Raw genomic sequence first — 56,803 nt, 5'->3', positions numbered from 1 at the left:
GCGGCGGCGACCACGCTGCTGGTGATGAACGGCCGGCGCCGCACCAAGCTGATTCTGCAGCAGCACGCCGCGCTCGATGCCGAGCATCAGGCCAGCCGCGCCGCGCGCGAGGCGAGCCTCGCCAAGGACGCGTTCCTCGGCATGATCAGCCATGAGCTCCGCACGCCGCTGCACGCGATCGTCTCGTCGATCGAACTGCTCGGCTTCAACTTTCACTCCGACGCAGACCGCAAGGTGATCCAGCGGCTGGAGACGGCCGCACGCCATCTCGAAGCGCAGATGAAGGATCTGACCGACTACGCGCGCCTCGGCGCCGGCAAGCTCGAATTGCGCAACGAGCATTTCGATCCGCGTGAGCTGCTAACGTCGATCGTTGACGAGCACGAGCCGTTCGCGCGGGCGAAGGGTCTCGTGTTCGAAGGTAGCGCGAGCGGCCGGGTGGGGCTCGTCGATTCCGACCCGCACCGCATCCGGCAGATCGTCAACAACCTCGTGACCAATGGGATTCGCTACACGGAGCGTGGCACCGTCACGCTGCATTTCGACCAGCGCGACGACGCGCTGGCCATCGTCGTCACCGACACGGGCGCGGGCGTGCCGGACAAGCAGATTCCGCTGATCTTCAAGGAGTTCACGCAGCTCGACGCATCGCGCACGCGCCGCTTCGAAGGCGCGGGGATGGGGCTTGCGATCGTGCAAGGTCTCGTCGATCTGTTCGGCGGGACGATCGATGTCGACAGCGAAGTCGGCAAGGGCACGCGCTTCACAGTGACGATTCCCGTGAAGCCGGTCGCCACGCCCGCCGGCGCGTCCGTCGTGCCGCATACGGCTCACGGCGAAGGACGCCCGCAGGTGCTGATCGTCGACGACAACCAGCTGATTCGCGAGTCGCTGTGCGAAATGCTCGAACACATGGGGTGCGATGCGGCCGCCGTCGCCAATGCCGACGATGCGCACGCATGGCTCGCCGCGCGGCAGTGCGATCTGGTGCTGCTCGATCTGCACATGCCCGACAAGGACGGGTACGCGTTCATGACCGAATATGCGGAGAAGGTGGAAGGGGCGGGCGAGATGGTGCGCACGCCCGTGATTGCGGTGAGCGCCTATGCGCCCGATGGCAGCGTGCGCGCGGAGGCGGATCTGTTCTTCGATAGCCTGACCAAGCCCGTTCACTACGAGGTGCTGCGCGACGCCGTGCAGCGCGCGCTGGCGGCGCGGCACGGGGCGTCCGTCGCGGGCTGACGAGCGAGCCCGCGCTTAAGTCGCGCGCTTAAGCCAGTAACTTATGCGCGGCTTAGACGCTTCGACAGATCGGCGACGAGAATCGCCATGCGCGCCGGTTTCTCGTAACAGGCCACATCGTAGTTGCGCACGATGTCGCTGATTTCCGACTCGCTCGCCTTGCCCGTCAGCAGTTCGCCCGTCAGTACGAAAATGGGTGCATCCGGATTCTCCGACGCGCGCACGGCGCGGATCGCTTCCGCCGACGTCTGCGGGCCGAACAGCCAGTCGATCACCACGCCGTCGAACACCTGCGTCTGCAGCGTCTCGGCGAACGCCGCGAGGCCATAAATCGCGATGGCCGCGAAGCCGCTGCGTTCGAGATAGTCGCGCAGATTGTCGGCGGACGCCTGGTCGTCGTCGACGACGGCGATCAGCGGCTTGTCGGTTTCGGCGCGGCGCGGATAAATCTCGATCTTGTGGACTTCATACGCGTTCTGATAGAGCGCGCCGTCGTGCCGCACGACGCGCCACTGATCGAGCTTCGACCACGCGATGAATTCCGGCCGGCTGCCCGCTTCGATCGGCGCGCCGATCCACGCGGTACACGCGAGCTCGATTCCGCCGATCGCGAACACGGCTTCCTGCGCGGTGGCGCCGACCATGCCGGGGTCGAGCGATTGCGCGCCGAACAGCTGCGCCGCCGGCTCGCCGAAAACCTCGGCGACCTTCTTGATCTGCGAGAGCGTCCACGGGCTATTGCCGCGCAGCTTGCGGTGACCTTGCGAAAAACTCAAATCAAGGATCCGGCAAAGCTCGCTGGTTTGCTGACGCTTGCCGATGCCGTGACGGCTCATCAACTCGCGCACGCGTTCGGCGACGGCAAGCGAGTCGGTTGAGGTGGCTTCGTTGGACATGCGCGAAGAGTGTGTCGGTATAAATAGTTGTATATGACGCGGCGTCGTGGCGGCAGCGCGGTGCCGCGTGGCACGCCGGGTGGGCGTGCTGCCCTCGCAGGACCGCAACTGTACCGCAAGACTTCGGGCGCGCCTGGTGTCGCGCCATATCCGCATTGATCGAGCTTTTTTCGACGAACCCGCCGATTCTAATGAGTTCGACCGCCTCACGCGAATGAGGCGGTGTTCGAACCATGCAAAGCCTGTCTATTTTAGCGGTGAAATATATGCAAATCGCATGAAATTAATCGGTAAGGCTTGGGACTTTGCGCGTTTTTTGCGGCGGATCATTAGCCCGAAGGGCGATTGGGCTGGCGCGGGCGCTCGTGATGGCCGCTTTTCTGACCGGGATTGCGGCGCGCGGGCGGGCCTGAGAAGATGCTGTCCCTCGACACGGCCTCGGCGCCATTTCTTTCTCGCATTCCCGATGACGACCACCTATCCGCTGCACGCCAACCTGAGCCCGGCCGACACGCCGTTTCCCGATCAAGCCGACGTCGTGATTGCGGGCGCGGGCATCATGGGCTGCGCGGCGGCGTACTACCTTGCGCGCCGGGGCGTGAAGGCGGTGGTGCTGGACAAGTCGCGCATCGCGGGCCAGCAGTCGACGCGCGCGTGGGGTTTCGTTCGCCAGCAGGGCCGCGAGGCCGCCGAAGTGCCGCTGATGATGGCGGGCATGCGTATCTGGGAGCAGCTTGAACGCGAGCTGGATTTCGATCTCGAATGGCGGCAGGGCGGCTGTCTCTACGTGGCGAACAAAGAAGAAGACTGGACGTCGTTCCAGCAATGGATGGATGTCGCGAAGCAATATGGGCTGGATACGCGCGTGCTCGACCGCGCGCAGATCGACCAGCACGTGCGCGGCATGCAGGGCAAGGTGCTGGGCGGTCTGTACACGCCGACCGACGGCCAGGCCGAGCCGCGTCGCGCGGCGGCCGCATTCGCGGCGCGGGCTATCGAAGCGGGCGCGCGGTTTTTCGAGGGTTGTGGCGTGGTTGCGATCGAACGGGCGGCGGGCGCCGTGACGGGCGTCGTCACCGAGCGCGGCACGATCCGCACGCGGCAGGTGATTTGCGCCGCGGGCGCGAGTAGCTGGCGGTTGCTCGATACGCTGGGGATTGTTTTGCCGCAGCAGGCGGTGCGTGGTACCTGCATGCGGACGAATCCGCTGCCTGCGATTACGGCTTCCACGTTCTGGGGGCATGGGCTTGGGATTCGCCAGCGTGCGAATGGCGCGATCAATCTCGCTGATGATATGCAGGTTGATGTCGATATGACGTTGGGGCATTTTCGGGCGCTCAAGTGGTTCTTGCCCGAGCTTTGGGCGCAGCGCGAGAAGTTCAGCTTTCATCTGAATGGCGCGTTTGTGCGTGATTTACGCGAGCGCGTGCCGGGCTTTTTGTCTGCTGACGAGCGTGTGTTGCATCCGCGGGATCCGAATCCGCAGCCGAATCGTTCGCATGCGCCGCGGGCGTTGCAGAAGCTGCGGGCGTTGTTTCCGGCTTTGAAGGATGCGCAGGTGGTTGAGTCGTGGGCCGGGTTGATCGATGTGTTGCCCGATGGGATTCCAGTGCTCGATGCTGCTTCTCAGGCGCAGGGCCTGTTGGTCGCTACCGGATTTTGTGGGCATGGCTTCGCCATGGGGCCTATTGTTGGGCGGCTTATGGCTGAATGGATCGTTGATGGGCGGCCGTCGCTTGATCTTTCTGCGTTTCGGTTGCAGAGGTTTTTTGATGGGACTATGCAGAGGCCTCGAAGCATGCTGTGAGTTTTTTTGTCTGCGACGCTGGGTGGTTTGGTTTGGCTTTTCGCTGGCATCCGCGTTATGGTGTTTGCCGTTCACGCGTCGCCCCTGTGCGGGGCGGCACCTACTTTTCTTTGCCGCCGCAAAGAAAAGTAGGCAAAAGAAAGCGGCTAACACCGTCAGTTCTAGTTCTTGCCTGAGGGCCCCCAACCGGTCCTACGCTTCACACGGCAACCACGTGACTCATGTTTGTCGCCAACGCTTCGAATGAGCGCCTCACCCACTTCAAGCACCCGCTCAAGGGCTGGCGGCAGCGAATGGTTTGTGCCGCCCAGGTGGCAAACTGTGTGTAGGTTGTCGCACCGTACAGGTTAGTGCTCTTACCAGAACCACCGAGCTTGGTGCGCGTATGGCGCGAAAGCCTACACACAGTTTGCCACCTGGGCGGCGGAGGAATATCTGGCACGGCATGCCGCAACGCGGGTGCATGAAGCGGGTGAGGCGTACAGAGAGAGCGTTGGCAACGCAGGCGAGCAGATACCTTGCCGCGTGAAGCGTGGGACCGTTTGGGGGCCCTCAGGCGAGAAGAAATGTTGGCGGTGTTAGCCGCTTTCTTTTGCCTACTTTTCTTTGCGGCGGCAAAGAAAAGTAGGTGCCGCCCCGCACAGGGGCGACGCTTGAACGGCAAACACCATAACGCGGATGCCCGCGCAAACTCCAAAAAACCAAACCGCCTGCGCCACGAAGCCAAACCGCGGATGCCAGCAAAAACACAAGCAAACCACACCAGCGTCCGCAGACAAAAAAAACCTACTTAGGCGCTATATCCCTCCGCACTCGCCTGATGTGCTGCTCGACATAAAACGCAGCCGCGTCGGCATCACCATCAACAATGGCCTCATAGATCAACCGATGCTCAGAAACATAAAGCCTGATCCGCCCAGGATCATGAATCCCATCATCCTTTAGCCGTTTCCACAAAGGCTGATCCATAGCCTTAGCCACTTCGTCGGCGATCTTGACGAGCAGGGCATCGCCCGTCATCACAGCAAGCTGCCGATGAAACAAACGATCGCTATCGTTCCATAGCGCGCGCTGCACGGCATCGGAGACATCGTCGATCGAATCCATCTGCGCAAGGTAGTGCTCGGCAAGCTCGTCACGCTGCGCATTGGCGGCTGCGCGGCGCGCGATGGCAGGCTCCAGGATCAAACGGACATCGAGCGCCGACGTGGGGCTGAAATCTGCATCACCCGACACCTCGCCAGAAGCCGGCGCCGCCGCCAACCGCTGCAACGCGTCCGCGCAGACGTAAGTGCCCGAATTGCGCCGCGTAACGACCAAACCCTCGTTCTGCAACGCGCCCAGCGCCTCCCGCACAGCGGGCCGTCCAACGCCAAACCGCGCGGCGAGATCGCGCTCCGAGGGCAACCGCGCTTCAGGCGCGAACTGACCGCTGCGAATGTCGCCGCGCATGCGCTCCGCGACCTGCTCGTAAATCTGCTTCGGGCGAAACGCGCGTTCCAGTGCGAATGAGGTCGAGGCCATGGATGGATACCGTGCGACAGATGACAATGTGATACGTGCCGAATTCAAACCAGTTTGATGGATAAATTTTGAAACTGGTTGATCGTCAACCAAAGCTGGTCTACATTTCGATCCAGTATAAGACAAAGACGATGGAGCGAGACGATATGTTGGACAGGCAACGGCCCGAAGCTTTCTTGCGAGGAACGAACGCATCATGAAGCTGAATCGCATGATCAGCACGGTCGAAGTGCATACGGGCGGCGAGCCGTTCCGCATCGTCACGAGCGGGCTGCCGAAGATGCCCGGCAAGACCATCGTCGAGCGGCGCGCGTGGCTCAAAGAGCACGCCGATCATCTGCGCCGCGCGCTGATGCTGGAGCCGCGCGGCCACGCCGACATGTACGGCGGCTATCTGACCGATCCCGTCACGGAAGGCGCGGACTTCGGCATCATCTTCGTTCACAACGAGGGCTATAGCGACCATTGCGGCCACGGCGTGATCGCGCTGGCGACAACGGCCGTCTCGCTCGGCTGGGTCGAGCGCACAGAGCCGGAAACGCGCGTCGGCATCGATGCGCCTTGCGGCTTCATCGAAGCGTTCGTCAAATGGGACGGCGATCACGCAGGCAGCGTGCGCTTCGTCAACGTGCCGTCGTTCATCTGGCAGCGCGACGTGAGCGTCGAGACGCCCAGCTTCGGCACCGTGCGCGGCGATATCGCGTTCGGCGGCGCGTTTTACTTCTACACATCGGGTGAACCGTTCGGACTCGATGTGCGCGAAGACCACGTGGACCGGCTGATCCAGTTCGGCGCCGAAGTGAAGCGCGCGGCGAATGAAGCATTCAAGGTCGAACATCCGCATATTCCCGAGATCAATCACATCTACGGCACGATCATCGACAACGCGCCGCGCCACGCGGGCTCGACGCAAGCCAACTGCTGCGTGTTCGCCGACCGCGAAGTGGACCGCTCGCCGACGGGTTCGGGCACGGCGGGGCGCGTCGCGCAACTGTATCTGCGCGGGCAACTGCGCAAGGACGAGACGCTCGTCAACGAGTCGATAATCGGCACGGTGTTTCGTGGGCGTGTGTTGTCCGAGACGAAGCTCGACCGCTTCGATGCCGTGATTCCCGAGATCGAAGGCGACGCGCATATTTGCGGTTTCGCGAACTGGCTCGTCGATGAGCGCGATCCGCTGACGTATGGTTTTCTGGTGCGCTGAACGCGCAAGGAGCAGCCCCGATATGAGCAGCACGCCGATTTTCGACGCCGCCGGCACGGCACGCCTGATTCCGTTTCGCGCGCTCGTCGACGCGCTGAAGACAGCCGCCGCCGACTACGCAGCCGGGCGCGTCGTGAGCCCCGAGCGGCTCGTCGTGCCGCTGAACGACAACGGCATCATGCTCTCGATGCCCGCCGCGGCATCCGATCTCGCGATACACAAACTCGTCAACGTCTGTCCGCGTAACGGCGAGCGCGCACTGCCGACCATCCACGGCCAGGTGATGGCGTTCGACCCGGACACGGGCAAGACGCTGTTCATTCTCGACGGGCCGACCGTCACGGGACGCCGCACGGCCGCGATGACGATGCTCGGCATCGAGACACTTTCCCGCGACGCACCGAAAGACATTCTGCTGATCGGCACGGGCACGCAGTCCGCGAGCCATCTGCGGGCGATCGGCGAGTTGTATCCGGAGGCGCGCGTGCGCGTGCGTGGCACATCGGCGGCGCGTGCGCAGGCGTTCTGCGACGCACTGCGCGGCACGGTGCGCGATCTGCAAGTCCTGAGCGATGCGACGATTCCCGATTCCGTCGACACCGTCGTCGCGCTGACGACGAGCCGCCAGGCTGTCTACGACGAAGCGCCGCGCGCGGGACGGCTCGTGATCGGCGTCGGCGCGTTCACGCCGCAGATGTGCGAGATCGGCGCGCGCACGCTCGCGGGTAGCACGCTGTATGTCGACGATCTCGCGGGCGCGAAGCACGAAGCGGGGGACTTCATCCAGGCGGGCATCGACTGGTCGACGGTGACGGGCATCAAGGACGCGCTGGCGAGCCAGCCATCGTTCGATACGCCCATCGTCTTCAAGACCGTCGGCTGCGCGGCGTGGGATCTGGCGGCGGGGCGTGTTGCGCGGGGAGCGCTGGGCGCGGGTTGAGACCTCGCACGTCCTTTGTCGCCGCAGACCGCGTGTAAAGGCGAAGCGGAACGAACGTGCGTGCCGTGTCACGACAGTAAGCGTGCAAACAATCCTAAAACGTTGCAACATAGTCGTCTCGCGCAAACCTGCCCGATTTCAGCGCTGCCTGAAAGGTTGGTCCGGACGGGCTTGCGTTTTTCCCAGCAGTTAATTTTTGCGACCGCGCTATGACGACTTCCACCGCTCCTGCTTCGCCGGACCGCCCGCTCGACATGATCATTTTCGGCGGCGCCGGCGACCTGTCAGCCCGCAAGCTGCTGCCCGCGCTGTACATGGCGCACACGCACGGCAATCTGCCCGCCGAAACGCGCATTCTCGCGATCGGCCGCCGTGAATGGGTGCGTGACGATTATCTGAAATGGATGGACGAGCAGAGCCGTCCGTTCATCGAATCCGGTGCGTATGAATCGGGCGCATGGGACCGCTTCCTGTCGCTGTTCGAATACGTGCGCGTCAATGTCGACCAGGCCGCCGATTACGAGCGCCTTGCCGAGGCATCGCGCCCGAATGCGCTGCGCGTGTTCTATCTGTCGACGTCGCCGGAACTGTTCACGACGATTTGCGACAACCTCTCGTCGCACGGTCTGCTCGACGAGTATTCGCGCGTCGTGCTGGAAAAACCGCTGGGTCACGATCTGGCGTCCGCACAGGCGATCAACGATTCTGTCGGCAAGCATTTCTCCGAGCATCAGATCTACCGGATCGACCACTACCTCGGCAAGGAGACGGTGCAGAACCTGATGGTGCTGCGCTTCGGCAATGCGATCTTCGGGCCGCTGTGGCAGGCGCCGTATATCCGCAGCGTGCAGATCACGGTGGCGGAGTCGGTCGGCGTGGGCACGCGCGCGGGCTTCTACGACCATACGGGCGCGATGCGCGACATGGTGCAGAACCACTTGCTGCAACTGCTGTGTATCGTCGCGATGGAGCCGCCCGTTTCGCTCGACGCCGATGCCGTGCGCGACGAGAAGCTGAAGGTGCTGCGTTCGCTGCGTCCGATGACGGCCGAAGACATCTCGCGCGATACGGTGCGTGGACAGTACACGGCGGGCGCTGTCGGCGGCGAGCCGGTGAAGGGTTATCTGGAAGAAGCGAACGTGCCCGCCGATAGCCGCGCGGAAACCTTTGTCGCGTTGCGCGCGCATATCAACAACTGGCGCTGGGCGAACGTGCCGTTCTATCTGCGCACGGGCAAACGGATGGCGAAGAAGCTGTCGGAGATCGTGATCGAGTTCGCGGATCTGCCGTTTTCGATCATGCCGAATAGTCCTTGTGGTCCGCGTAATTGTGGGAACCGGTTGGTGATCCAGTTGCAGCCGAATGAGTCGATCCAGTTGCAGATGCTTGCCAAGGAGCCGGGTAGTGGGATGCGGACGTTGCCCGTCAATCTGAATCTCGATCTGGAGCAGGCGTTCACGAGCCGTCGCGCGGAAGCGTATGAGCGTCTGTTGATCGACGTCGTGCGCGGCAGGCTCACTCACTTCATGCGCCGCGATGAACTGGAAGCGGCATGGACGTGGGTCGATCCGATCATCGAAGCGTGGAAGCGTAATGGCGACAAGCCGAGGGGCTATACGGCAGGGACGTTCGGGCCGGGGGCTTCGACGGCGATGATGGCGCGGGATAATATGGTTTGGTCGGAGGAGTCGTAAGATAACGAAGGCGGACCACGGGTCCGCCTTTTTGTTTTCAGCGTTCTCGCGCGATTATCGAAAATAAGGAAAAAGCGCAGCGCGTTTCTGACTAAATGTGCCAATGTCACTTTTGACGCACTTTTACATAAGTAGCGGTAACTGTCGGTTATCCTCGTTGAAGCTGTCGTGTCGTGACATTCAAAGGAAGCCGAATCATGTTGAAAGTGACGCTTAACAAGTTCGCGTGTTTTTTCGTTTCCGTTGGCGCGCATGTCGAGCAACGTAGCCGGACCGCTTGCCCGGTGAGTTTGTAATGCAGAGGCTTGCCGTTGCAGGCGACCGCACCACGACGGGCGGTCACATCATCCGTGGCACTTCGACTGTCTTCGATGAAAAGCAACGTCCGTATGCGCTGAAAGGCGATCTGGCGACATGCGGAAACTGCAATGGCGGTTTCCCGGTATACGGTTCCGCGAATGATTGCCTGGTCGATGGCCGCCCGATGGTCAAACATCTGGACCGGGTGATGTGTCCTTGTGGGAAGAACGTTGTGCTCGCGAGTGCAGCATCGACGTTTCTCTTTACGAGTGGAGGCGAAGCGGCGATTTCAGTGGCTGAATCTGCGAAACAGGAAAACGCCAAGGCCATCTTCTGGTTTCTGGTGAGCGATGCCACAACGGGAGAGGGATTGGCGAATCAAAAATTCATCGCGAATGTCGCGGGTATCCGGCGAACTGGAGTGACTGACGAAAACGGGTACGCGATGATCGAAACGAATGGCGAACAATCGGTCGATGTTCACGCCATCTATACCTCGCCAAAACGCCTTTTGAGGCATAACGAAGAGAACTGATGCCGCGATGGATTACAACGTTGAACATTGGACTTCGGCCTGCTCCGCTATCGGGAGCACGAAAGATCAAGCTGTTGAAATCAAGGTTAATAACCGCGCGGCTACGCGACAAGCCATCATCAATCTCATTCAGGTCCGAGGCTTGAATTTTGTCACACGATCGGACTGGGCGGCCCACAAGAACCGCTCGGAACGGATGATTGATGATTGGAATTACAGCAAAATCGCAATACACCACGCCGGACGAAGTTTTTCATGCGGACCCGCCGCGCTGCAGTTGCAGGAAATCCAGGAAATGCAGATGGGAAAACGTGCTGCGGCAATGGACGACATCGGCTATCACTACGCGCTTGACTGCTTCGGCAACGTATTCGAAGGGCGCGACATTCGGTTCAAGGGCGAGAGTGTTCATAACTACAATACGGGGGTAATTGGCATCGTATTGCTTGAAAATCTGTCGGCACCTTATGAAGGCAATGATGGCGTCGCGGCGATTCGTACCTTGCTGGATCGCGTTGGTTTCATTCAGCGTCCAAAAATAGTTGAGCGGCAACAACGAGCGTTGCGGACACTCATCGACATATTGAGCGAGTTCTTCTTCATCGAAACACTCGGCGGGCATCGCGAGTTTCCCGGGCAATTGGGCGAAGGTAAAATTTGTCCCGGTAGCGTTGGTTTGGCGCTGGTTCAGGAGTTGCGGCGCGCAACAGGACTGAACGCGCCATGAAGATGCAGCGGGTGTATTTGCCGTGCGTCTTCATCGTGGGAATCTGCGCGCTCGTAATTGCAAAGACGGGTTACGTTCGATCGTATCTGGATGACGAAGTACAAACTACGTTTTTCATAAAGCGTCACCCCACATTAATAATGGAATTCTACGATCCATTTGCCAATGAAGGTGATGACAAGCCGATCGATCAATTATCAATTTCTGAAAGATCGCGTTTTGCCGAGTATTGCAAATATCGATTGGGTATCGACAATAACAGTACTCAGGCACTTGAAAAATGTAAGGCGCTAAAGCCTGGATACTTACAATAAGCACAGTTTGCGGACAGCGTGTCAAGCGTGTTCTATGGGGAGCGTGCCACCCTCAAAACACATCCACCCTCCCCGGAAACGTCTCCTCATAAGCGACCGACGCATCTCCCTCAACCGGCGTTCCCCCGCGCTGCTCTCTAAACATCACAGGCGGCATCCCAAACTCCTTCCTGAACTCGCGCCCCAGGTGCGACGCATCAGAAAACCCGCAACTCGACGCAATATCCGCCACCGTCCGATCCGAACTCGTCAACAGCCACGCCGCCGTTCTCAACCGAACCTGCTTCGCAAACGCCTGCGGACTTTTCCCCGTCTCTGCCTTGAACAACCGCTCCAGTTGCCGAGGCGACAAATCCAGCTTGCAAGCCAGCTCCTCCAGCGGCAACGTACGCCCGACATGTTGCTCCATCAACAAAATCGCGCGCTTGACCTTCGGATGCGTCGCCGGCTCCAGCCCAGGCGGATGCGGCTGCGGCGCGTTCCCTTTCTGCATTTCGCCGACCAGCAGAATCCGCAGCGCCTTCTGCACGGTCGCCGTCTCGAAATGACGCAGCAGAATCGCCGCTGCCACATCGATCGAAGCCCGTCCGCCCGAGCACGTAATCCGTCGACGGTCGATCACGAACAGCCGGTCCGCGATCAGCGCATCCGAATTGACGGAAGGAAAGCGCTCGACGAAATCCCAGTAGTGAAACCAGCTCACGCAAATCCGGTGCTCGTCGAGCACGCCCGCGCGCATCAGCGCGAACACGCCCGTGCAGATGCCGACCAGCGTCGTACTTCCGCGCGCGGCGGCTCGAATGAACTGCAAGGTCTCGTCGTTCGCCTGCGGCCCCGAATGCAACAGTCCGCCGACGACGACCACATAGTCGAACGGCTCCGCGTCGGCGAAGGTTTCCCAAGGCGTGATCTGGATGCCGCAACTCGCGCGCACGGGCGCGAGCGTGTCGCCGATCACGCTCCACGAGCAGCGTACGGGCTTGCTGTAATCGCCTTCGTCGGCGGATAGGCGCAGCATGTCGACGAAGCCGGAAAACGCCGTCAGCGTGAAGTTCGGCAGCAGGATGATGCCGAAGCGGATGCGCTCTTTGGGCAGCGCATCGATGGAAGTCAACGGTAGCGAATCAACGATGGTCATGGCGCGATGGCGCAGTGGTCCGGCAGGTTCAATCGACTGATAACAAAAACGCGAAACCCAAACGCGCCCGCACGCGGGATAACCCTAGCGTCGCCGATTCGCGCTTGCGGCTCTTGTCCTTTTCCGACACCGACTTGCGCAGATGCGAAGCGCGTTCATCCCCACGTGGCTTGGGCTCCGGCACGCTCGTCCCGGGCCCGGACTTGCGTTTTTCCGTCACTGAGTTGCAGAGAAACGAAGTCCAGGCGCCATCTGGCGTCGCCATCCCACGTCGATGCCGTTTTTGTTCTATCGGCGGATTTTACGCTTTGGTGTACTGGCGTCACTGCGGAGTCCACGCGTTTCCGCCCACCTACCTGAGCAAGGTTTCCATGAACGTCAGCGTTTTCGACCTGTTCAAGATCGGCATCGGCCCATCGAGTTCGCACACAGTCGGCCCGATGATCGCCGCCTGCCGCTTCGCTTCCCATATCGAGGATGCGAACCTGCTCGCATTCGTGCGCCGCGTGAAAGTCGAGCTGTACGGCTCGCTCGGCGCGACGGGCAAGGGCCACGGCACCGACAAGGCCGCGTTGCTCGGCCTCGAAGGCCATCTGCCCGACACCATCGATCCCGACCTGATCGAACCGCGCCTGGTCGATATCCGCAAGGGCAAGCGCCTGTCGCTGCTCGGCAAGCACGAGATCGACTTCGACGAAAAAGAGCACATTGCCTTCTTCCGGCGCTTGATGAGCGGAACGGGTAGCGTCGTGCATCCGAACGGCATGCGCTTTCAGGCCTTCGACGAGAACGGCCAGCTGCTGGTCGAAAAAGAGTATTACTCGGTCGGCGGCGGCTTCGTCGTGAATCGCGAAGGCGATCGCGTCAACGGCGTGCGCGCGGGCGGTGAAGTGCCGTATCCGTTCCGCACCGGCGACGACCTGATGCGCGTGTGCCGCGAAAGCGGCCTGTCCATCGCGCAGGTGACGTTCGCCAACGAATGCGCGTCGCGCGCCCCGGAAGACGTGCGCGAAGGCCTGCTGACGATCTGGCGCACGATGGCCGCGTGCGTCGAGCGCGGCTGCAAGATGCACGGCGAACTGCCCGGCCCGATGCGCGTGAAGCGCCGCGCCGCCGATCTCACCGTGCAACTGCGCACGCGTTCGGAAGAGTCGCTGCGCGATCCGCTGTCGATGCTCGACTGGGTCAACCTGTATGCGATGGCCGTCAACGAAGAGAACGCTGCCGGCGGCCGCGTCGTCACCGCGCCGACCAACGGCGCAGCGGGCGTGATTCCCGCCGTGCTGCACTACTACGTGAAGTTCGTGCCGGGCTCGAACGAAAGCGGCATCGTCGATTTCCTTTTGACGGCGGCCGCCATCGGCATCATCTACAAGGAAACGGCGTCGATCTCGGGCGCGGAAGTGGGCTGCCAGGGCGAAGTGGGCGTCGCGTGCTCGATGGCGGCGGCGGCGCTCGCGGCCGTGATGGGCGGCACGCCGTCGCAAGTCGAGAACGCCGCCGAAATCGGCATGGAACACAACCTCGGCATGACGTGCGACCCCGTCGGCGGCCTCGTGCAGATTCCGTGCATCGAGCGCAACGCGATGGGCGCGGTCAAGGCGCTGAACGCATCGCGCATGGCGCTCAAGGGCGACGGCCAGCACTACGTGACGCTCGACAACGTCATCAAGACGATGCGCGAAACGGGTGCCGATATGAAAACGAAATACAAGGAGACGTCGCGCGGCGGTTTGGCCGTGAACGTCATCGAATGCTAATGGTAACGCGCAACGAGGGGTCTGCAAGATGAGCCGCTATTCGATATTCAGTCTGTTCCGCAACGGGTTGTCGTATCACGAGAACTGGGAGCGACAGTGGAGGAGCCCGGAGCCGAAGAAGGAATACGACGTCGTGATCGTCGGCGGCGGCGGGCATGGTCTTGCGACCGCGTATTACCTTGCCAAGGAACACGGCGTGAAGAACGTCGCGATTCTGGAGAAGGGCTGGATCGGCGGCGGCAACACGGCGCGTAACACGACGATCGTGCGTTCGAACTATCTGTGGGACGAATCGGCGGCGCTGTACGAGAAGGCGATGAAGCTGTGGGAAGGCTTGTCGCAAGACCTGAACTACAACGTGATGTTCTCGCAGCGCGGCGTGCTGAATCTCGCACACACACTGCAGGACGTGCGCGACACCGAGCGCCGCGTGAACGCGAACCGCTTGAACGGCGTCGATGCAGAATTCCTCACGCCCGAGCAGATCAAGGAAATCGAGCCGACTATCAACCTGAATAGCCGTTATCCCGTGCTCGGCGCATCGATTCAACGTCGTGCGGGCGTCGCGCGTCACGATGCCGTTGCGTGGGGCTTCGCACGCGGTGCGGATCAGGCGGGCGTCGACATCATCCAGAACTGCCAGGTGACGGGCATTCGCCGCGACGGCGGCCGCGTGACGGGCGTCGATACGGTGAAGGGTTTCATCAAGGCGAAGAAGGTCGCGGTCGTCGCAGCAGGCAACACGACGACGCTCGCCGATATGGCGGGTATCCGTCTGCCGCTCGAAAGCCATCCGTTGCAGGCGCTTGTTTCGGAGCCGATCAAACCCGTCGTCAACACGGTGATCATGTCGAACGCGGTGCACGCGTACATCAGTCAGTCCGACAAGGGCGATCTCGTGATCGGCGCGGGCGTCGACCAGTACACGGGCTTTGGGCAGCGCGGCAGTTTCCACATTATCGAAGGCACTTTGCAGGCGATCGTCGAAATGTTCCCGGTGTTCTCGCGCGTGCGGATGAACCGCCAGTGGGGTGGCATCGTCGACGTGTCTCCGGATGCATGCCCGATCATCAGCAAGACCGACGTGAAGGGTCTGTACTTCAACTGCGGCTGGGGCACGGGCGGCTTCAAGGCGACGCCGGGCTCGGGCTGGGTGTTCGCGCACACGATCGCCAACGACGAACCGCATCCGCTGAACGCGGCGTTCTCGCTGGACCGTTTCTATTCCGGCCATCTGATCGACGAACACGGCGCGGCTGCCGTGGCCCACTAAACGCACGCACGCTGAGAGAGACAATCATGCTGACAATCGAATGCCCATGGTGCGGGCCGCGCGCCGAATCCGAATTTAGCTGCGGCGGTGAAGCTGACATTGCACGTCCGCTCGACACCGACAAGCTCACTGACAGGGAATGGGGCGAGTACCTGTTCATGCGCAAGAACCCGCGTGGCGTGCATCGGGAGCAATGGCTGCACACGCAGGGCTGCCGCCGCTGGTTCATGGCGACGCGCGATACCGTCTCGTATCAGATCCAGGGTTACGAGACCTTCAAGACAGGCAATACGTCCAGCGACGCACAAGGGGGCAACAAGCAATGAGCCAGAACAACCGCCTCGGCGCCGGTGGGCGCATCAACCGCGCGATTCCGCTGACCTTCACGTTCAACGGACGCACGTATCAGGGCTTTCAGGGCGACACGCTCGCCTCGGCACTGCTCGCGAACGGCGTGCACTTCGTCGCGCGCAGTTTCAAGTATCACCGCCCGCGTGGCATCGTCACGGCTGATGTGGCTGAACCGAATGCCGTCGTGCAACTGGAGCGCGGCGCGTACACGGTGCCGAATGCGCGCGCGACGGAAATCGAGCTGTATCAGGGGCTGGTTGCGAATAGCGTGAATGCCGAGCCGAATCTCGAGCATGACCGCATGGCGATCAACCAGAAATTCGCGCGCTTCATGCCCGCGGGCTTCTACTACAAGACGTTCATGTGGCCGGCGAAGTTCTGGCCGAAGTATGAAGAGAAGATTCGCGAAGCAGCGGGTCTGGGCAAGTCGCCCGAAGTGCTCGACGCCGATCGCTACGACAAGTGCTACGCGCATTGCGACGTGCTGGTGGTCGGCGGCGGCCCGACGGGTCTCGCTGCGGCGCACGCGGCGGCCGTGAGCGGCGCGCGCGTGATTCTCGTCGACGATCAGCGCGAACTCGGCGGTAGTCTGCTGTCGGGCAAGACGGAGATCGACGGACGCGCGGCGTTGAGCTGGGTCGAGAAGATCGAAGCGGAACTGTCGCGCATGCCCGATGTGACGATCCTGTCGCGCAGCACGGCGTTCGGCTATCAGGACCACAACCTCGTCACGGTGACGCAGCGTCTGACGGATCATCTGCCCGTGTCGATGCGAAAGGGCACGCGCGAACTGCTGTGGAAGATCCGCGCCAAGCGCGTGATTCTCGCGACGGGCGCGCACGAGCGTCCCATCGTGTTCGGCAACAACGATCTGCCGGGCGTGATGATGGCGTCGGCGGTCTCGACGTACATCCATCGCTTTGGCGTGTTGCCGGGCCGCAATGCCGTCGTGTTCACGAACAACGACGCGGGCTACCAGTGCGCGCTCGACATGAAAGCGTGCGGCGCGAGCGTGACGGTCGTCGATCCGCGTGCCCAGGGCAGCGGCGCATTGCAGGCAGCGGCGCGGCGTCATGGCGTGAAGATCATCAACAACGCGGCCGTGATGACGGCGCATGGCAAGCTGCACGTCACGTCGGTCGAAGTGGTCGCGTATGCGAACGGCAAGACGGGCGCGAAGCAGGCGGACCTCCCGTGCGATCTCGTCGCGATGTCGGGCGGTTATAGCCCTGTGCTGCATCTGTTCGCGCAATCGGGCGGCAAGGCGCACTGGAACGACACGAAGGTGTGCTTCGTGCCGGGCAAGGGCATGCAGCCGGAAACGAGCATCGGCGCGGCAGGGGGCGAATTCAGCCTCGCGCGCGGTCTGCGTCTTGCTGTCGATGCGGGCGTCGAAGCAGTGAAGTCGATCGGATACGCCGTGACGCGTCCGCAAGTGCCGCAGGCCGCAGAAGTCGTCGAGTCGCCGTTGCAGCCGCTGTGGCTGGTCGGCAGCCGCGCGGAAGCGGCGCGCGGCGCGAAGCAGTTCGTCGATTTCCAGAACGACGTGTCGGCGGCAGACATTCTGCTGGCTGCGCGCGAAGGCTTCGAATCCGTCGAGCACGTGAAGCGCTACACGGCGATGGGCTTCGGCACCGATCAGGGCAAGCTCGGCAACATCAACGGCATGGCGATTCTTGCCGATGCGCTCGGCAAGACGATTCCCGAAACGGGCACGACGACGTTCCGTCCGAACTACACGCCCGTGACTTTTGGCACGTTCGCAGGCCGCGAACTCGGCGATCTGCTCGATCCGATCCGCAAGACGGCCGTGCACGAATGGCACGTCGAGAACGGCGCAATGTTCGAGGACGTCGGCAACTGGAAGCGTCCCTGGTACTTTCCGAAGAGCGGCGAAGATCTGCATGCGGCCGTGAAGCGCGAATGCCTCGCGGTGCGCAACAGCGTCGGCATTCTCGATGCGTCGACGCTCGGCAAGATCGACATTCAGGGGCCTGACGCAGCGAAGCTGCTGAACTGGATGTACACGAATCCGTGGAGCAAGCTCGAAGTCGGCAAGTGCCGCTATGGCCTGATGCTCGATGAAAACGGCATGGTGTTCGATGACGGCGTGACCGTGCGCCTCGCCGATCAGCACTTCATGATGACGACCACGACGGGCGGCGCGGCGCGAGTGCTGACGTGGATGGAACGCTGGCTGCAGACGGAATGGCCGGACATGAAGGTGCGCCTCGCGTCCGTCACCGATCACTGGGCGACGTTCGCCGTCGTCGGTCCGAAGAGCCGCAAGGTCGTGCAGAAGATTTGCAGCGATATCGACTTCGCCAACGAGGCGTTCCCGTTCATGTCGTATCGCAACGGTACTGTCGCAGGCGTGAAGGCGCGCGTGATGCGGATCAGCTTCTCGGGCGAGCTTGCCTACGAAGTGAACGTGCCGGCGAACATGGGCCGCGCGGTGTGGGAAGCGCTGATGGCCGCGGGCGCCGAGTTCGACATCACGCCGTACGGCACGGAAACGATGCACGTGCTGCGCGCGGAGAAGGGCTACATCATCGTCGGCCAGGATACGGATGGTTCGGTTACACCGCACGATCTCGGAATGGGCGGACTGGTCGCGAAGACGAAGGACTTCCTCGGACGTCGTTCACTGGCGCGCTCGGATACCGCGAAGGATGGGCGCAAGCAGTTCGTTGGCCTGCTCACCGACGATCCGCAGCTGGTGCTTCCCGAGGGCAGCCAGATCGTCGCCGGTCCGTTCCAGGGCGATACGGCGCCGATGCTTGGGCACGTGACGTCGAGCTACTACAGCCCGATTCTGAATCGTTCGATCGCGCTCGCCGTGGTCAAGGGCGGCCTGAACAAGATGGGGCAAAACGTGACGATTCCGCTGGCGAGCGGCAAGCAGATCGCCGCGAAGATCGCCAGCCCCGTTTTCTACGACACCGAAGGAGTGCGTCAACATGTGGAATGAAGCTAGGAACAATGCACCGGGCGCAACATCGGCTGTCGCGAACCGGGTGGCGGGACAACCGTGGCAGGAGTCACCGCTCGCTGGTGTGGGCGAACTGGTGAAGAAGCATGTGGCCGTGCCGTCGAAGAAATTTCATCTGCGCGAGAAGGCGTTTTGCGATCTCGTGAGTCTGCGTGGCGATGTGGGTGATGCCGGGTTTCTCAGCGCAGTCGAAAGCGTGACGGGTTGCCGTCCGCCGGCGAAGCCCAATACCGTTGCGCGCGGCAATGGCTATGACGTGCTGTGGCTCGGGCCCGATGAATGGCTCGTGCGATCGCAGCAACCTCAGGCGCCTGTTGCCGAGGATAAGCTGGTCGAAGCGCTGCAAGGGCAGTTTGCTTCGGCAGTGGATATCGGCAGCGGCTGGACGGTGCTCGAAGTGAGCGGCGAGAAGGTGCGTGACGTGATTGCGCGGGGCTGTCCGCTGGATCTGCATCCTCGCATTCTTGCGCCGGGGCAGTGCGCGCAGAGTCATTACTTCAAGGCGTCGATCGTGCTCGTGCCTGTTGCGGATGATGCGTATGAGATCGTCGTGCGCCGTAGCTTCGCCGATTACTTCGTTCGTATCATGCTCGATGCGGCTGAGCCGCTGCTGTCGTGAAGCCGTTCGAGGAGCCGTTGGCGGCTTATGTGCGTGCTTCTTCTGATGTGCGTGGCGCCGCTAGAGGCAAGGGCTGGCGTGTGTTTATCGATGAGCTAGTCGTGGCGACGCGAATTGGTATTCATGCGCATGAGCATCTTGCGGCGCAGCCGGTTGTGATCGATGCGAGTCTCTCTTATCGCTGCGAGCCTTCGGAGGAGGGCTTGCACGCGATGATCGACTATGAGCGGTATTGCAATCGCGTGAGTGAGTTTCTTTCTACGAAGCCGCATACGCGGATGCTGGAGACGCTTGCTGTTGAGATTGCTCTGCTTTCGTTTGCCGAGTGGCCTGCGCTTGAGGCTATTACGCTGGCATTGCATAAGCCTAAGATTCGTGAGGGCACGAGGCGGATTGGGGTTGAGCTGGACTGGACGCGGGGCGATTTCGAGGCGCATCGCGCTGGTTCTGTTTTGCGCTGAGCCGTTGATATGTCGCGTGCGCAAACGTCCGAACTGGTCAAGCGTGCGTATGCGGCTGGAGACGCCGATGCCGCCGTCGCGCTGCTCGATCAGAGTATTGCGCTTGGGCATCGGCGGATTGCTTTGATTCGGTATTTGCAGGCGCAGTATCTTGAGGCGGCGCTCGATGCCAGGCATCATAAGTATGTGCGGGATGTTGCTGCACGGATGAGTCCGGATGCCTTGGCCAGAGTTGTGGGGGAGGCGCGGGTGAGAAGAGGGCGTCAAAGCCTGGATGAACACGACGAGTGCCCGGGTTGACCTGAACCCGGGCGTCGCGCCCCACACGATCACGCATTCGAAACCGCCGATACTGAGATGCCCGTGATGTCAAAGTCGATGCGAATGTCTTTGTCGGCGGCGAATGAATAGCATGACAAGCCAAGTCGTGAGAGCGGCGAATACCCAACACGCCGCGATCAGGCATAACAGGCCAAGGGTTTGAATGTCCTCGGGATTGTCCAGTTTGTCAAAGCCGCTGATAGCTATCCAGCGACGGATGAAGTGGTACAGGAACACCGGCATCTCGAACGGAAACGATGTGGCGATGCACGCCAGCAACCAGCCGCCAGCACAGGTACAGGCGAAAAAGATTGTGATAGACAGCAGTCGTCTCACCAGACCTCCAGTCTGCCGTACGCGCGGAATGCCGCGCCCGGCACGGGAAGCTCGGGCGGCCGCGCGCGAATATATCGCGCGAGCGATTCAAAGTCGGGCGGATACAGGACGGTTACGCAACCGTGGCTCAGACCGAGCGGACCTCTGGGGTGCAGCCGGAACGAACCTCGTTTGATTCCATTGATGTTCGTCGTGTCGCCGCCGCTCGGATTCCAGAGCATGAACCATTTGGAGCGGTCTGTCGTACCGATTCCGTGTTCGCCGGCCCAATCGTATAACCATCCCATCATCCCACCCGACTGCCGGTCGACAATGTAGTAGGTCCCGCGCGGCAAAGGGCCGACATCTTGCATTGCAGTTGCATCCGGATTGTCACGCCCACGCCCCGCACCTGAAAATGCTTTGACCGTGCCGTATCCGGAACAGTAGAGATCCGATGTGTCCTGATTATTGAGTGAGAACGTACAGTGCACGGGCATTGCGTCGTCTCCCTCAAAGCAGGTTCCATGCATCTTTGAACTTCAGATTTCCGTCGAGATAACACCACGTGATTTCCTCGTAACGGAATTCCACAGCTTCAAAGTGATTGTGGTGGACTGAAGTCTGCTCCTTGATATTAAGTAATTTCGGTGTGACCGAGACGACCTTCACCTGTCGCAGGAAGATGTTGAAGTACTCTTCTTCGCGCCCTGCATCGTTGATGCGATACCACTTGAGTTCGGCTGATTGCAAGGTCGCACCACGTGCGATTGCCATGTAGAGCAGCGGTGAAGAACGATCAAGCTCCTTTTCTATGGTTAGCGGGCGGTGCGTCCGCCCGCCAATCAGCTTGCCGGTCGAGTGATCGGTATCTGCGTGCATGCCATGCGTGAGGCTCAGTACTTCGATGCTTCCTTCACGTCCAGCTACCCGACTCGATCCGCGGATTTCCGCCCCGCGTTCATCTTTCAGCCATAGATGCAATGGGATTGCCATAGAGCCGATCTCCTTCTTTTTTATTGGAGATCAGGCTTTTAGCATCGAGTGGAGAACGGATTGAAAAAAAGTGTTGCGAAGTACAGGGCGCCGTCACGCTGCATGCAACCCGCCTCGCATCAACATCCTCACCCGCGACATATCTGCCTGAACATGCCCTTGATGCTCAAACAACGCTGAAAGCCAATCAACAAACGCCCTGACTCGCGGCGAGACGCGTCGCCCTTTCACATAAGCCACCGAAACGGGCATCGGCACAGGCTTCCACTGCGGCAGCACTTCCCGCAACAAGCCTTGATCCAACAAAGCCTGCGCAGCAATCCTCGCTGGCTGAATCAACCCAAGCCCTTGCAGTCCGCAGGTCAGGTAAGCATGTTCATCGCTGACTTTGATAAATCCATCCACCTTAACAGTAAGAGGACTCCCCCCAACGTCAAAATCAAAGTCAACAGCACGCCCGGTAATCATCGACATGCAATTAACCGCGACATGCCCGGAAAGATCATCAAGACTCTCAGGCATCCCATATCGCTCAAGATAAGCCGGACTAGCACACGTCACGTGCTCCAGTGACCCAAGCCGCTTCGCAGCCAGCCCTGAATCCGGCAACTCACCAAGTTGAATACTGCAATCCACCGCCTCGCCGACAAGATCCACATTGCGATGACTCACACCAATCGCGAGATCAATACTCGGATAACGCTCATGAAAATCATCAAGCGCGGGCAGCACGATCGAAGTTGCCACAGCCCCAGGCATCTCCACCCGCAAACGCCCGCTGGGATTATCGAGCGTCTGACGCAGCGTCGCTTCCATCTCATCGATATCGGCGAGAATCTGCGCGCAGCGCTCGTAATACGCAGCGCCCTCGGGCGTGAGATTAAGACGCCGCGTCGTACGCACAAGCAACGTCGTGCCCAGCAGCGCTTCCAGGTTCTGAACAATCGTTGTTGCCGTCGCGCGCGGAATCTCGAGCGACTCGGCGGCGCGTGTAAAGCTATTGGTATCGACGATACGCATGAACGTGCGCATCGCCTGGATACGATCGATCACGGAACTCTCCAAAAACGGGACATTCCAGAAAAAGACAACGAGCGGAAAACACCACGGCACACCCCGTCCCGGTAGGGAGGCGCGCCGATACTGCACATGCAATGCTGATGCGAGGCGGGAAGCAGGGACAGGCCGCCGTCCTGCGCGGCCTGGATGGAAGGGGTAAAGCGGCTGGGTCCTGCTGCCCGTTACTTGCGGAGCGAGTCGAGATCGATGACGAAGCGGTACTTCACATCGCTCTTCAACATGCGCTCATATGCTTCATTAATCTGCTGCATCTGAATCATCTCAATGTCCGAGGTGATGCCGTGCTTGCCGCAGAAGTCCAGCATTTCCTGCGTCTCGGCAATGCCGCCGATCAGCGATCCCGCCAGACGACGGCGCTTCATGATCAGGTTGAACACCTGCGGCGACGGATGATCGTGCTCCGGCGCACCCACCAGCGTCAGCGTCCCATCGCGCTTCAACAGGTTGATGAATGGATTCAGATCGTGCTGCGCCGCGACCGTGTTGACGATCAGATCGAAGCTGTTCACATGCGCTTCCATCTCGGCCGGGTTCTTCGAGATCACCACTTCATCCGCGCCGAGGCGCTTCGCGTCTTCGATTTTCGATGCCGACGTCGTGAACAGCACGACATGCGCGCCCATCGCGTGCGCGATCTTCACGCCCATGTGGCCAAGGCCACCCAGTCCGACGACGCCAACCTTCTTGCCCGGCCCCGCGCCCCACGTGCGCAGCGGCGAATACAGCGTGATGCCCGCGCACAGCAGCGGCGCGACGCCAGCGGGGTCGAGGTTTTCCGGCACGCGCAGCACGAATTCTTCATCGACGACGAGTTGCGTCGAATAGCCACCGTAGGTCACGGCGCCCGTCTGCTTGTCGTTGCCGTTGTACGTGCCGACAAAGCCGTTCTCGCAATACTGCTCGAGGCCTTCCTGGCAACTCGGGCACGTGCGGCACGAATCGACCAGACAACCGACGCCGACCAGCTGGCCGACCTTGTACTTCGTCACTTGCGACCCAACGTTCGTCACACGGCCGACGATCTCATGGCCCGGGACGACGGGGAAAATCGTGTTCTTCCATTCGTTGCGAGCCTGGTGCAGGTCCGAATGACAGACCCCGCAAAACAGGACTTCCATCTGTACATCGTGTTCGCGCAGGTCGCGACGCTGAAATTCGAACGGCGCGAGTTTCGATTGCGCGTCGGTTGCGGCATAGGCGTAGGTCGTGGACATGAGGGCTCCAGCTTGTAGATGCAATTGCGCGAGGCGCCGCGCAGCATGCTCGCGCGGCGGTTGAATCTGTCGTGCGCCGAGGCACGCGGAATGTCCGCCGTGAGGTCCGTCCGATGGGCGTAAGCGCTGCATGCAAGCGGCAACGCAGGGTTGGCAGGCCTCGTGCGAGGCGCCGGACGGTGTGTCGCGGACAGGTAGCGGGCTTTGCGACAGGGTTCCCATGTTAGGGACCGGGCGCCTCCCAGGGAATACCTGAACATCTTGAAGGCTTGCCTATTTCTCCTGGAGCCATCCGCAGTAGGCCATTTAATGCTAGATTTCAAGCCATATTCTCTGGCGTCGCATGTTATCGCCGAATGGATTTCATCATGTCCGACACAAAACTTTCAAATGGCTCACCGCTCGCGGAGCGCTCGCCGCAACAGCGCATGGTCGAATTGCTGCGCACGCTCGCGCCCGCCGAAGGCATGACGGACGCGCCGCTCGAAGGCGTCAAGTTCCTGCGCGCGAATCATCCGATGCCGCGCCGTCCCGTGATGTACGAGCCGAGCATCGTGATCGTCTGCCAGGGCCGCAAGCGCGGCTACCTCGGCGACCACGCGTACATTTATGACGCGCAACAGTATCTCGTGCTGTCCGTGCCGCTGCCGTTCGAGTGCGAGACGGAGGCGAGCGTGGACGAGCCGTTCCTCGGCATTTCGGTTCGCGTCGATCTGACGATGGTCGCCGAGCTGCTGATGCTGCTCAACGAAACGCACGGCGCCGTCGACAGCGAGCCGCGCGGCATTTACTCGACGCCGCTCGACCAGCCGCTAAGCGATGCCGTGCTGCGTCTGCTCGAAGCGCTGGTGTCGCCTGTCGACGCCCGCATTCTCGCGCCGTCGATCGTGCGCGAGATCTGCTATCGCGTGCTGACGGGCGTGCAGGGCAATGCGATACGCGCGGCGCTCACGCATCAGCATCACTTCGGCCGTATCGCGAAGGCATTGCGCCGCATTCACACCGAGTACGACGGCGATCTCGATGTCGAGACGCTCGCGCGCGAATCGGGCATGAGCCTCGCGGTCTTTCACGCGCAGTTCAAGAACGTCACGTCGACTTCGCCGATGCAGTATGTGAAGACCACGCGTCTGCATCACGCGCGTCTCTTGATGGTGCAGGACGGGCTGAACGCGGGCGCGGCGGCGGCGCGCGTCGGTTATGAAAGCGCGTCGCAGTTCAGCCGTGAATTCAAGCGTCTGTTCGGTCTAAGTCCCGTCGATGAAGTGAAGCGTATGCGCGGCACGCTGGACCCCGTCGTGCCGCCGCAGCCGCAACGCGCCGTCCCGAAGTACGTGACAACGAACTGAAGCGGCGCACGAAGTGGTGCTGTCACGCGGCGTCGTGGCAGCACGCGCAAAGCTTGTTTCCGTCGAGATCGCGGAAGTAGGCGCCGTAGTAGTTCGCGTGATATTCGGGGCGCAGCCCTGGCGGACCTTCGCACGCGGCGCCATTCGCAAGGGCCGTCGCGTGCACGCGATCGACGGTGAGACGGTCCGCCGCCAGCAGCGCGACCATATGGCCATTGCCCGCAACGGCAGGCGCGCCGTCGAACGGCTTGCCGACGAGAAACAGCGGCCGCGCGACGCCCGGCTTCATCCATCCCGCCCAGGGCCGGTCGTCCTCGCGAAACTTCAGCACGAGTCCGAGATCGGCAAGCACCGCCGAATAGAAAGCAAACGCCCGCTCGAAATCGTTGACGCCGATGAATACGTGGGAAAGCATCGAATACGGCTCCTTTCAGGCGGAAACAAGGCAAGGCAGGTAACGCCGATACCAGCATGAATGCTGATCTGGCTACGCTTTTGCGTGGTGGTTACGATGGCTGCGCTGTCTATTCAAATAAAACTCGCGAACAACACTCGCGAACAACACTCACGGAGCCCATCATCATGAAGCGTTTTCACATCGCGCTCGCCGTTGCGAACCTCGACGAATCGATTGCCGACTATAGCGAGCGTCTCGGACAACCGCCCTCGGCCGTCGTGCCGGGTCAGTACGCGATGTGGCGCACTGATCTGCTTAACTTCTCGATCAACGAAAAGCCCGAAAAAGCAGGGCAGTTGCGCCATGTCGGCTTCGAGGACGACGCGGTCGAAGGCTATTCGAGCAGCCTCGACGTCAACGGGCTCGAATGGGAGCTGTTCTCCGCGGCCGAACAGGACAGGCGCATCGTCGGCACATACGGCGTGCCCGTGAAAAGCTGACTTCGCCGCGAAACGAAAAAGCTTACTTCTGCGCGCCGTTTGCTTCCTGCGATGTGTAGTGCGCGCGCTTTTCCTCATACATCAGCAGATCGGCGCGCTGCACGCCCGCTTCGATCCGTTCGCCGCGCTGCACGGTCGCCATCCCCATCGAGAAGGTGATCGGCGAGCCCGGATAGAACTGGTTGTTCAGATCGACCAGCTGACGGATTGTCTCGATCATCATCGCGCCGCCGCGCTCGTCGGTGCCGGGCAGCAGGATCGCGAACTCGTCGCCGCCTATACGCGCCGCGTTGAACGGCGTCTCCATCGCTTTCGCGAGCACTTCACCGGCGCGGCGCAGCAGCGCGTCGCCGGCGGCGTGGCCGAGCTGATCGTTCACGCGTTTGAGGCCATTGAGGTCGGCCATGATGACCGTCACCGGGAACGGCCCTTTGCGTTCGAGCCGGTTCAGTTCATCCACATAGAACGAGCGGTTGCGCAGCTTGGTCAGCACGTCGTGCTTGCCGAGGAACTCCAGATACGCTTCGGCCTTCTTGCGCGCGGTGATGTCGGTGAGCGCGACGAGCACCAGGTCCCATGTGCGTTCGTGTCCCGGCAGCACGGAGAACTGCAGATGCACGTGCACCTCGTTCGCTTCGAGCGAATAGTTGAGCACTTCGCGCTGCTGGAACAGCTTGCCGTCCCACAGGTCGATCAACTGCTCGCGGAAATGCGGCCGCATGTCGTCGCGGAACACTTCGGGAAGGCGGCCGAGCAGCGTCTTCTTGTCGGGCGCAGCGAACATCTCCAGCGTGTGCTGGTTGACGTCGAGCACATGAATCTCGGCCATGCAGCGCTCGACGAACTCCGGGTGCACGTCCGTGAAGGTGCGGAAATCGGTGATGCCCGCCGCGCGCGCGTCGTCGAGCAGATGCTTGACGGCGCTGAAATCCTCGACCCACAGCGACACGGGCGAATACTCGAAAAGCCCGCGCACGTACTGCTCGGCCGCCGTCACGCGATGGCGCGCCCCTTCCAGTTCAGTAATGTCTTCCGTCGACACCAGCACGCGGTCCCAGCGTTCCTCATGGCCCGGCAGCACTTTGCCCTTGAGCAGCACGTCCAGACGCCGGCCGCCCAGCGTGTAGTTGACCGTCTGGCTCGTGAAGTGCGATTGGCCGGACCAGAGCTGGCACAGTTCTTCAAGGTGCGTCTTCAGCATGTCGTCGCGAAAGATCGCCGACAGGTTGTCCGTCAGCGCGCTGAAATCCGCGGCTTCGAACAGTGACAGTGTCTGCTGGTTGACCTTGATGACGCGGATGCGGCTCGCGCACTCGGCCACGCGCTTGATGTCCTCGCCGATGTGCGCACGCAGATCCGTCACGCCTTGCGCGCGCCAGTCTTCGAACAGCGCCCTTACGCCGCTGAAGTCTTCGAGCCAGAGCGCGACGGGCGCGAGATCGAACATTTCCGAGTCGTCGTCGGCTGTGGAGCGCGGGCGAGGGTGGTTGGGCATGACAGGTCCAGAATCGAATTTCTCGCTATTCTACGGTGCCAATTGGGCCCGGAGAAAATGTCGGGTGTCCGGTATCGGCTCGGCCAGATGCGGCCGCAACCGTTATAACGGCAAATTGCAGCAATTCTGCAGCCGTCGCGCGGAAGTCGAGCACAGACGACTAGTGTTTATCCCGCGAGTACTGAAACAGTTGTTTGAAACGCATCGCGGCAAAGCGCGGCGAGCCGCGTTGCAGTCTGCTTCAGCCGTGCTGGATCGACGGACAATGCGTTTTCGACGCCTTCAGCAATCCCGTTTACGCGCACAGCGATGGGCTGGTCCGCGTGTTCCCACGTTTGCGCGAAAGCCGTTTGCTTGCAGGGCCGCGCGAAGTCTTCGTCGTGCAGCAGATTGATGCGCGGCAACGCATGCGCGATCGCGACGATCCGGCCATGCAGGCTGCTGCCGATATAGCCGCGGCTGTGCGCGAGCAGCGCGCAGACGTCCCAGATATTCAGCGAATCGAAGAGATGAACGGACGGCGCGCGCATGCGCGCAGCCGTACGCTCGAAGCACGACAGGTCGTCGTGCCACGGCGCCGCGCCTGCGCGGAAGAACACGATAGCGAGGTCATGCGCGTGTGCGGCATGGTCCAGTTGCGCGGAGATCTGGTTGAGCGTCGCGTCGTCGCCGAAGTCGGCGCTGAATTGCACGGCCAGATAGCCGCGCGGCGCAGCTTCGCGTATCCGCGCAACGGCCTGCTTCGATGCATGTGCGCGGATCGTGTCGTCGAACAGTTCGGCGACCATCACCGCGCAATCGGGCGCGAGCCGCGCTTCGATACCCGACTTCGCGAGCAACGCTTGCGTGTGGATGTCGCGTACGCTGATATCGTCGGCGCGGGCGAGTTTGGCGAGCACTTCGTCGCGCATCCTGTTCTCGCGATGATCGAGCGTCACGCCGCCGACCGCATTGAACAGAACACGCGTGGCACACGGCCATCCATCCTTCGACACGACATACGGCGCAAGCTCGCGCGTGCCGAGCACACGTTGCGCCCATTCTGATCGATCGTGCTGCTGCGACGCGATGATCCGTTGCGCGTCGTGGTTCGATTGCAGCATCAGGGCGGCGTCCCACGCATCGCAGGTGAGAATCTCTCCGCCGACATGAAGCAGATCGACCGCACGTTCGTGCAACTGTCGAAGTGCTTCAACGCGATGCCCGCCTTGCGCGCGCAGATCGCGCGCCACGAGTCCCGCGAAGCGCACTTCGCGACCCGCGAGCATGCGCGCAACGACATGAGGAAACAGCATGTCGCCGAAGTTGTGCCGGTCGAACGCGCCGAACAGCATGATGGGTAATGATTGCGCACTCATCGATCTATTCCGCCATCACTTGGCACGCGCCACGTGCCGCACCATCGCGAGTTGACTTTCGCATTTCCATGCCCTACGAATCGAATTAACCGGTCGTCGGTTATATCGGTGCGAAGCTTCTTACAAGTCACTGAATTCTGTTCGGAGGGTACACGCAATTCCCAATTGGCCGCGCAAACACGCATCGCGCCACTGCACGCGAGCGGCACGCGCAATTCGAGGAAGACGTGTTTTCCGGTGAAGGCATTCGACGCGCTTCGCCGTGAAGCGGGCGACGATCAGTCTGCAACGCGCCGGCATGCCGGTGCGCCTCGTCATGCCTTGAAGCAGAGAATCGTCATGTTCGCCTACATCATCGTCGTCGCCGTGTCGGCCTTCATTCCCTATGTCGCGACACCTGCCGCGGAAGCGGGCGTCAAGGCCGTCGTCTCGCATCACAACGATATGGAAACCAGCAACGCGGCCGTCACGCCGACGCTCGTCGCGCAGGACGCGCCCGTCGCGTCCGTGGCAAATACGCAGCCTCGCGAAGCGCATTGACGCAGCGTACAGCGCAGTTTCATCAACGGCGTCTTGAATCCTGACTGCACGAAGCGGGCCGCATGCCCGCCGTGCACGTGTTGCGACGGCGCGTCCTGATCGACCACGCCGAGCCGGCGCTCGTCCGCATCGATGCCCTTCGTCTGAAGGATGTTTTATCGGCCTGTAACATGGGTGTCGATAATGATCGATCCAGCCGCCGCGCAGCGGCTTCATGCGTCACCACCGAAAGGAGTGCAACCGAATGAGCACGATCACCACGAAGGACGGCACGCAGATTTACTACAAGGACTGGGGCTCGGGCAGTCCCGTCGTCTTTTCGCACGGCTGGCCGCTCGACGCGGACGCGTGGGATGCGCAGATGCTGTTCCTGCTGCAAAACGGCTTTCGCGTGATTGCGCATGATCGTCGCGGACATGGCCGCTCGGATCAGCCGTCGAACGGCAACGACATGGATACCTACGCCGACGATCTCGCCGCGCTGCTCGACGCGCTCGACATCCAGGGCGCAACGCTCGTCGGCCATTCGACGGGCGGCGGCGAAGTCGCGCACTACATCGGCCGGCACGGCACGAAGCGGGTCGCGAAGGCCGTGCTGATCGGCGCGGTGCCGCCGTTGATGCTGAAGACGGAAGCGAATCCCGGCGGCCTGCCGATGGACGTGTTCGACGGTATCCGCAAGGGCGTCGCCGACAACCGCTCGCAGTTCTACAAAGACCTTGCGATGCCGTTCTTCGGCTTCAACCGGCCGGACGCGAAGGTGTCGCAGGGCACGATCGACGCGTTCTGGGCGCAGGGCATGGCAGGCGGTGCGCACGGCCAGTACCTCTGCATCCGCGAGTTCTCTGAAGTCGACTACACGGAAGACCTGAAGAAGATCGACGTGCCGACGCTGATCCTGCACGGCGACGACGACCAGATCGTGCCGATCGACGCAGCGGGCAAGCTGTCCGCGAAGATCGTGAAGAACGCGACGTTCAAGATCTACGAAGGCGCGCCGCACGGCATGTGCGTGACGGAAGCCGACAAGGTCAACGCCGATCTGCTCGCGTTCATCAACAGCTGACATCCGGAAAATATGTCGAAAGCGGCGCGCCCTTGCGGGACGCGCCGCTTTGCTGTTTCATCCGCAGTGTGCTGCATCGCCCGATGCAGCTAACGAAAGGATGACCTCACGCATGACAATCGAACTGGACAAGGACGTGCGCAGCGAAGCGATTGCTTCGTTGCAGCGCTACTTCGGGGAGAACATGGACGAGCCGATCGGCAATATCCAGGCGGGCGCGCTGCTCGGCTTCTTCGTCGAGGAAATCGGCCCGGTGATCTACAACCTCGCCGTGCAGGACGTGCAGGAACGCATGCAAGCACGCGTGTCGGAACTCGATATCGAGTGTCACGAAGACGCGTTCGGCTACTGGACGAAGTACGGCAAGCGGCGCTGAATCGCGCCCATCCGCTTCATGCCGCGTCGCGGCTGCGATTGTCGCGCAGCACGAAGTCGACGAAGGCGCGCTGCGGTGCGGGCATGTGCTCGCGGCTCGCGTAGTGGAGACGCGGCCCGGTGAACGATTGCCACCAGTCGTGCAGGATTGGCACGAGCGTGCCGTTGTCGAGCGCGGGGCGCAGGAACTCGCCGAACGAATAGACGATGCCAAGCCCGTCGACAGCCGCGCGCTGCTGGATCTCGATCACGGAAGCAACCCGCGGCCCGTTCGGCACCTCAGGCAGGCGATCCTGTCCTACATAGTGAAATTCCAGGCTTGGCATCTCCTGCCGCCCGTCAAGACGCGCGATCCGTAGTCGCGGGCAGGTATGTTATCGCAGGCGCTTTTGGGACCTCCTGAAAACTGTCAGAGCAGATCGCAGTCTTACAAATAGAGGCTCTGCGGAGAAACCGCCAGATTTTACCGAGATGGACCCGACGCCTCCCTCCGGGGGACGCTAACGCACTCACCCAGGCGTGCGGAGCTTCATCATGGAAATCGACGTCAGACAACGCAGGCGGACGGCCGCCGTTATGGCCCCCCATCAGGCCGCACACACCGCTGTCGCGCCATGCGTGCGACCAGTTGTAGACGCTCTGTACGCTCACACCAAGCTGCTCGGCAATGACCTTGGGCTTGATCCTGCGCCCGAGCATCAGCAGCCCGCCGCTCGCGTGCGCGTGTCACGACGCCCGTGATTGATCGACAACTGTTGCAACGTCGTTTCCTCGGCCTCGCTCAGTTCTACGACACACTTCATCCGCTACCCCGGCGTCAAGTTAGCGAAATTCAAACAGATTTACCAGGGCCACTTAGGATCACCACCGTGCGTATGCAATTGGACCTTGGTTCAATTGCATAATGCCGCGCGGCGCGCAAGATGCGGATAAAAGACGCGAAGTGGACGAACTTCGATGGTCGTGTATTTCGTGGAACACGGGCAACGTCACGCAATGAAAACAGGGGCGCCGCGCTCCGCGTCGAAGATCAAGGGCGCTTTACGCGCACTACCGGGGACGGAGGTTACATCGTGGACCACCTCGTTGTCGCATTGATTGCGTTCCTATGCATTTTCGGCAGCGCGCTGGTTGGTTCCTGTCTGCGCGCCGTGCTGCCGAATCACCACCTTAGCGATGAATCAACCAGTGTCGTCAAACTGGCGACTGGCATGATCGCTACCATGGCCGCGTTGGTACTTGGCCTGCTGGTCTCGTCGGCGAAAGGCTCGTTCGATACGACGAATGGCGAGGTTGTGCACAGTGCCGTCGACATCGTTCGTCTTGATCGCGTGCTGTCCAGTTACGGGCCCGAGACGCGTAGTATCCGCGAACAGCTTAGACGCAACACCGCCGCGTCGATCTCGTTACTCGCTACCGCCGATCCCGCACAACTCGAGCGCATGACGAGCCCGCAGGCAGTAGCCAAGGCAGAAGACTTTCAGCGGCAGCTGGAAAACCTCTCGCCGCACGACGCGGCGCAAAGTCGATTGCAGGCGAAGGCGCTGCAGATTGTCGATGAAGTGTTCACGGCGCGCTGGCTGGCATTGCTCCAGGAGAAGAGTTCAATCCCCATACCGCTATTAGTCGTCCTGGTGTTGTGGCTGGCCATTATCTTCGGCACGTTTGGCTTGTTCGCCCCTCGCAACGGCACAACTATGACGGTCCTGGTCCTGGGTGCTCTGTCGACTGCCGGCGCGATTTTCATGATCCTGGAAATGAACACGCCGCTCGATGGGGTAGTCAGAGTCTCCCTTGGACCCATGCGCGCCGCGCTCGCCATCATCGGGCAGTAACCGCTCGATCGCACGTTTGCTCTGCTGGTCACGCGCTCAAGCCTGATCACCGATTGAACCAGCGATACTGGAGCGCAACCGAGACCGTCTGGAAATTGCCGCCGACGCGTGTTATCAGCCCCTGCGACCACGCGAGCTTCGCAGACCACTTTTCGGCAAGCGGAACCGACAGCGTGACGCCGTAGCGCACACTTCGCTGGAGGTCCTTATCCTGGACGCCATTTACGCTTGTCCGACCACCCGTGAAATACGTCACATCGGCGGCAAGCCATAGTCCGGGCCGCCAGTTGTAGCCGCCGTGCAACTGGAACACAGGCATCGGATCCTGACTGCGCCTTCGCCCGTGGAAAAAATCGCTGTTGTCTGTGAAGAACCACACGCCCGCGGCTCCCTCCACGAACCAGTCGCCGATCGGCTGGGACAGTCCGACCTCCGGTTTGACCGACCAGCGGTTTGCCCCCACGTTGATCAGGCGGGACGGTACGTACTGACCCGTCGGCGCAACCACGCTCACACTTGCACCGAAGATAGTGGTGGGGCTGCGCTGCGCGAATTCCTGCGGGGTCATCGCCGGATCGCCGAGAAGATTCACGGCAAACCTGAAGCGGACGTCGCCCAGTCCCGAACGGTACGCACGCTCGGGCATACCCTCGACGTCGCCCGTCACGTTTGCGCTCGCATACGGCACGGATATCGCAACGCTTGCGGTATGGCCAGCGATGCCGAAGCTGTGGGAATAACCGATTGCATAGCTATTGATCTTCGCCTGCACGTTAGTGATCGGCAACGAAGGGTCGAACGAGACGTCGCCGCTCGATCGTGAGTAGTTGACGACCACGAAATTCGTTCCGACCGGCGCAGCCGAATAGGTGCGCGGCTCCATTTCCTGGGCCCCTGACAATGCCGGCCAGAGCAGAGCGACGCAGGCAAGTTTCTCTCGAAAGCGCCCGACAGCACGCTTCATCGACTTGATCCTGGGCCGGCGACCAGATCTGAAGGAGTGGTTGGAGTCGATCGATGTTTTCGGCATTTTCGCGACACTTCGTCCCTGATCGACGCTCGTTGAGTTCAGCGACGTGAGCATCATTCCTTACGGTGTTCGGGGCCGTTCCGGCTTTGCATTGCGGCGGCAACGCCGGAAACGTTACGCCCAGGATCAATGTGCTATCTGACGTATAAGAAGGCCGGATCATCGCTGCTCGCAATAGGACTAAAGTGCAATGTGCACGAGAGTGAATGCAGCTAATCTGGAATATGCGTCAGTCCGGCCGCATTGTCCCTTGGGGGAAAGTCGCAAGGATCTTGCGCCGGTCACATCAGGAGGTGACTATGAAAATTCTGTTCATGTTGATATGTGTAGTGCTGTCTTCGAACGCGTTCTCGGAGTGCGTTACCAACGCTCGTGGCATGACAGAGTGCAACAACGGACAGGCGGCCGGCGGCTATAACGCGAATACGGGCAACGCGTGGAAGGCTCAAAAGAATCAGAACGGCGTGACGACGACGCAAACAAGCAAGGGCGGAGAGGCCAAGACGAAGAACGGCAAGGGTGTCTACAAGAGCCCGAGTGGAAAGACATGCTATCGCAGCGCCAACAGTCAGGGTTGCAATTAAAAATAGAAAATGGGATGCGGATGCGGAGCGGCTCATCGCAACGAACGCGGCTGCAAATGCCATGGGAGCCATCCGTGCAAACAGCATGCCGTTCCGGCAATTTCGCGTGTACAGCGGCAGCGGCGCGGGTTATCGCGTGTAACGGCGTCAGCTCGGTGCCACGCCTCCGATCGCGCCGCCGCCGGTTCATTTTCACTGCGAAGAAGTAACACCCGCACACAAGGCCAGCAAGCGTTCAGTGAGCGATTGGCTCCCGCGTGGACACCGCGCGCATTGGCGTAAAGATGTGTTCACTACTTGACCGGTGCGCGATGCGAGTGTTTCGGGTCCGCACCAGAATTCTATGCAGGCGCCGGTATCACGCGGTAGTAAACGCCATTCGCACCGTAAGACGGTTGGAACCACGTATTGCCGCACAAATAGTAGGTGGAACCCTGAACCTTGGGCGAGATGCAGCCAGCGGGCAATGCCGCGTAGACGGCACCCATCGCGAACGACCCGCCAACGGGAGCGGCGTTGTACGCACTGGCGCTGCCGGCTGCGACACCGGCGTTGTATGCGTTCGATGTCGCGGCTGCCGTGTTGGCTGAAGCAATGGCAGCGCCGGCTGCTACACCGACTACAGCGCCCGCGGCGGCTGCGCCTGCTGTGGACCAGCCGCCGCAGTTGTAGCAGCCGGACCCGTAGTTATTCACGACAACGGGCGGATGGTACGCAGCATATGTCCCACCGTAGTAGGGACTGTGATAGGCCGTCGCGCCCGATGAGTTCGTATACGTCGTATAACCGGATCCAGTTGCGTGGGTCGCCGTGCCGCCGTAAGCGTTGGTCGCGGTGGTGCCCTGACCATATGTATGGGTCGCGCTCCCGCCGTATGGATTGGTAACGGTCGTTTTCCCGGATCCTTCCTGGTGGGTCGCAGTATCACCATAGCGGCCGGTTGCGGTCGTGCCTTGCCCGTATGTGTGCGTTTCGCTGCCACCCCAGGCGTTGCTGCGGGTTGTGGAATCCGAACCGGGCGCGTGCGATGTGCTGCCTCCGCGATAGTTCGCATGCGACCACGCGCCGGCTGGGCCGGTGACGAGCGCCGGGACGAGCACACTCAGGAGACGGATGACGGCGGTCTTCATGATACGTCTCCTCATTGGGTTCCTCGCGGCTTCGTCTTCGGCGGCGGCTTCATTCCTGGGGCGTCGGTCGAGTCCGGGCGCGCGAACGCGATGTGCTCCGCACTGGTCGCTTTGGACGAAGCAAAGGCATCTGCGGGGACAGTCACATCCAGTTGCCAGTTGGACAGTTCCAGCACATGACGCAGCCTGGTCCGGTCGTTGAGGTAGACCGCATATACGCGGCGCGGCAGCTTGTCCTGCGCGCCGATCCAGATCTGCACGAACACATCCCCGGTGACATAGGCCACCATGTCCGTTGTCGTATCGCCGACCACGCGCGATTGACCGATATAGAAAGCGACCTTCAGTCCGTCGGCAATGTCCTTATAGGGATCCGCGACGATCACATCGGTAAACGGGAAATAAATCGCGGCGGAGTCGTAGGCGACCTGTAGCGCGGCGTCGATAGTCGGTGGCGCGTCGGCGACGGCGACCAGGTTGTCCGCCGGCTCGAACGCCATCATCGCCTTGCCGTCGTAGTAGAACTCCGAGGGCGGCCCGTCGCCGAGGGTGATGACCTTGAGCTTGTCCGGCCGCTGCAGTGTCACCTCCGATTTGGTCGAATAGACGAGGGGAGGACCGAGGCGGCTCGGGCTCTCATAGGAGACGACTGCCGTGAATGCCATTGATCGCGCGGCGGCCAGGCGGGCGCACGCCGCTTTGAGGACGTCGATCGCGCGCGGTTCGAGTCCTGGCTGGAACGACGGCGCGGCAGCCTTCGCGGGCTTGGCTGCTGCCTTAGCCGTGTGCTGTGTTTTCTGCGGCTGCTGGGCGTGGCCGCTCGCGATCAGGCATAGGCCAAGCGCGGCGAAGGTAACGCAGCACAGGAATTTCGCGTAGGTCATCGCGGCCTCGATGAGTAGTCCAGTTCAGCGGCACACCCGGCGACGATCACGGGATCATGCCGCACTCGAACATCTTGCTGGCGATGGGAGCAGCCACCTTGTCGATGAACGCAGCGCGCATTTGTGGATCGTTATGCAGCAGTTCTACGGCCTGCTGCTCCTTCTCCGATTTGGGCCGGCTTTTTTGCTGGGCTTTTTCCTGCCATAACTGCTCGCATGACGATTGCTGATACTTTTGAACGAGCTTGCCGGCAACCATATCCAGAATCGGGTATTGCGCGGCGGCCGTACCCGCGAACAGCAACACCGGTACGATCGCAAACCATAAGAGACGCTTGTTCATGACATCGCCCTCACATAGCCATCGAACGGTCATCAACGAGGAAAAGTGTCGCGATCACCGCTTCCGTAACAATGACCTGGTTCCTGATTTCCGCAGGCCGATTCCTGGAAAGGGCAATCAAACGCACGTGCCCAAGAGACAGAATAGGGGACCCGTACGGACACCGATATTGAACCTTGGTCTAATGTGTGTGCGGAACCCGCTGCCTCGTCACACGTGCCCGAACGTCCCCGTTCGGTTCGGTGCGTTAGCGAAGCGGGCATTGCCCACGGAAGCATTGTGAAGTCGCGTTGAGAGCCTTGGGGATATTGCTGGGATGCCGGGGCTTACTCCGCGAGATAGTCATGGACGACCGTGCCCAACCCGAGCGTCAGGTCCGTCAGGATGTGCACGCCCGATATCACTTCAAGCACAGGCAAGGCCGCAACCGGCGCGAGCGCGTGATGGAACAGCTCAAGTGCGGCCGGCCCTTCCCACGCGCCCTTCACGGTCACGTCCTCGCAGAAATAACGCACGAGTTCGCATATCCGCGGCGAGCCGTCCACATGAGGAATGATCTTGAGCAGAAAGCCCGGTGCGGACAGCGACGCGGCAATCTGGTCGTGCGGCAACGCACGGTGCTTGTATCCCATCGTCGCCACTGCAACCGGGACCGGGCCATACCTGAGGACGCCGCCGATGGTGTCCTTGGCGACCCTCAGTTCGGGTGATGCGAGCTTCTTGGGAAACCCCCAGATTTCGCGGCCGCCGGCAATCGGCGGTTCGTCATCGAGAAACATGGCATGGACATAGCCGCCGCGTTGGCCCCGAAACGAGACGGGAATGACCTGGCCGCTTTCGGTGTAGTCGCCAAACCCCGTCGAATCCGGCATCCGGATGAACTCGAATTTCACCAGTGGTTCGGTCATTTCGAGCGGAGCAGGAATGACGGCAGCCAGTACATCGGGGTCAGTGCGGTACGTGATAATCAGAAACTCGCGATCGACGAATCGATAGGGCCCGCGCGGATAGGCAGGGCTTGTCAGCGGCATGGCAAATGCGCGCTCTTTCACATCGGCTTCAGTCATGCGCCTGCTCCTCGTACATGTTTCGCTCACCCGGCAGGTCACCGGGTCAAGTCGTAGATGTGAACCCCACTACCCAGATCGGTTGCTTCCCGCCATTGCGGGTCCGAGACCGACTTGCACGCATCGCTGTAACCGAAGTCCCATAACTCCAGCACGGTCGCGCGTGAGAACTCGTAATCCTTGAAGTTCGCCGAGCGCGTGTTGTGCCGGTTGATGAAATGGACGAGGGCGACCGCGCCTCGCGTGCTGATCGCGCTGAGTTTCTGTACATCGGGGTCGTCCTGAAACGAAGGTGGCAGCTTTTCGAGAACCCGGCGCAGCGAATTGCGGAGCGCTTCGATCTCGCTGACACGGGTCGAATTGAAACGTGTTTTACTCGCGTACTGGATGTCCTTTGTGCGTTCCTGCACTTCCCCGAGCGTCTTGGGCAACTCGCCCGCGCCGCTGAATACGTCCACCTGCAGGACCAACGCACTCATTCGATAGTCCTCGTCCACCACATACCAGAGCGGCGAGTTGCACGAGATGCCGCCATCCCAGTACCACTCGCCGTCGATCTGAACGGCGGGGAAGCCAGGCGGCAGCGCACCACTCGCCATCACGTGCTCGGGCCCAATCGTGGATTTGCCGTTGTCGAAATAGACCGAGTTGCCGGAGCGCACGTTGACAGCGCCCAGTGAAAGGCGCACGGCTTTGCTGTTGATCAGATCGAAGTCGATCAGTTGTTCGAGTGTCGCTCTAAGCGGCTGCGTGTCATAAAGGCTTAACGTGTTCAGGTGTTCGTCGCTCACGGTAAACGGCGGTGCTGGCCGCGGTGAGAAAAAACCCGGTACGCCGAAAGCGACTGAGGATGCTGCACTCATGAAGTTGAAAACCGGCCGCATCGCGTCGAGTGACACGGGCGGCACGAATGGCGCATGCGCCGATACGCGTTCCCAGAACTCGCGCAATCGCGCGACGCGACGCTCAGGCGGATTACCTGCGATAAGCGCGGCATTGATCGCGCCGATCGAAACGCCCGCGATCCAGTCCGGAGCGACGCCAGCCTCGGCGAGGCCCGTATAGATGCCGGCCTGGTACGCGCCTAAAGCGCCTCCTCCTTGAAGGACCATGACGGTATTGTCGAACTTGCCCCAACTCGAGGTTGCGAGTGACGGTGCAACGGGGTGAGCCTTTGTCATGACTGTCCCAGGTCAGAGATGCTTATTCGCAACACGCGATAGAGCGCGGCCAGTTTTCGTACTGCCCATCGTGCCGCTATCGTTCCATTGCCTTCGCGGGCTCAATTGACGCTAGCGCCGCTGTGTCGCCGCCGGTAACGTCATGCGAATCTAACTGCTTCCTATTCTCCAACTCTCACTAGTGCACGTTTGCCAGTAGCGTGCCGACGGCCGGACGACACAGGTCTTTCCCAACTCGGATGTCACATCATTCAGACTATATGCGCTGTGGCGTGTGAACAATTGGCCTTTGGTTCAATCCAGTGGAAATTCAGCGTTTAGCACACCTGTATTCAACTCCATAAATCAAAGAATCCAACAACTCGACATTTACTATTGTTTGTACCGGTACTACGATTGATTTACCGTTCAGTAGGGTTTCGCGTGTAGTAGTTACCTGACTCGTCATTCGGCTGACCACGCCTGCATGCAGTCCTGTGCGGACCGATCCCCTTGTATCGTCGCCAGGACGAACATGGTGACGAACCGACAGCCCGGTAAAGACGCTGCGTGAAAAAACCGCTCGAAGGCGAACGACGGTCCTCACTATCTGGCCAGCGTCGCAACGCGTAGCAGCGGAATCAGTCTTCTGGTCAACGCGCTTCACCTCGTGGAGATCCTGAGGGTGCACTATCGTTAGCCCCATCTCCAGGCGCGAGCCCTCGAGAGGAACTCCGGCCATGGGCATCGTCATGCCAGTGATCATTGTTCTGGAAACAGCCATCATTCTGTGGTTGTTGATGATGTTTACCAGGCGACGGCGAATGGCGTTCACGATCTCTAGTATTAAACCGCTAGGTCTTGCCGATTATGTCGAACGTGCGATGACCCGTCTGCATGCAAGGCGTGCGCAGACTTCCACATCGTCTGCAGGAGCAGGTCCACTCGATGGGGGGGCGCGAGCCGGTTCGGCAGGAGAGGGGCGTGTGAACAAACATCGCATGGCGGAGGACGCGGTTGCGCCGGAAGCCGCTCAACGTCCATCACGCGCGGAGCGTTCAATGCCGGAGAGAGTGCACGCGACCGCTTCCGCCCGATCAGTTCGCCGCCAGTTGCATGAAAGTGGCGCACGAACGGTGCCATTGAACGATACCCATGCCAGTGCTCTGGATAGAGAAAGCGGCGAGGCCTACTTTCGCGACGCGCTCGGACTGCTGCCTATTTCGATTGTGATGCTCGGTGAGCGTGGCCAGATGTTGATGGTCAATCCGCAGACCGCCAGGCTATTTGGATACGAATGCGACGAACTGATCGGCAAGCCTGTCGCACTGCTGGTGCCGGGGCTGCATGTCGACAGTCACGTTCCGATGAGAGCGGGGTTGCTCGGATCGCAGGCGTCCGGCGACAGAACGGCATTGCACGAGTTGTCGGCGCGGCGCAACAATGGCACGGAATTTCAGGTGGAGATCGGCCTCAATGCGTTTCACTTCGACGACGACAGCGTCACGCTTGCATTCATCATCGACAGAACCGAGCGATTCGAGCTGGAGCGCAACCGGCGGGATCTCGCGCATCTGACTCGCGTGTCCACAGTGGGCCAGCTTGCGTCATCGCTAGCCCATGAACTGAACCAGCCGCTTACCGCGATTCTGAGCAACGTGCAGGCTGCGCAGCGCTTTCTCGCGGCCGATCCCATCGATCTGGCTGAGGTAAGAGAGATCCTGAATGACATCGTGCAGGATGACTATCGCGCTAGCGAAGTGATCCGGCGCATTCGCGCGGTCGTCAAGAAGGGCGATCTGGAAGTGGTATCGCTCGATCTCGCGGGCATTATCCGCGACGTCGTCCTGCTGGTGCGCAGCGATGCGATCGTGCGTGGTACGAGAGTGACGCTCGACATCGAGGACGATCTGCCGCCCGTGTCTGGCGACAAGGTGCAGTTGCAGCAGGTCATGCTCAATCTCCTCCTCAATGCGTTCGACGCGATGAACGATGTGCCGCCCGTTGACCGCGTGGTGTCGGTGACGCTCAGGCACGAGAGCAAGAATATGGTTTGCATCGCGATCAGCGATCGTGGTCATGGACTGACCGCCGACAAGCTGGACAAGATATTTAAGCCGTTCTTTACGTCAAAACCCCAGGGCCTCGGTTTGGGTTTGTCGATTAGCCGCACCATCATTAGCATGCACCGTGGGCGACTATGGGCCGAAAACAACATCGACCGAGGCGCGACGTTCTTTGTTGCATTGCCAGTTGGGAATGCGATGGAGCAGGATGAATCGCGAGAGAGACCATGACAGAATCCGCTTCGATTGTATTCGTCGTCGACGACGACGATTCCGTGTGCCGCGCGCTGGCGCGTCTGATCCGGTCGGCGGGCTACCGGGTGGAAACATTCGGTACGGCACGCGCATTTCTCGACAGGATGCCGGCCGATGCCTGTCCCGCGTGCGTCGTGCTGGATATTCAGTTGCCGGATCTGAACGGGCTGGAACTGGCGCGCGAACTCGATGCGGCGCTACCGATCATTTTCATCACGGGACATGGCGACATCGCGATGGGTGTCGGTGCGATGAAAGCGGGGGCAACCGATTTTCTGCCCAAACCCGTTTCCGATACCGACCTGCTGCGAGCGATTGAACAGGCGCTCGCGCGTGCGGTGCAAACGCGCGCGATCCGGCATGAACTCGACTCGCTTCGTGGTCGCGTCGAGCGGTTGACGCCGCGGGAGCGCGAAGTCATGGCACTCGTCGTGACGGGCCTTCTGAACAAGCAGGTGGCAAGCGAACTCGGAACGGTCGAACAGACGATCAAGGCTCATCGCAGGCGCGTGATGGCCAAGATGGAAGCCACGTCGCTGGCCCAACTCATTCGTATCGCAGACAAGGTCGGCATTTCAGGCGTCGCGTAATCACGCGCGCGTCGTTGAGCGGCCACGAGCCGGCTTGAACGGCCGGTCGTCCGGGCATGCTACGACCCCTTCGTCCACATTGCACCAAGGTCCACTATCGGTATTCGCGCCTGACTCGTAGTCTATGGTTTGGGGGAGTGCAGCACCCCGTGCATTCCCGGACACCGGACTACGTACAATGGGAAACCTCAAACCATTCGTTGTCATCGTCGATGACGATGAATCGGTGTGCAGAGCGATCAAGAGACTCCTGCGCTCGGTCGGCATCGCTGCTGAAACGTTCGCGAGCGGCGACGCGTTTCTCAACGTGCTGTCGTCCATTCCGTCATATCGCCCTGACTGCGTCATTCTCGATGTGCAGATGCCTGGCCTCAATGGACTCGAGGTCCAGCGGCGTCTGTCGGGCAGTGGCACGCCTGTCGTTTTCATAACCGCCCACGATAACATCAGCGTGCGCGAACAAGCCTTTGCAGGCGGTGCGGTCGCCTACATTCTCAAGCCGTTCAACGATGATCTGTTCATCCGGACCGTACGTGCGGCACTGGAAGGGGGACAGGCGTCCTAGTCGGGACATGTTCGCGCTGAACCGGTATTGGACCAAAGTTCAATTGCCAACGGACGGATCCGCTACCAATACTAGGAGTACCTGAGGCGCGGCGCGCGCCGCTCTGGGACCCGGTCACGCAGTGACTCCTTTTGAATGGAGCGTCCTATCATGTTCAAGCTTGTTCGCCTGATGGCAATGATTCCAGTCCTGCTCGCGGCGGTTGCCTGTTCGAGCATGGACTCGTCCAGTTCCGGGTCGGGCTCCAGCTCCGCATCCGGGTCAGCGCGTCCTGACCTTGAACAGAAAGCACGCGACGCGTATCGGACACTGATTGAGAAAACGCCAAAGGCGGGGGAACTGGCGACCAAGGCAACTGCGGTCCTGGTGTTTCCGGACATCGTGAAGGCGGGATTTCTTGTCGGCGCGCAGGAAGGAAACGGCGTGATGTTCGGTCCGGACGGCAAGGTGATGGGCTACTACAACGTCACGGCACTGTCTTACGGGCTGCAGGCTGGGGCGCAGACCTTCCATCAGGCGTTTTTCCTGATGACACCGGCGGCGCTCAGCTATCTGAACAGCAGCGACGGCTGGTCCGTCGGCATGGGTCCGAGTGTCGTTGTCGTGGACGAAGGCAAGGCGAAGTCGATGACGACGACCACACTGCAATCCGATGTCTACGCATTCATCTATGGCCAGGAGGGTCTGATGGCGGGCCTCGGCGTGCAAGGCCAGAAGATCACCAAGACCAAACCATGAGTCCGCGACTTGACGGCGCCGTCTCACGTTGACGTCGGATGGGCGTGAGTATGTGCCGGAACTGGATTGTCGAGGAGGCGTTTCGCCATGCAACACCTGATGCGAGTCTCATTCAGACTTGCGCGGCGATTGATGCGGTCGTCGGCACGGCAGCGGGCGGGATACGAAAGCACCGCACGCAACAGGCGGCAGCCGCGCAGCGCCAGTCCAATCAACAGCAGATGTCGCAACAACTGGCCACTTTCAACCGCGCGGTGGGGCATGTATGACCGGCGGCGGGTACACGGTTCAGTAGCCTCCGCAAGCAGCAGGAGATGCGGTCATGAAAGAGAGCACGTTCCGTATGGCGCTCGCAGTGTTCTTAAGTTTCGCTTCGGCCACGCTGTCCGCGGCTGAATTCGACGGCAGTAAGCCGCTGCTGTGCGCGACCATCGACGCGCATGCCTGCGATGCAGGGGAAACCTGCTTGCGCGCCTTGCCGTCGGAGTTGGGCGCACCGCAGTTCCTGCGCATCGACTTCGCGAAGAAGACCGTTACCGGCCCTCAACACACGACGCCGATCCGCTTCATGCAAACAGATGAGAAACAGATTCTCCTGCAAGGAACCGAGTTCACGTTCGCGTGGACGATCGTGCTCGACACGGTGGACGGCACGATAGGCGTTACGCTCGTCAACCGTGAAAACGCCCTGGTGCTGTTCGGTGCTTGCACCGCCATGTAGCTGCGACGGGTGATCCGATGAGACACGTAACGCTTGATCGTTTCACGCTCCGGTTGTCACCCGGCGCTCTGGCGCGGGTGCTTGCCTGTGCAACGTTGGCGCTCTGCGCCGCCTGCCACAAACCGGCTGCACCTCCGCCAGCCGCTGCGATCGATGTGACAGTCATGAAGGTCGAGCGGCGCGATACGCCAGTGGTTTTCGAATTCACCGCACAGACGCAAAGTTCACGCGAAGTGGAAATCCGCGCCCGCGTCGACGGTTTTCTCGACAAGCGGGTGTACACCGAGGGTCAACTGGTCCATACGGGACAGACACTCTTTCTGATGGATCCCAAGCCGTTCCTGGCAGCGCTGCAGACTGCAAAGGGCCAACTCGCGCAGCAGCAGGCGAGGCTCTATGTGACGAAGGCCAATCTCGCCCGCGTGATACCGCTCGCCGCGCAGAACGCATTGAGCAAAAAGGATCTGGACGACGCGACCGGCAACGAAAAGAGTGCGGAAGCAGCCGTGATCGCCGCCCAGGGCGAGGTCCAGACCGCCGAACTCAACCTCAGTTATACGACGATCAAGTCGCCGCTCGACGGCCTGTCGAGCTTCGCAAGACAGCAGGATGGCAGCTACGTGACCGCGAGCGCGACGGGCCTGCTCACCTACATCTATCAGCTGGACCCGATGTGGGTGAACTTCAGCCTGTCGGAAAACGAGCTGTTGAAGGTGCGCAGCGACGCCGCTAAAGGGCTACTGAGGCTCCCGTCAAATAGCGACTTCGAGGTGACGGTCGTGCTTGCCGACGGCACAGTGTTTCCTTCGACCGGCCACATCAACTTTACCAACCCGGCGTTCAGCACCCAGACCGGCACGTTCCTCGTGCGCGCCTCGTTCGCGAATCCGCAAGGCACGCTGCGTCCGGGCCAATTCGTGCGTGCCCAGGTCTCGGGAGCAATCCGCCCGAATGCCATCCTCGTCCCCCAGCGGGCGGTCCTGCAGGGTGCCAAGAGTCATTTTGTCTGGGTGGTAGATAACGACTCAAAGGCGCGTCAACGCGTGGTCGAAGTGGGTGAATGGCATGGCGACGACTGGTTCATCAACAGCGGGTTGCAACCCGGCGAACGCATCGTGGTCGACGGTGCAATTCGAGTCCTCGCGGATACCCCCCTGAAGATCACCGGGGCGCCCCAGCCAGGTGCAGCCACCGATGCGCCGCCGGATGAAGGACAGCATCTCGCGACGCGCCAGTCCGATCAGACCGTGACGAAGTGAGGAGCGGGCGATATGAACATCTCCCACTTCTGCATCGACCGCCCGATCTTCGCGTCGGTGATCTCGATTGTCATCACGCTGGGCGGCGCGCTGGCGATGCTGGATCTGCCGATCGCCCAGTACCCCGACATCACGCCGCCGCAGATCACGATCTCCGCGACATACCCAGGCGCGAGTGCGGATGTGATGTCGAACAATGTGGCCGCGCCGATCGAGCAGCAGGTCAACGGCGCGGACAACATGATCTACATGTACTCGTCGAGTTCGTCGACGGGCGCCTACACGCTCAATGCCTTCTTCCAGATCGGCACCAATCCGGAGCTCGCGCAGGTCGATGTGCAGAACCGGGTGAACCTGGCCTTGCCGCAATTGCCCTCGTCAGTGCAGTCGCAGGGCATTCAGGTGCAGAAGAAGTCGTCGGCCTTCATGATGGTCATTGCCATCTATTCGCCCAGTGAGCGTTACGACGCGACCTATATAGCCAACTACGCGAACATCTACGTGCTCGATGCGCTCAAGCGCATATCGGGTGCGAACCAGTCGGCTATCTTCGGCACGCCCGACTACGCGATGCGCATCTGGCTGAAGCCAGACCGGATGGCCCAACTGGGCATCACAGCGGCCGACGTGCAGAGGGCCGTGGCCAATCAGAACCAGCAATTTGCGGTGGGACGCATCGGGCAGTCGCCGACGGGCACAGCGGTCGAACAGTCGTTTGCAGTCACTACCACCGGCCGGCTGACCGACCCCGCTGAGTTCGACAACATCATTATTCGTGCCGCAAACGGCGACGTCGCGATTGTGCGGCTCAAGGACATCGGGCGCGCAGAACTCGGCCAGAAAGATTACTCGATCCGCAGCAAGTTTCAGGGCAAGCCAGCAACGGTCATTGCGGTTTATCAGCAGCCGGGCGCCAACGCACTCGACGTGTCAAAGCAGGTGCGCGCTACGCTCGCCGAGATGAAGAAGTCGTTCCCGGAAGGCATCGAATACAACATTGCGATGGACACGACGGACTTCACCCGTGCATCCATCGCAGACGTCATTCATACCTTCTTCGAAGCCCTCGTGCTGGTGGTGGTCGTCGTATTCGTGTTCCTGCAGAGCCTGCGCGCCACGCTGATACCGGTACTTGCGGTGCCGGTATCGATCGTCGGCACGTTCATGGGCATGCTCGCACTCGGTTTCTCGATCAACATGCTGACACTGTTCGGTATGGTCCTTGCGATCGGTATCGTGGTGGACGACGCGATCGTGGTGATCGAGAACGTCGAGCGCAACATGAACGTCCACAAGCTGAGTCCGAAAGACGCCGCCAAGCGGGCGATGGACGAGGTCGCCGGCCCGGTCATCGCGATCGTGCTGGTGCTGTGCGCCGTGTTCGTGCCGGTGGCCTTCCTCGCTGGCATCACGGGACAGCTGTACAAGCAGTTTGCCATCACCATCGCGATTTCGGTGGTGTTCTCGGGACTGGTTGCACTCACGTTGTCGCCAGCACTGGCGGCGCTGCTGCTCAAGCCGGGACACCATGAAAAGCGCGGCTTTTTCAAATGGTTCGACAACTGGTTCGCGCGGATGACGATCGGCTACTCGAACATGGTGAAGCTGGTCATCAAGCGGTTCGTCGTGGCGCTGTTGCTGTTTGCCGGCATGATCGCGCTGTCGGTCGTCATGGTGCGGGCGGTTCCCACCTCATTTCTGCCGCCCGAGGATCAGGGCTACCTGCTTGGTGCGGTCATCATGCCGGACGCGGCGAGTCTCGATCGCACGGGAGATGTCTCGCAGCACGTCACGGACTATTTCATGAAGCAGGAGGCCGTGAGCAGCGTGGTGGTGGTTGACGGATACAGCCTGCTGGATAGCCAGAACAAGAACAATGCAGGGACGTTCTTCATCGGCTTCAAGAGCTTTGACGAGCGCTACAAATTCAAGAACATCAGAACGCAGAACGCACGCGCGGTGCTGATCGGCGCGTACGAAAGCCTCTCCTCAGTGCAGGAAGGGGTGATCTTGCCGGTGAACCCGCCGTCGATTCCAGGCCTCGGCACGACGGGCGGCACCGAGGTTTGGATCCAGGCTCAGGGCGATGCCACCATCGCGCAACTTGCCACGGTGGTGGACAATTTTATCGCCAAAGCCAAGGCGCGACCTGAACTGGCACGCGTGACGTCGACCTTCAATGCATCGGCGCAGCAACTACTGGTGAACGTTGACCGCGACAAGTCGGAGACGCTGGGTGTGCCCATCGAAGAGGTGTACAGCGCGATGCAGACGATGTTCGGGTCGCTGTACGTGTCGCAGTTTAACCGTTCGAGCCGGTTGTGGCAGGTGATCCTGCAGGCCGAGCCTTCGTATCGGTTGACGCCGCTGGATCTTGACCAGATCTACGTGCGCAGCAAGACCAACAGCATGGTGCCGATCAAGGCGGTGATGACATCGAAGTACGTCACTGGCCCGGATCTGGTGACGCGGTTCAACAATTTCCCCGCGGTCAAGGTGACGGTCAATCCCGCTCCGGGCTACAGCTCGGGACAGGTGATCAGCACGATTGAAGAGGTCGGGGCCCAGGTGCTGCCCGAGGGCTATACCTTCGGGTGGAGCGGCGAAGCATACGAGTCGAGGCAGGCCGGCAGTACGTCGGGGCTGGTGTTCGTATTCGGCCTGATCATGGTGTTCCTGATTCTGGCCGCGCAATACGAGAAGTGGAGCTTGCCGCTCGGCGTGCTGATGGCGGTACCTTTCGCGCTGTTTGGCGCGCTGCTCGCGATCATGCTGCGCGGCCTCGAGAACGACGTCTACTTCCAGATCGGTCTGACGATGCTGGTCGCACTCGCGGCCAAGAACGCGATTCTGATTTTCGAGTTCGCGGTGCTGAATCGGGAGTCGGGCGAAACGGTGTACGACTCCGCGCTTTCGGCGGCGAGCGAACGGCTGCGTCCGATCGTGATGACATCGCTCGCCTTCATTCTTGGCTGCGTGCCGCTCGCGATCGCAACTGGCGCATCGGCGAACAGCCGCCACTCGATCGGCACAGGCGTGATTGGCGGGATGCTCGGCGCGACGGTAATCGCCGTGTTCTTCATTCCGATGTTCTTCTACTTGCTCGAAACGATGTCGGAACGGAGCAGCAAGAAGACGTCTGGTTCGGGCGGCGGAGCGGCGGGCGACGGAACGCCGCCTGTCTTGCCACCAGGCTCAGGCGCTCCGACCAACAAACCATCTGCCCGGCGCGAGGACGACTGACATGCGCGGCTCCGCGATCCCCATGCGTTCGGTGTCAGCCCTGCTGCTTGCGGGGCTGGGGCTCGGCCTGGGCGGCTGTCTGCTCGGCCCGGACTACGTGCGGCCCACGGTGCCCACGCCGGCGACGTTCCGCTTTGAAACCACCGAGGTGGCCGAGGTGGCCAACGCGATGTGGTGGGAGCAGTTCAAGGACCCCGTCCTGAACGACCTGATTGCCGCCGCGCTGGCGGACAACAAGGACGTGAAAATTGCCGCGGCGCGCGTCGACCAGTTTCTCGGCCAGTTCGTCACGACGCGCTCGGCGCTGTTTCCGCAAATCAACGCCGGCTTCGAAGCATCCCGTCAGCGCGTATCGGTCGCTGGGCTGCCGACGTTGCCAGCCGGCGTCAACCCCGTATTCAACGAGTTTCAGGCGCCCCTGTCGGCCGCATGGGAGATCGATTTCTTCGGCAAGGTGCGACGGCAGACCGAGTCCGCGCGAGCGAGCCTGCTGGCCAGTGAAGAAGGCCGGCGCGCGACGATCCTGTCGCTGGTGGCGTCGGTCGCCTCTTCGTACATCAACTTGCGCGACCTCGACCAGCAACTGTCGATCGCGAAGGCAACAACGGAAAGCCGTGCCGGTTCGGTCAAGGTATTTCAGGCAAGGTTTGCAGGCGGCGACGTGTCGCAGATGGAACTTGCGCAGAGCGAGTCGGAATACGAAGCGTCGCTCGCCACGATTCCGCAGATCGAGACGCAGATCGCCCAGCAGGAAGATGCGCTCTCCGTTCTGCTCGGCCATAACCCCGGTCCGATCCTGCGGGGCCGCGAACTGACGGAACTCGCGGTGCCGCCGGTACCGGCGGGCCTGCCGTCCGACCTGCTGCAGCGCCGCCCCGATTTGCGTCAGGCTGAGCAGAACCTGATCGCCGCGAACGCGTTGATCGGTGCCGCGCGTGCCCTTTACTTTCCGACGATTTCACTGACCGGCATGTTCGGAACGGCGAGCGGCCAGTTCTCGAAGCTGTTCACCGGGCCGGCGCGGATCTGGTCGTACGCCGGCTCGCTGACCGTGCCGATCTTTACCGCGGGCAGCATCAGCGGCCAGGTGAGCCAGGCGGAAGCACAGCAGCAACAGGCGTTGTTCCAGTACCAGCAGTCGATCCAGGTGGCCTTCCAGGAAGTCGACGACGCACTGATCGCATTGCAGAAGTCGCGCGAGCAACTCGTCGTGCAAGGCCGTCAGGTCGATGCATTGCGGACCTATTCGCGGCTCGCGCGATTGCGCTATGAAGGTGGCTATACGAGCTACATCGAGGTGCTCGACGCCGAGCGCAGCCTCTTTAACGCGCAACTCAGCTACACGCAGACCAACGGCCTGGTATTCACTTCGCTGATTGGTCTTTACAAGGCGATGGGTGGCGGCTGGGTCGTCGAAGCCGAACGCATGACGGGGCAGGTGATGCAGCATGGCGCTGCGGCGCCCGCTGCCGCACAGACTGCGACGGAGCAGCCGCAATGACCGCCGAGCGCCTCATCGCCTGTCACGAATGCGACCTGCTGCAACGTGAAGCGCCGTTGACAGGCGAGGGCCTGCTGCGCTGCTGCCGTTGCGGTGCCGAACTGTACCGCCACCATCCGGATAGCCTCGATCGTGCGCTGGCCTATACGGTTACGTGCATCGTGCTGTTCGTGATCGGCAATACATATCCGATCGTCGGCCTGTCGGTGAACGGCGATCTCGTCGAGACCACCTTGCTGGGCGCGGTGCGCGTCCTGTACAGCGACGGCATGTGGCCGATCGCGGGACTGGTGTTCGTGACGACATTCCTGATGCCACTGCTGCAGATGAGCACCATGGCGTACATGCTGGTTCCGCTGCGCCTTCGGCGCCTGCCATACCGGCCCGACATCGTCTTTCGGCTCATGCATCTGGCGAGGCCGTGGGGCATGACGGAGGTGCTGATCCTTGGCATGCTGGTCGCGCTGGTCAAGCTGGCGCATATCGCCAGTGTCGTGCCGGGCGTCGCGCTGTGGACTTTCGGCGCACTCATGCTGCTGCTCGCCGCTGCCAGTGCTGCATTCGATCCGCACGAGCTCTGGCAGCGAATGGGCGACCGCTACAGCGGCGTGCCTGACCGGGACGAGCTCACGACGCCATCCGCACGCACGGCAATGGCCAGCGGTCTGATGACGTGTCACAGCTGCGGCTTGCTGACGAAGTCGGACTCGCATGGGCACGACGCCAGCTGTCCGCGCTGCGGGGCGCATCTTCACGCGCGCAAACCGGCGAGCTTTACGCGGACGTGGGCCTTCCTGATTGCCGCGATGGTGCTGTACATCCCGGCGAACATGCTGCCGGTGATGAACACCAGTTCGCTGTTCGGCTCGGAGAAAGACACGATTCTGAGCGGCGTGGTGTACCTCTGGGCATCGGGCTCGTGGCCTTTAGCCATCATCGTGTTTATCGCGAGCATCGCAGTCCCGATGCTGAAGATCATCGCGATCATGTTCCTCGTCATCTCGACGCAGCGGCGCTCGCTCGCGCTATTGCAGCAGAGAACGCGCATCTACCGTGTGGTGGAACTCGTCGGGCGCTGGTCGATGCTCGACATCTATGTGATTACGATTCTTGTCGCACTCGTCCAGTTCAATGCGCTCGCGACAATCCAGGCGGGTCCGGCAGCGGTTGCCTTTGGCGCGGTGGTGGTGCTGACAATGTTCGCGGCCATGTCGTTCGACCCTCGCCTGATCTGGGACGCGACGGAGCCCAATCATGGCTAAACCTCCCGGACAATCGGGGTCGCCAGACGTTCCTGAGGCTGTTGCCACACCGCGCTCGCGCTGGCGGGTGCAGATTGTGTGGCTGGTGCCGCTCATCGCCATTCTGATCGGCGGCTGGCTCGCGGTGAAGGCGGTCATGGAGCAGGGCCCGACGGTCACTATCGGCTTCGAAACCGGCGAGGGGCTCGAAGCGGGCAAGACCAAGATCAAGTTCAAGAACGTCGACATCGGTGTGGTCAAAAACGTCAAGCTGTCGGGCGATCACCGCCGCGTGATCGCCACGGCCGAACTGTCCAAAGATGCCACGAACCTGCTGATAGAAGACACGCGTTTCTGGGTCGTGCGTCCGCGTATTTCCGGCGGCACCGTATCGGGCATCGGCACCTTGCTGTCCGGTTCCTTCATCGGCATGGACGTGGGCACTTCGACGAAGCCGAGGCGCGATTACACAGGTCTGGAGACGCCGCCGGTGTTCGCCATCGGCGTGCCGGGCCGCGAGTTCATACTGAAAGGCGCCGACATGGGCTCGCTCGATGTCGGTTCGCCCATTTTCTACAGACGGCTGCAGGTCGGCCAGGTTATTTCGTACCAGTTGGACCCGGACGGAAAGGGTGTGACGATGCATGTCTTCGTCAACGCCCCTTACGACAGGTACGTGAAGCCGGATACGCGGTTCTGGCAGGCGAGCGGGATCGACGTGTCGCTCGATACGACGGGCGTCAAGGTCAATACGGAATCGCTGGTGGCCATCCTGATCGGCGGACTCGCATTCCAGACGCCCGACGAAACGCCTGATGACGCGGAAGCCGCCGCGAACACCGAGTTCGCGCTGTTCAACGATCGCGCGGAGGCGTTTAAGCGCCACGATCGGATCGTCGACCACTATGTGCTGGTGTTCAGGGAGTCGGTGCGGGGACTGGTCGTCGGCGCGCCCGTCGATTTTCTCGGGATCGTGGTCGGCGAAGTCGCGGCAATCAATACGGGGTTTGATCCCGTCACCAAACGATTCAGCATCCCGGTCGAGATACGGCTTTATCCAGAGCGTTTCACTTCGCGCTTTGTCAAGGGCGGGGCTGGCGGCAGGATCACCAACGATCGTGAGCGACTTGCGCAAACGCTGGTCGACCACGGCTTACGTGCGCAATTGCGCACCGGAAACCTGTTGACCGGGCAACTTTACGTTGCGCTCGACTTTTTCCCCAACGCGCCCAAGGCAAAGGTCGACTGGACCACCACGCCGCCCGAGATGCCAACCATACCTGGCGGCCTGCAGTCCATGCAGGATTCGGTGACGAGTCTCCTCGCCAAGCTGAACCAGATTCCATTCGGAGGAATCGGGAAGGGCGCACAAAAGACGCTCGCCGACGCCGATACTCTTCTCAAGCAGTTGAGGACGGATGTGGTGCCTCAGGCCCGGGACACGCTCGCCGCCGCACAGACGGCGCTAAATTCCGCGAACGGCGCGCTACAGCCAGATGCCCCACTGGCGCAGAATACCGCGGACGCCATGAGCGAACTGGCGCGCACGGCGGCCGCTTTCCGCTCGCTGGCGGACTATCTCGAACGCCATCCGGAGGCACTCATTCGCGGCAAGCCGGAGGATAACAAGTGAAGCGCCTGTCGCTATGCCTTGCCGTTGCACTGACGATGATCACGCTCGTCGGTTGTGCCAGTTCGAAGTCGGAGTTCTACACATTGAGCGCGGAGGCGCCGCGCGAAAGCGTCAATCGCGGTTCGCCCGTCACGGTCGTGGTCGGGGCAGTCACCGTGCCCGAACTCGTCAACCGGCCGCAGATCGTGGTTCGCGCCGGCACGAACCATGTGACGATCGACGAATTCGCCCGCTGGGCTGATCCGCTGAAGAGCCAGATTCCGCGCGTGTTTGTCGCCGATCTCTCGCAGTTGCTGAACAGCCCTCGCGTGTCGACTTTGCCGATTGGCGGCGACGCGGCGGCGGCCTGGCGAGTGCGTATCGACGTCCAGAGCTTCGACGCTTCGCTCGGTGATACCGCGTCTGTCGATGTCTTGTGGTCGGTGCTGCCACCCGGCAACGCGCCGCCGATCACTGGCCGGACCATCGCGAGTGAGCCCTGCGCAGGCGCCGGCTACGATGCAGTGGTGGTGGCCTGGAGCAGGGCGCTCGCGACCGTGAGCCGCGCGATCGCGGCTGGCATCCGTACGCCGGGCGCCGTCGACTGACGTCTGAAGGGAGCTCTCTTAGGGGGCGCTTGAGACGGTTTCATGGAGCATGGGCTGCGGCCGTCGTTTTCCTGGAAGAGGCGGCGGCCGGGGACGCATTCGCGGAGTCCGGCGTCGCGGGATTGATCGACGAGCAGCACTGCATGTTTTGCCATACGACTCAAGGGGCCAATCTCGCGCCGTCGTTCCCGCAGATCGTAGAACGCTATCGCAAGGTGCCGGGCGCGGGCGCCACGCTCGCGAAGAAGTTGCGCGTCCAGGGAAAAGCGCACTGGGGTGATATCACGATGCCGGACGCGGACCGCGTCGCACCGCTTTCGCCCGAACAGGCCGACATGGTCGCTCAGTGGGTGCTGGCGCAGTGACCGGGTCTGTCTCGTGATGCCTGCCGATGGCACAGGTGGGCTGCGGGCCGGCCGCAGGTGTGATGCGGGTTTCGCAATACGCAGATCGGTCGGCTCGCCCGCGTTTCGACAGTGATGGACTGGCAGGACGCTCTCGTTCGATAAGACGCAAGCGGGCGGTGGCGGTTATACGTAGCTGAGGTTCGCGTCGACTGAAACCGGGACACGTTGTCACCGGGGCAAATGATCGATCGCTGGACTGGAGAAGAACACCGTGAGCCTCGATACGCTGGAAGTGCTGATGGCCGCTTCCCTTGTTCTTCTCCTTGGACGGCAGATTCTTGCCCGGGTCAGGATTCTACGCACGTACAGCATCCCCGAACCGGTTGTCGGTGGCCTGCTTGTGTCGCTGCTGGTGTTTGCGTTGAACCGCGCCCTGCAGATCGACGTCCGTTTCGATACCACGCTTCAAGCGCCGCTGATGCTGACCTTCTTCGCCACCATCGGCCTTAACGCAGACCTCGCCGGACTAAAAGCGGGCGGGCGGGCGCTGATGGCTTTTCTGGGTGTCGTGGTCGGCTTGCTCGTGATGCAGGATGCGCTCGGTATCGGACTCGCCTGGGCACTGGGCCAGGAGCGGTTGCTTGGTCTGCTTGGGGCGTCGGTCACGCTGTCGGGCGGCCACGGCACGGGGGCAGCGTGGGCCAAGGTCTTCGCCGAGCGCCACGGCCTCGCATCGGCGACCGAAATTGCGATTGCCTGTGCCACATTCGGTTTGATACTCGGCGGATTGATCGGCGGGCCGGTCGCGCGATTTCTGATCACGCGCTATCAGCTCGCGCCGAATCTTGAGACGGAAGTGGCAACCTCGACCGGCTTCGAGGAGCCCAATACGGTACGGCCGATCACCGCGGAGGCCGTCATCGAAACCGTCGCGCTGATTGCGGTTTGTCTTGCTGTGGGATCGGCGTTCGCGTCATTGCTGAACGGTACGGCGTTCGAGCTGCCGGCGTTCGTGTGCGTCCTGTTCGTCGGTGTCGTGCTGCGCAACGGACTCGCGGTGCGCGGCTGGTATCGCGTGTTCGAGGACGCCGTGTCTGTACTCGGCAACGTGAGCCTCGGACTCTTTCTTGCGATAGCGTTGATGAGCCTGCGGCTGGGGGATCTCGCCGCGCTTGCCTTGCCGCTGTTCGTCATTCTGGTGGTGCAGGCGATCGCGATGGCAGCCTACGCCATTTTCGTCACGTTTCGGGTGATGGGGCGCAACTATGATGCGGCGGTATTGGCGGCAGGGCATTGCGGCTTCGGCCTTGGGGCAACACCGACCGCGATAGCCAACATGCAGGCCATCACAGGACAGTTCGGTCCCTCCCATCTGGCCTTTCTGGTAGTGCCTATGGTGGGAGCGTTTTTTATCGACATTGCGAATGCGATCGTCATCAAGCTGTTTCTGTTGCTGCCGCTCTATGACTGAAGGCTGACGCCACAGGCAACACTTCGCGGAACCTGGTACGGCCGGTTGCGCGTTGATCAGTCCGTTTAGTCGCCAATTGCGAAGGACTATCGTGGGAGAGATCCCTCAGAGGCGCGCGGCAGGGTCTTGTCACGGAGGCGAGCCAGATGCAGCATTGCACGGATCCAATAACGGATGCGAAGGGATCATGGACAACAGCGGAACGGGGGAGCACAGTCACGGACTGGTCATGCTAGCCGCCAGTTCCCTCATCGCGGGAATGGCCTGCGGCTTGCTCGGAACGCTTTTCCGGTTCGCGCTGGAGAGCGCGGACAGAGTGCGCAATGTATTCATCGGATGGGCGCACACGGAGCACTTTGTTGGCTTCATTGGTGTTCTCCTTGCCACGGCGGCTGCGACCGCATTTGCTGCGAACCTGGTCAAGCGCCGCGCCCCCGACGCGATCGGCAGCGGGATTCCTCACGTCGAGGCCGTGGTGAGCGGTGACCTGGCCCCCGCGCCCCTTGCGCTCGTTCCGGTGAAGTTCATCGGCGGCGTGCTCGCCATCGGTGCCGGGCTCGCCCTCGGTCGTGAAGGTCCGACCGTTCAGATGGCCTCCTCGATCGCAAACTGGATTGGCATGCTTATGCGCCGGAACGCGGACGACTGCCGGATCTTGATCGCGGCCGGCGCTGGGGCGGGGCTCGCCACGGCGTTCAACGCCCCGATTGCGGGCGCCGTGTTCGTGCTTGAGGAACTGCTGCGCCGCTTCGAAATGCGCATGGCCGTCGCGGCGCTTGGTGCGTCGGCCGGAGCGATCGCCGTGGCGCGCCTGATGCATGGTGACGCGCCGGACTTCCAGTTTGGCGTTCCCCCACATCCCGGCTTCGGGACAGTGCCGGCCTATCTCCTGCTCGGCGCCGTCGTCGGTCTTTTAGGCGCGGCCTATTGCCGCGCGATACTGTGGGCGCTGGCTATTTCCGATTGGCTCTCGCACTGGCCGGCATATGTCCGGGCCGCGCTGATCGGGGCAGCGGCGGGGGTGCTCGCGTGGTTTGCACCAGACCTCGCAGGCGGTGGCGATCCGCTCACGCAGCGCGCGCTGATGGGGGCCGGCGAGCTTTCAGGCGTGGCAGTGGCGTTCGTCATCCGCTTTGGATTCGGTGCTCTCTCATACGCTGCCGGCACGCCGGGTGGCCTGTTTGCGCCCATGCTCGTACTTGGCGCGCAAGCTGGCCTCATCTTCGGCAGAATCGGTTTCCTCTGGTTTCCTGGCTTCGCCGCAGATCCGGGCGCGTTTGCCGCAGTCGCAATGACTGCGTTTTTTGCGGCTGTCGTGCGTGCGCCCGTGACCGGGATCGTCCTGGTCACCGAAATGACAGGGGGTTTTACGCTGCTCTTGCCGATGCTCACCGCATGCTTCACGGCGATGGTCGTCCCCATCATGCTGCACTGTCCGCCCATCTATGATTCGCTAGGCGAACGGCTTCCTCACAAAGCTACGCAGAGGTTGTGAGACCCGACCCGCGCGTTGACGTTTCCGCGCGCGCTGAACGGTCCTGCTCCGATATCTGGCGATGCGGGGATCTTCTGGCCTTGCAGGCCGAGGCGAACCACGCTTACGGGCAAAGCACCCGGAAAAGCCTAATGCGGGAATCCTGTGCTGATGTCCTCTCGCGCCCGCTGTTCGCCATCGCGCATTGCGGCTTGAGGATCTATGAAGGTTTCACCTTCGTAGATCTGATAGGCGAGGCAGCTTTCATAGACCGGAGATCCGTCCAGCCTCGTGAT

56 protein-coding genes (2 of these 56 only partly in view) are annotated in these 56,803 nt (G+C 61.4%); 36 read left to right on the top strand and 20 right to left on the bottom strand.

What is annotated here, in order from left to right; translation table 11 throughout:
- Positions 1-1,242 carry the 3' portion of a hybrid sensor histidine kinase/response regulator gene (locus SB822_RS21700; RefSeq protein WP_410855611.1) on the top strand. It extends 612 nt beyond the left edge of the window, so the window shows 1,242 of its 1,854 coding nt (coding positions 613-1,854); its start codon lies beyond the left edge, outside the window; its stop codon occupies positions 1,240-1,242.
- Between the two features lie 41 nt (positions 1,243-1,283).
- Here SB822_RS21700 and SB822_RS21695 read toward each other — a convergent pair whose 3' ends face one another.
- Positions 1,284-2,138: a helix-turn-helix domain-containing protein gene (locus SB822_RS21695; protein WP_007588675.1), complete on the bottom strand. Its 855-nt coding sequence runs from the start codon at positions 2,136-2,138 to the stop codon at positions 1,284-1,286.
- Positions 2,139-2,604: 466 nt separating this feature from the next.
- Here SB822_RS21695 and SB822_RS21690 point away from each other — a divergent pair, with 466 nt between their 5' ends.
- The gene (locus tag SB822_RS21690) at positions 2,605-3,945 is read left to right on the top strand and encodes an NAD(P)/FAD-dependent oxidoreductase (protein WP_410855610.1); all 1,341 of its coding nucleotides are present in this window, start codon (positions 2,605-2,607) and stop codon (positions 3,943-3,945) included.
- Positions 3,946-4,731: 786 nt separating this feature from the next.
- On the opposite strand, the gene SB822_RS21685 is transcribed toward SB822_RS21690, so the two are convergent.
- Positions 4,732-5,469, bottom strand: coding sequence for a FadR/GntR family transcriptional regulator (locus SB822_RS21685; protein WP_410855643.1), 738 nt, complete (start codon positions 5,467-5,469; stop codon positions 4,732-4,734).
- A 196-nt stretch (positions 5,470-5,665) separates the two neighbouring features.
- On the opposite strand from SB822_RS21685, the gene lhpH reads away from it, so the two are divergent.
- From lhpH to SB822_RS21660, 5 genes are all read left to right on the top strand, one after another.
- The gene (lhpH, locus tag SB822_RS21680; protein ID WP_410855609.1) at positions 5,666-6,673 is read left to right on the top strand and encodes a trans-3-hydroxy-L-proline dehydratase; all 1,008 of its coding nucleotides are present in this window, start codon (positions 5,666-5,668) and stop codon (positions 6,671-6,673) included.
- Positions 6,674-6,695: 22 nt separating this feature from the next.
- A complete protein-coding gene (lhpI, locus tag SB822_RS21675; RefSeq protein ID WP_410855608.1) occupies positions 6,696-7,613 on the top strand; it encodes a bifunctional Delta(1)-pyrroline-2-carboxylate/Delta(1)-piperideine-2-carboxylate reductase in 918 nt (305 codons plus the stop codon).
- 209 nt (positions 7,614-7,822) lie between these two features.
- Complete coding sequence (zwf, locus tag SB822_RS21670; RefSeq protein ID WP_007734180.1) at positions 7,823-9,307, top strand: glucose-6-phosphate dehydrogenase; 1,485 nt, start codon at positions 7,823-7,825, stop codon at positions 9,305-9,307.
- Between the two features lie 295 nt (positions 9,308-9,602).
- Complete coding sequence (locus SB822_RS21665; protein ID WP_410855607.1) at positions 9,603-10,142, top strand: PAAR domain-containing protein; 540 nt, start codon at positions 9,603-9,605, stop codon at positions 10,140-10,142.
- 7 nt (positions 10,143-10,149) lie between these two features.
- Positions 10,150-10,869 carry an N-acetylmuramoyl-L-alanine amidase gene (locus SB822_RS21660; protein WP_410855606.1) on the top strand — a complete coding sequence of 240 codons (720 nt, stop codon included), beginning with the start codon at positions 10,150-10,152 and terminating at the stop codon, positions 10,867-10,869.
- Between the two features lie 366 nt (positions 10,870-11,235).
- On the opposite strand, the gene SB822_RS21655 is transcribed toward SB822_RS21660, so the two are convergent.
- Entirely contained in the window at positions 11,236-12,321 is a 1,086-nt protein-coding gene (locus SB822_RS21655; RefSeq protein ID WP_007734732.1) for a GlxA family transcriptional regulator, read from the bottom strand.
- Between the two features lie 371 nt (positions 12,322-12,692).
- Here SB822_RS21655 and SB822_RS21650 point away from each other — a divergent pair, with 371 nt between their 5' ends.
- From SB822_RS21650 to SB822_RS21620, 7 genes are read left to right on the top strand one after another with little or no spacing between them, the layout of a single operon-like run.
- Positions 12,693-14,081 (top strand): L-serine ammonia-lyase, encoded by a 1,389-nt coding sequence (locus tag SB822_RS21650; protein WP_410855605.1) that lies wholly within the window; start codon positions 12,693-12,695, stop codon positions 14,079-14,081.
- Positions 14,082-14,109: 28 nt separating this feature from the next.
- Positions 14,110-15,354, top strand: a complete 1,245-nt coding sequence (locus SB822_RS21645) for a sarcosine oxidase subunit beta family protein (protein WP_007577905.1) — start codon at positions 14,110-14,112, stop codon at positions 15,352-15,354.
- A gap of 26 nt (positions 15,355-15,380) precedes the next feature.
- On the top strand, positions 15,381-15,680 hold the full coding sequence (locus tag SB822_RS21640) for a sarcosine oxidase subunit delta (RefSeq protein WP_007734729.1): 300 nt from the start codon (positions 15,381-15,383) through the stop codon (positions 15,678-15,680).
- Positions 15,677-18,676, top strand: coding sequence for a sarcosine oxidase subunit alpha family protein (locus tag SB822_RS21635; RefSeq protein ID WP_410855604.1), 3,000 nt, complete (start codon positions 15,677-15,679; stop codon positions 18,674-18,676). The genes SB822_RS21640 and SB822_RS21635 overlap by 4 nt, the downstream gene beginning before the upstream one ends.
- Entirely contained in the window at positions 18,666-19,316 is a 651-nt protein-coding gene (locus tag SB822_RS21630) for a sarcosine oxidase subunit gamma (protein WP_410855603.1), read from the top strand. Before SB822_RS21635 ends, SB822_RS21630 begins: the two co-directional genes overlap by 11 nt.
- Positions 19,313-19,777 carry a dihydroneopterin aldolase gene (locus tag SB822_RS21625; RefSeq protein ID WP_410855602.1) on the top strand — a complete coding sequence of 155 codons (465 nt, stop codon included), beginning with the start codon at positions 19,313-19,315 and terminating at the stop codon, positions 19,775-19,777. Before SB822_RS21630 ends, SB822_RS21625 begins: the two co-directional genes overlap by 4 nt.
- Before the next feature lie 9 nt (positions 19,778-19,786).
- Positions 19,787-20,077, top strand: coding sequence for a hypothetical protein (locus SB822_RS21620; protein WP_410855601.1), 291 nt, complete (start codon positions 19,787-19,789; stop codon positions 20,075-20,077).
- Positions 20,078-20,146: 69 nt separating this feature from the next.
- On the opposite strand, the gene SB822_RS21615 is transcribed toward SB822_RS21620, so the two are convergent.
- The 5 genes from SB822_RS21615 to SB822_RS21595 form a co-directional block, all read right to left on the bottom strand.
- Positions 20,147-20,434, bottom strand: coding sequence for a hypothetical protein (locus tag SB822_RS21615; RefSeq protein WP_410855600.1), 288 nt, complete (start codon positions 20,432-20,434; stop codon positions 20,147-20,149).
- Positions 20,431-20,913, bottom strand: a complete 483-nt coding sequence (locus SB822_RS21610; protein ID WP_079489088.1) for a DUF2778 domain-containing protein — start codon at positions 20,911-20,913, stop codon at positions 20,431-20,433. Before SB822_RS21610 ends, SB822_RS21615 begins: the two co-directional genes overlap by 4 nt.
- A 13-nt stretch (positions 20,914-20,926) precedes the next feature.
- Positions 20,927-21,409 carry a type VI secretion system tube protein TssD gene (tssD, locus tag SB822_RS21605; protein ID WP_410855599.1) on the bottom strand — a complete coding sequence of 161 codons (483 nt, stop codon included), beginning with the start codon at positions 21,407-21,409 and terminating at the stop codon, positions 20,927-20,929.
- Between the two features lie 93 nt (positions 21,410-21,502).
- Positions 21,503-22,462 (bottom strand): LysR family transcriptional regulator, encoded by a 960-nt coding sequence (locus SB822_RS21600; RefSeq protein WP_410855598.1) that lies wholly within the window; start codon positions 22,460-22,462, stop codon positions 21,503-21,505.
- A gap of 188 nt (positions 22,463-22,650) precedes the next feature.
- Entirely contained in the window at positions 22,651-23,703 is a 1,053-nt protein-coding gene (locus SB822_RS21595; RefSeq protein WP_007746378.1) for an NAD(P)-dependent alcohol dehydrogenase, read from the bottom strand.
- 368 nt (positions 23,704-24,071) lie between these two features.
- Here SB822_RS21595 and SB822_RS21590 point away from each other — a divergent pair, with 368 nt between their 5' ends.
- Positions 24,072-25,052, top strand: a complete 981-nt coding sequence (locus SB822_RS21590; protein ID WP_079489872.1) for an AraC family transcriptional regulator — start codon at positions 24,072-24,074, stop codon at positions 25,050-25,052.
- 22 nt (positions 25,053-25,074) lie between these two features.
- Here the strand turns inward: SB822_RS21590 and SB822_RS21585 are convergent, their stop codons facing one another.
- The gene (locus SB822_RS21585) at positions 25,075-25,467 is read right to left on the bottom strand and encodes a VOC family protein (RefSeq protein WP_086914568.1); all 393 of its coding nucleotides are present in this window, start codon (positions 25,465-25,467) and stop codon (positions 25,075-25,077) included.
- A gap of 167 nt (positions 25,468-25,634) precedes the next feature.
- Between SB822_RS21585 and SB822_RS21580 the strand changes: the two genes are divergently transcribed.
- Positions 25,635-25,949 carry a hypothetical protein gene (locus SB822_RS21580; protein WP_009769527.1) on the top strand — a complete coding sequence of 105 codons (315 nt, stop codon included), beginning with the start codon at positions 25,635-25,637 and terminating at the stop codon, positions 25,947-25,949.
- 22 nt (positions 25,950-25,971) lie between these two features.
- Here the strand turns inward: SB822_RS21580 and SB822_RS21575 are convergent, their stop codons facing one another.
- Together SB822_RS21575 and SB822_RS21570 are read right to left on the bottom strand one after the other, a co-directional pair.
- Complete coding sequence (locus SB822_RS21575; RefSeq protein ID WP_039901852.1) at positions 25,972-27,444, bottom strand: sensor domain-containing diguanylate cyclase; 1,473 nt, start codon at positions 27,442-27,444, stop codon at positions 25,972-25,974.
- Between the two features lie 167 nt (positions 27,445-27,611).
- Positions 27,612-28,802, bottom strand: a complete 1,191-nt coding sequence (locus SB822_RS21570) for a polysaccharide pyruvyl transferase family protein (protein ID WP_410855597.1) — start codon at positions 28,800-28,802, stop codon at positions 27,612-27,614.
- 339 nt (positions 28,803-29,141) lie between these two features.
- Here SB822_RS21570 and SB822_RS21565 point away from each other — a divergent pair, with 339 nt between their 5' ends.
- The 4 genes from SB822_RS21565 to SB822_RS21550 all read left to right on the top strand — a co-directional run bounded on the left by SB822_RS21565 (position 29,142) and on the right by SB822_RS21550 (position 30,784).
- A complete protein-coding gene (locus SB822_RS21565) occupies positions 29,142-29,342 on the top strand; it encodes a hypothetical protein (RefSeq protein WP_410855596.1) in 201 nt (66 codons plus the stop codon).
- A gap of 62 nt (positions 29,343-29,404) precedes the next feature.
- On the top strand, positions 29,405-29,590 hold the full coding sequence (locus SB822_RS21560) for a hypothetical protein (protein ID WP_086908685.1): 186 nt from the start codon (positions 29,405-29,407) through the stop codon (positions 29,588-29,590).
- Positions 29,587-30,408, top strand: a complete 822-nt coding sequence (locus SB822_RS21555) for an alpha/beta fold hydrolase (RefSeq protein ID WP_007739180.1) — start codon at positions 29,587-29,589, stop codon at positions 30,406-30,408. The genes SB822_RS21560 and SB822_RS21555 overlap by 4 nt, the downstream gene beginning before the upstream one ends.
- A 112-nt stretch (positions 30,409-30,520) precedes the next feature.
- Complete coding sequence (locus tag SB822_RS21550; protein ID WP_410855595.1) at positions 30,521-30,784, top strand: DUF2164 domain-containing protein; 264 nt, start codon at positions 30,521-30,523, stop codon at positions 30,782-30,784.
- Between the two features lie 16 nt (positions 30,785-30,800).
- Here SB822_RS21550 and SB822_RS21545 read toward each other — a convergent pair whose 3' ends face one another.
- Positions 30,801-31,109 (bottom strand): hypothetical protein, encoded by a 309-nt coding sequence (locus SB822_RS21545; RefSeq protein ID WP_410855594.1) that lies wholly within the window; start codon positions 31,107-31,109, stop codon positions 30,801-30,803.
- A gap of 13 nt (positions 31,110-31,122) precedes the next feature.
- A complete protein-coding gene (locus SB822_RS21540; protein ID WP_410855593.1) occupies positions 31,123-31,482 on the bottom strand; it encodes a helix-turn-helix domain-containing protein in 360 nt (119 codons plus the stop codon).
- Between the two features lie 374 nt (positions 31,483-31,856).
- Here SB822_RS21540 and SB822_RS21535 point away from each other — a divergent pair, with 374 nt between their 5' ends.
- Positions 31,857-32,618 (top strand): DUF4239 domain-containing protein, encoded by a 762-nt coding sequence (locus SB822_RS21535; RefSeq protein WP_079501936.1) that lies wholly within the window; start codon positions 31,857-31,859, stop codon positions 32,616-32,618.
- Between the two features lie 46 nt (positions 32,619-32,664).
- Here SB822_RS21535 and SB822_RS21530 read toward each other — a convergent pair whose 3' ends face one another.
- A complete protein-coding gene (locus tag SB822_RS21530) occupies positions 32,665-33,582 on the bottom strand; it encodes a transporter (RefSeq protein WP_410855592.1) in 918 nt (305 codons plus the stop codon).
- Positions 33,583-33,947: 365 nt separating this feature from the next.
- Here SB822_RS21530 and SB822_RS21525 point away from each other — a divergent pair, with 365 nt between their 5' ends.
- Positions 33,948-34,232, top strand: coding sequence for a hypothetical protein (locus SB822_RS21525; RefSeq protein ID WP_007739171.1), 285 nt, complete (start codon positions 33,948-33,950; stop codon positions 34,230-34,232).
- 341 nt (positions 34,233-34,573) lie between these two features.
- On the opposite strand, the gene SB822_RS21520 is transcribed toward SB822_RS21525, so the two are convergent.
- The 5 genes from SB822_RS21520 to SB822_RS21500 all read right to left on the bottom strand — a co-directional run bounded on the left by SB822_RS21520 (position 34,574) and on the right by SB822_RS21500 (position 38,837).
- Positions 34,574-35,362 (bottom strand): hypothetical protein, encoded by a 789-nt coding sequence (locus tag SB822_RS21520; protein ID WP_086914605.1) that lies wholly within the window; start codon positions 35,360-35,362, stop codon positions 34,574-34,576.
- Positions 35,363-35,373: 11 nt separating this feature from the next.
- A complete protein-coding gene (locus SB822_RS21515; RefSeq protein ID WP_410855591.1) occupies positions 35,374-36,246 on the bottom strand; it encodes a DUF2092 domain-containing protein in 873 nt (290 codons plus the stop codon).
- A gap of 46 nt (positions 36,247-36,292) precedes the next feature.
- Entirely contained in the window at positions 36,293-36,589 is a 297-nt protein-coding gene (locus SB822_RS21510) for a hypothetical protein (protein WP_007739166.1), read from the bottom strand.
- Between the two features lie 326 nt (positions 36,590-36,915).
- The gene (locus SB822_RS21505; RefSeq protein ID WP_009771153.1) at positions 36,916-37,656 is read right to left on the bottom strand and encodes an acetoacetate decarboxylase; all 741 of its coding nucleotides are present in this window, start codon (positions 37,654-37,656) and stop codon (positions 36,916-36,918) included.
- A gap of 38 nt (positions 37,657-37,694) precedes the next feature.
- The gene (locus SB822_RS21500) at positions 37,695-38,837 is read right to left on the bottom strand and encodes a patatin-like phospholipase family protein (protein ID WP_410855590.1); all 1,143 of its coding nucleotides are present in this window, start codon (positions 38,835-38,837) and stop codon (positions 37,695-37,697) included.
- Between the two features lie 719 nt (positions 38,838-39,556).
- On the opposite strand from SB822_RS21500, the gene SB822_RS21495 reads away from it, so the two are divergent.
- The 14 genes from SB822_RS21495 to SB822_RS21430 all read left to right on the top strand — a co-directional run bounded on the left by SB822_RS21495 (position 39,557) and on the right by SB822_RS21430 (position 56,528).
- A complete protein-coding gene (locus SB822_RS21495) occupies positions 39,557-41,113 on the top strand; it encodes a sensor histidine kinase (RefSeq protein ID WP_410855589.1) in 1,557 nt (518 codons plus the stop codon).
- A complete protein-coding gene (locus SB822_RS21490) occupies positions 41,110-41,727 on the top strand; it encodes a response regulator transcription factor (RefSeq protein WP_007739162.1) in 618 nt (205 codons plus the stop codon). Before SB822_RS21495 ends, SB822_RS21490 begins: the two co-directional genes overlap by 4 nt.
- Positions 41,728-41,905: 178 nt before the next feature.
- Positions 41,906-42,292: a response regulator transcription factor gene (locus SB822_RS21485; protein WP_007590261.1), complete on the top strand. Its 387-nt coding sequence runs from the start codon at positions 41,906-41,908 to the stop codon at positions 42,290-42,292.
- Between the two features lie 150 nt (positions 42,293-42,442).
- The gene (locus SB822_RS21480; RefSeq protein ID WP_007590262.1) at positions 42,443-43,030 is read left to right on the top strand and encodes a YSC84-related protein; all 588 of its coding nucleotides are present in this window, start codon (positions 42,443-42,445) and stop codon (positions 43,028-43,030) included.
- Between the two features lie 322 nt (positions 43,031-43,352).
- Positions 43,353-43,751 carry a hypothetical protein gene (locus SB822_RS21475; RefSeq protein WP_410855588.1) on the top strand — a complete coding sequence of 133 codons (399 nt, stop codon included), beginning with the start codon at positions 43,353-43,355 and terminating at the stop codon, positions 43,749-43,751.
- Between the two features lie 17 nt (positions 43,752-43,768).
- Complete coding sequence (locus SB822_RS21470) at positions 43,769-45,010, top strand: efflux RND transporter periplasmic adaptor subunit (protein WP_410855587.1); 1,242 nt, start codon at positions 43,769-43,771, stop codon at positions 45,008-45,010.
- A gap of 12 nt (positions 45,011-45,022) precedes the next feature.
- Positions 45,023-48,253 (top strand): efflux RND transporter permease subunit, encoded by a 3,231-nt coding sequence (locus tag SB822_RS21465; RefSeq protein ID WP_007739156.1) that lies wholly within the window; start codon positions 45,023-45,025, stop codon positions 48,251-48,253.
- A gap of 1 nt (position 48,254) precedes the next feature.
- The gene (locus tag SB822_RS21460) at positions 48,255-49,754 is read left to right on the top strand and encodes an efflux transporter outer membrane subunit (RefSeq protein WP_079482037.1); all 1,500 of its coding nucleotides are present in this window, start codon (positions 48,255-48,257) and stop codon (positions 49,752-49,754) included.
- The gene (locus SB822_RS21455; RefSeq protein WP_007737018.1) at positions 49,751-51,016 is read left to right on the top strand and encodes a paraquat-inducible protein A; all 1,266 of its coding nucleotides are present in this window, start codon (positions 49,751-49,753) and stop codon (positions 51,014-51,016) included. Before SB822_RS21460 ends, SB822_RS21455 begins: the two co-directional genes overlap by 4 nt.
- On the top strand, positions 51,009-52,628 hold the full coding sequence (locus SB822_RS21450) for an intermembrane transport protein PqiB (protein WP_079489037.1): 1,620 nt from the start codon (positions 51,009-51,011) through the stop codon (positions 52,626-52,628). Before SB822_RS21455 ends, SB822_RS21450 begins: the two co-directional genes overlap by 8 nt.
- Positions 52,625-53,215 (top strand): membrane integrity-associated transporter subunit PqiC, encoded by a 591-nt coding sequence (locus SB822_RS21445; RefSeq protein ID WP_079489034.1) that lies wholly within the window; start codon positions 52,625-52,627, stop codon positions 53,213-53,215. The genes SB822_RS21450 and SB822_RS21445 overlap by 4 nt, the downstream gene beginning before the upstream one ends.
- A 29-nt stretch (positions 53,216-53,244) precedes the next feature.
- Positions 53,245-53,580 carry a c-type cytochrome gene (locus tag SB822_RS21440; protein WP_410855586.1) on the top strand — a complete coding sequence of 112 codons (336 nt, stop codon included), beginning with the start codon at positions 53,245-53,247 and terminating at the stop codon, positions 53,578-53,580.
- Between the two features lie 253 nt (positions 53,581-53,833).
- Positions 53,834-55,033, top strand: a complete 1,200-nt coding sequence (gltS, locus tag SB822_RS21435) for a sodium/glutamate symporter (RefSeq protein ID WP_094297458.1) — start codon at positions 53,834-53,836, stop codon at positions 55,031-55,033.
- A 187-nt stretch (positions 55,034-55,220) separates the two neighbouring features.
- Entirely contained in the window at positions 55,221-56,528 is a 1,308-nt protein-coding gene (locus tag SB822_RS21430) for a ClC family H(+)/Cl(-) exchange transporter (protein WP_410855585.1), read from the top strand.
- 128 nt (positions 56,529-56,656) lie between these two features.
- On the opposite strand, the gene SB822_RS21425 is transcribed toward SB822_RS21430, so the two are convergent.
- Positions 56,657-56,803 carry the 3' portion of a hypothetical protein gene (locus SB822_RS21425; protein ID WP_007747983.1) on the bottom strand. Its footprint extends 120 nt past the window's final position, so the window shows 147 of its 267 coding nt (coding positions 121-267); its start codon lies off the right edge, out of view; it ends in the stop codon at positions 56,657-56,659.

It is taken from the genome of Paraburkholderia sp. SIMBA_054, from assembly GCF_046534875.1.
Taxonomy (GTDB): domain Bacteria; phylum Pseudomonadota; class Gammaproteobacteria; order Burkholderiales; family Burkholderiaceae; genus Paraburkholderia; species Paraburkholderia hospita.
This window is presented reverse-complemented; position numbering and strand designations above follow the sequence as displayed.

Excerpts from the sequence above, each read along its gene's own strand:
- SB822_RS21695 (WP_007588675.1), bottom strand. The coding sequence starts at position 2,138 with ATGTCCAACGAAGCCACCTCAACCGACTCGCTTGCCGTCGCCGAACGC.
- SB822_RS21690 (WP_410855610.1), top strand. The coding sequence starts at position 2,605 with ATGACGACCACCTATCCGCTGCACGCCAACCTGAGCCCGGCCGACACG.
- SB822_RS21685 (WP_410855643.1), bottom strand. The coding sequence starts at position 5,469 with ATGGCCTCGACCTCATTCGCACTGGAACGCGCGTTTCGCCCGAAGCAG.
- lhpH (WP_410855609.1), top strand. The coding sequence starts at position 5,666 with ATGAAGCTGAATCGCATGATCAGCACGGTCGAAGTGCATACGGGCGGC.
- lhpI (WP_410855608.1), top strand. The coding sequence starts at position 6,696 with ATGAGCAGCACGCCGATTTTCGACGCCGCCGGCACGGCACGCCTGATT.
- zwf (WP_007734180.1), top strand. The coding sequence starts at position 7,823 with ATGACGACTTCCACCGCTCCTGCTTCGCCGGACCGCCCGCTCGACATG.
- SB822_RS21665 (WP_410855607.1), top strand. The coding sequence starts at position 9,603 with ATGCAGAGGCTTGCCGTTGCAGGCGACCGCACCACGACGGGCGGTCAC.
- SB822_RS21660 (WP_410855606.1), top strand. The coding sequence starts at position 10,150 with ATGGATTACAACGTTGAACATTGGACTTCGGCCTGCTCCGCTATCGGG.
- SB822_RS21655 (WP_007734732.1), bottom strand. The coding sequence starts at position 12,321 with ATGACCATCGTTGATTCGCTACCGTTGACTTCCATCGATGCGCTGCCC.
- SB822_RS21650 (WP_410855605.1), top strand. The coding sequence starts at position 12,693 with ATGAACGTCAGCGTTTTCGACCTGTTCAAGATCGGCATCGGCCCATCG.
- SB822_RS21645 (WP_007577905.1), top strand. The coding sequence starts at position 14,110 with ATGAGCCGCTATTCGATATTCAGTCTGTTCCGCAACGGGTTGTCGTAT.
- SB822_RS21640 (WP_007734729.1), top strand. The coding sequence starts at position 15,381 with ATGCTGACAATCGAATGCCCATGGTGCGGGCCGCGCGCCGAATCCGAA.
- SB822_RS21635 (WP_410855604.1), top strand. The coding sequence starts at position 15,677 with ATGAGCCAGAACAACCGCCTCGGCGCCGGTGGGCGCATCAACCGCGCG.
- SB822_RS21630 (WP_410855603.1), top strand. The coding sequence starts at position 18,666 with ATGTGGAATGAAGCTAGGAACAATGCACCGGGCGCAACATCGGCTGTC.
- SB822_RS21620 (WP_410855601.1), top strand. The coding sequence starts at position 19,787 with ATGTCGCGTGCGCAAACGTCCGAACTGGTCAAGCGTGCGTATGCGGCT.
- SB822_RS21610 (WP_079489088.1), bottom strand. The coding sequence starts at position 20,913 with ATGCCCGTGCACTGTACGTTCTCACTCAATAATCAGGACACATCGGAT.
- tssD (WP_410855599.1), bottom strand. The coding sequence starts at position 21,409 with ATGGCAATCCCATTGCATCTATGGCTGAAAGATGAACGCGGGGCGGAA.
- SB822_RS21595 (WP_007746378.1), bottom strand. The coding sequence starts at position 23,703 with ATGTCCACGACCTACGCCTATGCCGCAACCGACGCGCAATCGAAACTC.
- SB822_RS21590 (WP_079489872.1), top strand. The coding sequence starts at position 24,072 with ATGTCCGACACAAAACTTTCAAATGGCTCACCGCTCGCGGAGCGCTCG.
- SB822_RS21585 (WP_086914568.1), bottom strand. The coding sequence starts at position 25,467 with ATGCTTTCCCACGTATTCATCGGCGTCAACGATTTCGAGCGGGCGTTT.
- SB822_RS21580 (WP_009769527.1), top strand. The coding sequence starts at position 25,635 with ATGAAGCGTTTTCACATCGCGCTCGCCGTTGCGAACCTCGACGAATCG.
- SB822_RS21575 (WP_039901852.1), bottom strand. The coding sequence starts at position 27,444 with ATGCCCAACCACCCTCGCCCGCGCTCCACAGCCGACGACGACTCGGAA.
- SB822_RS21570 (WP_410855597.1), bottom strand. The coding sequence starts at position 28,802 with ATGAGTGCGCAATCATTACCCATCATGCTGTTCGGCGCGTTCGACCGG.
- SB822_RS21565 (WP_410855596.1), top strand. The coding sequence starts at position 29,142 with ATGTTCGCCTACATCATCGTCGTCGCCGTGTCGGCCTTCATTCCCTAT.
- SB822_RS21560 (WP_086908685.1), top strand. The coding sequence starts at position 29,405 with ATGCCCGCCGTGCACGTGTTGCGACGGCGCGTCCTGATCGACCACGCC.
- SB822_RS21555 (WP_007739180.1), top strand. The coding sequence starts at position 29,587 with ATGAGCACGATCACCACGAAGGACGGCACGCAGATTTACTACAAGGAC.
- SB822_RS21550 (WP_410855595.1), top strand. The coding sequence starts at position 30,521 with ATGACAATCGAACTGGACAAGGACGTGCGCAGCGAAGCGATTGCTTCG.
- SB822_RS21545 (WP_410855594.1), bottom strand. The coding sequence starts at position 31,109 with ATGCCAAGCCTGGAATTTCACTATGTAGGACAGGATCGCCTGCCTGAG.
- SB822_RS21540 (WP_410855593.1), bottom strand. The coding sequence starts at position 31,482 with ATGCTCGGGCGCAGGATCAAGCCCAAGGTCATTGCCGAGCAGCTTGGT.
- SB822_RS21530 (WP_410855592.1), bottom strand. The coding sequence starts at position 33,582 with ATGAAGCGTGCTGTCGGGCGCTTTCGAGAGAAACTTGCCTGCGTCGCT.
- SB822_RS21525 (WP_007739171.1), top strand. The coding sequence starts at position 33,948 with ATGAAAATTCTGTTCATGTTGATATGTGTAGTGCTGTCTTCGAACGCG.
- SB822_RS21520 (WP_086914605.1), bottom strand. The coding sequence starts at position 35,362 with ATGAAGACCGCCGTCATCCGTCTCCTGAGTGTGCTCGTCCCGGCGCTC.
- SB822_RS21515 (WP_410855591.1), bottom strand. The coding sequence starts at position 36,246 with ATGACCTACGCGAAATTCCTGTGCTGCGTTACCTTCGCCGCGCTTGGC.
- SB822_RS21510 (WP_007739166.1), bottom strand. The coding sequence starts at position 36,589 with ATGAACAAGCGTCTCTTATGGTTTGCGATCGTACCGGTGTTGCTGTTC.
- SB822_RS21505 (WP_009771153.1), bottom strand. The coding sequence starts at position 37,656 with ATGACTGAAGCCGATGTGAAAGAGCGCGCATTTGCCATGCCGCTGACA.
- SB822_RS21500 (WP_410855590.1), bottom strand. The coding sequence starts at position 38,837 with ATGACAAAGGCTCACCCCGTTGCACCGTCACTCGCAACCTCGAGTTGG.
- SB822_RS21495 (WP_410855589.1), top strand. The coding sequence starts at position 39,557 with ATGGGCATCGTCATGCCAGTGATCATTGTTCTGGAAACAGCCATCATT.
- SB822_RS21490 (WP_007739162.1), top strand. The coding sequence starts at position 41,110 with ATGACAGAATCCGCTTCGATTGTATTCGTCGTCGACGACGACGATTCC.
- SB822_RS21485 (WP_007590261.1), top strand. The coding sequence starts at position 41,906 with ATGGGAAACCTCAAACCATTCGTTGTCATCGTCGATGACGATGAATCG.
- SB822_RS21480 (WP_007590262.1), top strand. The coding sequence starts at position 42,443 with ATGTTCAAGCTTGTTCGCCTGATGGCAATGATTCCAGTCCTGCTCGCG.
- SB822_RS21475 (WP_410855588.1), top strand. The coding sequence starts at position 43,353 with ATGAAAGAGAGCACGTTCCGTATGGCGCTCGCAGTGTTCTTAAGTTTC.
- SB822_RS21470 (WP_410855587.1), top strand. The coding sequence starts at position 43,769 with ATGAGACACGTAACGCTTGATCGTTTCACGCTCCGGTTGTCACCCGGC.
- SB822_RS21465 (WP_007739156.1), top strand. The coding sequence starts at position 45,023 with ATGAACATCTCCCACTTCTGCATCGACCGCCCGATCTTCGCGTCGGTG.
- SB822_RS21460 (WP_079482037.1), top strand. The coding sequence starts at position 48,255 with ATGCGCGGCTCCGCGATCCCCATGCGTTCGGTGTCAGCCCTGCTGCTT.
- SB822_RS21455 (WP_007737018.1), top strand. The coding sequence starts at position 49,751 with ATGACCGCCGAGCGCCTCATCGCCTGTCACGAATGCGACCTGCTGCAA.
- SB822_RS21450 (WP_079489037.1), top strand. The coding sequence starts at position 51,009 with ATGGCTAAACCTCCCGGACAATCGGGGTCGCCAGACGTTCCTGAGGCT.
- SB822_RS21430 (WP_410855585.1), top strand. The coding sequence starts at position 55,221 with ATGGACAACAGCGGAACGGGGGAGCACAGTCACGGACTGGTCATGCTA.